Below are 56,595 nucleotides of genomic sequence, written 5' to 3' on the forward strand. Positions count from 1 at the left end.
AGAACTACGCGCTGTTTCCGCATATGCGCGTCGAAGACAATGTGGCGTTCGGTCTGCGCGCCCAGGGCAAGCCGCGCGGCCTCACCGCCGAGCGCGTCGAAGAGGCGTTGGCCATCGTCGGCATGTCCGCCTACGCCAAGCGCTATCCCAGCCAGCTCTCCGGTGGCCAACAGCAGCGCGTGGCGATCGCCCGCGCCATCGCGGTGCGCCCCAAAGTCTTGCTGCTGGATGAACCGCTGTCGGCGCTGGACGCGCAAATTCGCCACAGCATGGTGGAAGAGATCGCCCGCCTGCACCGCGAACTGCCTGACCTGACCATCCTGTACGTCACCCACGATCAGGGCGAAGCGCTGACGCTGGCGGACAAGATTGGCATCATGCGCGACGGCCACCTGATCGCCCACGGCGGGACCCGCGCGCTTTACCACCATCCCACGAACCGCTTCGCCGCCGAGTTCCTCGGCCGCGCCAACCTGCTGCCGGCCACCGCGCTGGAGACCACTACCGGGCAAGGCATGACCACCGTCAGCTGCGCCGGCAAAGTGATCGGCTGCTTTACCTATGGCGCACAACGCGGTTTCGACAAACTGCTGTGTATTCGGCCGCAGCATATTGCGCTCGATGCCGACGCCCAGCGCAGCAACTGCCTCATCGGTACGCTGCGCGATATTCACTGGCAGGGGGAATTGACGCACCTGCAGTTCGACGCGCAAGGCCATCCGCTGCGCGTGGTCACCACCCATCGCAGCCGGATGCCCCAGATCGGCGAGCGCGTGCCGCTCTATTTCGCCCCCGACGACGCGGTACTGATCGAGGACTGACATGACCGACTCTACGCTTATTCACCCGGCTCTGCGGCTGCGCTTGCCGCGCCGCCTGTGGATCCTGCTGCCGCTGCTGGTGCTGGCGACGCTGTTTTTCTATCCGCTGGCGCTGATCGTCAAACAGGCGTTTACCGACGATCAGGGGCTGTTCAGCGCCGCCGCGCTGCAACAGGTGTTCGAATCCCGACGCTTTGTCGGCGCCCTGCTCAACACGCTGCAGATTGCGCTGCTGGCGACGCTGGGCTGCCTGGTGCTCGGCACCCTGCTGTCGCTGCTGCTGGTGTTTACGCCGTTCCCCGGCAGCCGGCTGATCGCCCGGGTGATCGATACCTTTATCGCCATGCCGACCTTCCTGATCACGCTGGCCTTCACCTTTATCTACGGATCCGCCGGCCTGCTGAACGGCACGCTGATGGCGGCCTTCGGTTTTACCCTGCCGCCGGTGGACTTTCTTTACTCCATTTGGGGCGTGATCCTGGCGGAAATCACCGTGTTTACGCCGCTGGTGATGCGCCCGCTGATGGCGGCGCTGTCGCAGATCGATCGCAGCCAGCTCGAGGCCGCCAGCATCCTCGGCGCCCGGCCGGGGCGCGTGGTGCGCCAGGTGATTTTGCCCGCCGCGCTGCCGGCCTTGCTGGCCGGCGGCAGCCTGTGTTTGCTGTTGACCACCAATGAGTTCGGCATCGTGCTGTTTATCGGTGCCAAGGGCGTCACCACGCTGCCGATGATGGTCTACTCCAAAGCAATTCTGGAGTCGGATTACGCCGTCGCTTGCACGATCGCCGTCGTGAATATCGCGCTGTCGCTCGGGCTGTTCTCCCTTTACCGCTACGCCGCGGCGCGCGCCGGGCTGAGGAACTGACGATGTTGATTTGGTCTCGCACCGGCCGCACCCTGGCCTGCACGCTGGCGGTCACGCTGTTTGCCCTGTTCTTCTGCCTGCCGCTGGCGGTGATCCTGATGTCCAGCCTGAGCGAACAGTGGAACGGCGTGCTGCCGAGCGGCTTCACCCTCAGCCATTTCCACCAGGCCTTCAGTGGCGCCTCTTGGGACGCGCTGGTCTCCAGCCTGGCTATCGGTTTCAGCGCCAGCCTGTTCGCGCTGCTGTGTGGCACCTGGGCGGCGTTGGCGCTGCGCCACTATCAGGGGCGCGGCCAGCGCCTGCTGAGTACGCTGTTCTTCATACCCAGCGCGGTGCCTTCGGTGTCGATCGGGTTAGGGATGCTGGTGGCATTCAGCCAGGGGCCGCTGCAGATGAACGGTACCTTCCTGATCGTGCCCGTCGCCCACTTCGTGCTGATTTCCGCCTTCACCTTCGGCAACGTGATGGCCGGGCTGACCCGGCTTTCGAGCGACTACGAAAACGTCGCCGCCAGCCTGGGCGCTTCGCCGTTGTTTCGCCTGCGTCACGTCACCCTGCCGATGATCGCTCCCTATATGATCTCCGCCTTCGCCCTCAGCCTGTCGCTGTCAATGGGTGAGCTGGGCGCGACCATGATGATCTACCCACCGAGCTGGACGACGCTGCCGGTCACTATCTTCAGCCTGACCGATCGCGGCAGCATCGCCAACGGCGCGACGCTGACCATGATCCTGGTGGCGGCCACGTTGCTGCTGATGTTAGTGCTGGAGCGGATTGCGCATCGGCTGACGCCGGGCGCAAAATAGCAACAAGGCGCTGCCATGGCAGCGCCTTGTTCATCGAAGCGAAGGGTTAGAACGGGTAGTCGTGATAGCCCTGCTGTTCACTGATGCGCCGGGCGGCGACGTGCAGCAGCGCCACATACTCCTCCCGCGCCGCTTCGGAAAAACGCAGCGTCGGGAAAGAGAGGCTCAGCCCGGCGATCGCCACCCCGAACCGATCGAATACCGGCACCGCGATGCAGCGGATCCCCGCCTCCTGCTCCTCGGCATCTTCGCCGTATCCCTGCTCGCGCACCCGCTCCAGCACCGGCAACAGTTCGGCGGCGCTGGTCAGGGTATGCTCGGTGCTGCGGGTAAATTCAATCTGCGACAGGATCTGCGCCACCTCATCCCGATCGCGCCAGGCCAACAGCACTTTACCGATGGCGGTGCTGTGCAGCGGGTTGCGGCGGCCGATGCGCGAATACATGCGCAGGTTGTACATTGCGTCTATCTTGTGGATATAGACGATACCGTCCTCGTCCAGTGCGCCGAGGTGGATGGTTTCGCGGGTGCGGTTCGACAGCTCGCGCATCTGTACGTCGGCGCTGCGGATCAGATCGACATTCTGCAACGATTTGGCGCCCAGCTCGAACAGCTTGAGCGTCAGCGCATACTTTTCCGTCTCGCCTTCCTGCGAGACGTAGCCCAGCGCTTTCATGGTTTGCAGAAAACGGTAGACGGTGCTTTTGGACATCATCACCCGCTGGGACAGTTCGGTAATGCCAATCTCGCGCTCATCGCCAAGCGCCTGCAAAATGCCGAACACTTTCATCACGGATGAGACGGCATCCGGTTGCTTGTCTGAATCTGCGTTAGCCATGGTGAATACCCTACTTAACGGTTTTGTTTCAGGAAATTTAAACAAGGGTTTCAGTATAATCGGAACAGATCGCGGCGCGCAACGCGGCTGAACGCTAAGCGATTGAAGCCTAATGGATAACCCCGGTCCGCTCACCGCCGTTTACAATAAAGCGGACAAGGGGCATGCAATCACGGACGAATATGATTAGCATGATAATACTCCCCTGAATAAATACCGCTGAGACCAACATGCGTCCTTGTTCCGACGGCCTCCCCGTCCCGCAACGCTATGGGGCGATCTTCGCCATCGCCCTCGGCATTACCGTATCCGTGCTCGACGGCGCGATAGCCAACGTGGCGCTGCCCACCATCGCACGCGATCTCAACGCCAGCCCGGCCAGCTCCATTTGGGTGGTTAACGCCTATCAGCTGGCGATCACCGTGTCTCTGCTGTCGCTGGCGTCGCTCGGCGATCTGATCGGCTATCGCCGCATCTATCAGGCCGGGTTGCTGGTGTTCAGCATTACCTCGCTGTTCTGCGCCCTGTCAGACTCGCTGCTTACGCTGACCATCGCCCGCGTGCTGCAAGGCTTTGGCGCCGCCGCCATCATGAGCGTCAACACCGCGCTGATCCGCATCATCTATCCGCAGCGTTTTCTCGGCCGCGGCATGGGCATCAACTCGCTGATCGTCGCCTGCTCCTCGGCGGCCGGGCCAACGGTGGCGGCGGCGATCCTGTCGGTCGCTTCCTGGCAATGGCTGTTCGCCATCAACCTGCCGATCGGCCTCGTCGCGCTGCTGCTGGGCATGAAGTTCCTACCGGCCAACGGCCAAAAAAGCGACAACCGCCGTTTCGATCCCACCAGCGCCGTGCTGAACGCGTTGACGTTCGGCCTGCTGATCACCGCCATCAGCGGCTTCGCCCAGGGCCAAAGCCTGACGCTGATCTTCAGCGAGATCGCCGCGCTGCTGGCGATTGGCGCGGTGTTCGTGCGCCGCCAGCTGCGCCAGGAATTTCCGCTGCTGCCGGTCGACCTACTGCGCATCCCGATCTTCGCCCTGTCGATGGGCACCTCAATCTGCTCGTTTGCTGCGCAAATGCTGGCGATGGTGTCGTTGCCGTTCTTCCTGCAAAGCGCATTGGGCCGCGACGAAGTGGCGACCGGGCTGCTGCTGACGCCGTGGCCGCTGGCGATCGTAGTCATGGCGCCGATCGCCGGCCGGCTGGTGGAGCGCGTGCACGCCGGCCTGCTGGGCTGCATTGGGCTGGCGGTGTTCGCGCTTGGGCTGTTCTCGCTGGCGCTGCTGCCCGCGGATCCGTCGAATGGGGACATCATCTGGCGCATGGTGCTGTGCGGCGCCGGCTTCGGCCTGTTCCAGTCGCCCAACAATCACACCATCATCTCCGCCGCGCCGCGTAACCGCAGCGGCGGCGCCAGCGGCATGCTGGGCACCGCTCGCCTGCTGGGGCAAACCTCGGGGGCCGCGCTGGTAGCGCTGATGTTCAACCTGTTCCCCACCTCCGGCACCCACGCATCGCTGATCCTGGCCGGTGTGTTCGCCACTCTGGCGGCGGCGGTCAGCAGCCTGCGCATCACCCAATCGACGGCGCCAACGGCGCAGCCAAGCCGCGAGGTGAAATAACAGAAAAAAAGAGCGAGTCTATTCTTTCTAGAATAAACTGCAAAAACTCGTCACTGATTTGACATAAACCCTTTATGAAATCAGGTATTATCTAAAATGTTTTTCAATTTAACATTTGAGAAAATTTGACCTATTACTTCTTTTATCATCCGCTCTCCTATCTCTACGACAAACTCCTCATGAGTATTATCAAATAGAAACTCGCCAATTCTGTTGTGTGCTATTGAACATCTTATTCTATAAAGCCAATAAGAAACGAGATTTATAACAAACTCCTTAAGTAAGTCAGATTGTTCTTGAGAAATCAATTTATTTACTTTCGCAGACCTCGCACTCAAATCGTTACCAGTAATAAAAGTCATAAACCCATTCCACTTATCAGAACTTCGGTCTTTACCTAACAATGGATTTCCTTCTTTACTATGATCTTGAAATATTGAAGTCATAGTCGGAATAAAAGATGATTTCATATTAGCCGAGATAACACCAAGCAAAGACTCAGTATTAACAACATACTCCCTTAACATCCCCTTGAATATTTCAATCTCTTTTTTGTGCATATCCTTAAATATATCACCAAATCCTTGAAGAGAATCCACCGGTAACGATTTTATTTTTGAAACAAATACAACATCAAATAGCAATTCTAACTGATGATAATATTTCAAGTATCTATCAAACCCGTTAGAAGATTTCACTGCTCGCTGTAAATCAACCCCATGTCTCAAGGTAGGGGAGAAAATCCCTTCGCGCAAGTTAATCGATGAAACTTGCCGCTTATACTGTGACTCACTGTTTTTTTTATGGGAAAAACCACCCCAAATCACAGATGACTCCTTATATCTATTATTATACTCTTCAAAAAAATCACTCTTAATCAGCAAGTAATCGCAGTTAAATCGATGCATGTCACTTTTACCTAACTCACTAGGTTCAATATCACTAATCAAACATACCAATCTATTTTCAGTTAACTGATTAATGCTAACAGGATGATTAATAGAGCGAGTTGGACATAGATATCCAACCTCACCACCTGAAACATCATGTATAATAATATCTTCATCTATATTGATAGATGAATCCATATCATAAACAGCTATAGCGATATATCCATTGATACAGATACTCCCTGAAACACTTGCTATGATAGCAGCAGACTCACTTTCAATCTCATCATCCACTACCTTTGCCTGAGCAAACAAAGAGCATATTAGTTGTTTATTTTTCAGTGCATCTTCTAATTTCATTATCATTCCGCCGAAAGTGGCCAACACTCAGATAAACTAACAGCACCCTCTTCACGGAAGAACTCTTTAAAGCCAGTTGAAATTAATTTCCTAGTTGCAAAACCTATATTAGTTTTTCTTGGATTGAGACCTGATCTAACTTTAGTGAAGTTTACCATCCCCAACGGGTCTACGACATCCGGATTATCAGCCGATTCTATCAACCGATCCAGAGAACTGTTAACTCTATCTTTCCTATCAAGACCAATATATTGGGAAATAGCACTAAAGAAAGAAAGCATTACGTTTTCAGAGCCTAACCAAACAGAAGAGTCTTTTATTATATTGTACTCCTTAATCATCTCTTCTTTTTCCTCAGAGCTGAGACCTTCATTTTCCTCTAGTGCCGCAATTTTTCCTTCATAGTCAAAAGATGAATATTTAGCCCAACAACTCTGATCCAAATGATAAAATCGATTTAGATAATACAAATACTCGTTAAATTTTTCAGTTAGCTCTTTCTCAGAAGAATCAAAAGCATCTTCATCTATCAATCTTTGTGCTACTAAATTTTCCTTATCTGTTTCATGAGAACCAGAAACAAATGCATGATATGATGATGCAATATTATTTAAAGGATACTTGCTAGGCTGCGTCCGTCTTTTTTGCTCACTTTCCCTTATAATTTCAATACCATCTACACTTTTTACGATAGTTCCCTGTAATGACATAAACAGCAACTCAACTTGATGTCGCATTGACATAGCCTTCTGTCCAGAATTAAGAACTATCATCCGATAAATTAGCTTACTTATATCTGACTCCAGCCAGAACTCCAACAACAACTCTTGCTTATTATTAAATTCAACACCCTCACTTTTAAGGTCGGAAATTATATATGTTCTCTGCAACCCATCAAGTATATCCACAGTATTTTCCTGGGACAATCTCTCAGAAAGACGGTCATCATCAGCAATAATCTTGGTAATTTCTTCTACTAAATGAGGTTTAACTGCGAGCGTAATAGATGGTAACAATGCCCCTTCTGAAATATCTGTCTTTAATCGCTTGTATGCCTTGTGACTTTCTCTTTTTCTTTGGATGTGAAATTTCCCAAAATCACTTCCAACAATATTCAAATACTCATCCAACGTTGCCTGGCAATACACAACATGCGCCCCACTTCGCAAATCAACCGTTTTCCCTATAATTTTAACAGTCATAAAAACACTCTCTATTTACATGATGTAATTAAATTATTCTAGGGCAAAGTCGTATGACAAGTCAATTTAAATAATAAAATCGTATCTTATACAATCATCATAGCAGGGTCAAAAATATACCCAATATAGCTATAAGTGATAAAATTCATCAGTAGACATAAATTAATTTCACATTAAATGGTTTTCATATGTGAGTATTGTTTATTATTGTAAGCAAAAGAGCACCTTTTAAGAAGCTGGCTTAACACGACGTTTCTAAGCGCGGGCCATATTCGAGTTAATCCTGCAACAATTCCATCTGCTGTTCGATCTCTTGGTCCTTTTTTTCCTGATATTTCACTTATCATCTAACGATTCCTTCGCTAACTCCTACTTATCGATAAGGTAACCCTTTCAAAAATTTTTTCCCACGGCTTCTTTCGTATGTCGGGAAAACGGTTGTAAAGGCAGATTATACTGCGTCCCTTTAGGACGCCCATCACGGTGAAATCGATAGCTTCGGGGGGACTATCACGACCAGATGCACATGATATGGCTGAATATTTAGCTCAAGAACTTCACAGTCCTTCATGTTGCAGAGGATATAAATTGTTCGGTAGAGCTCTTTGCCCACCTTGTCGCGGAGGATTTTAAATCGATACTTCGGCGTCCAAACTAGGTGGTATTTGCAACGCCAGAGTACATGTGATGAACTCCTGTATAACCCCATATTGGTGGTTTCTTTCTTACGTGTGGTGAGTAAACTGGAATATTCCGGCATGGGTTTCCTTCAGGCTAGAGCCTCACAGGTTCAATCACCACCTCCTTAGGAGGTGGTTTAAAGCCTACAATAAATACCCCGGCGAGCCGGGGTTTTTCCTTTCATTCAGCCGATTACTTCAGGTACTGGCCGGAACGCAGCGCTTCGATACGCTTGTCGAGCGGCGGGTGCGACATGAACAGCTCGCTGAACGACTTGGATTTACCGTTGATGCAGAACGCCATCATGCTGCCCGCTTCCTGCGGTTCGTAGCTGGTTTTCAGACGCTGCAAGGCGGCGATCATCTTCTCGCGGCCCACCAGCTTGGCGGAGCCGGCGTCGGCGTAGAACTCGCGGTGACGCGAGAACCACATGGTGATGATGCTTGCCAGGATGCCGAACACCAGTTCCAGCACCATCGACACCGCGAAGTAAATCATCGGGTTGCCGTTGCCTTCCCCTTCGCCATCACGGTTGCCCAGGAAGCCGGCGGCGACCTGCGCGATCAGGCGCGAAATAAAGATGACGAAGGTGTTCACGATGCCCTGAATCAGGGTCATGGTCACCATATCGCCGTTGGCGACGTGGCTGATTTCGTGCGCGATGACCGCTTCCGCTTCGTCGCGGCTCATGCTCTGCAGCAGGCCGGTGCTGACGGCGACCAGCGAGGCGTCACGGCGTGCGCCGGTGGCGAAGGCGTTGATGTCCGGCGCGTGGTAGATAGCGACCTGCGGCATGGCGATGCCCGCCTGCTGCGACTGACGGCGCACCGTTTCCAGCAGCCAGTTTTCGGTTTCGTTACGCGGTTGTTCAATCACTTCCCCGCCGACGGAGCGCAGCGCCATCCACTTGGACATCAGCAACGACACGAAAGCGCCGCCGAAGCCGAACAGACCGGCCATGATCATCAGGCCCTGAACGCTACTGGATTGGATTCCTGTCAGGCTGAGCACCAGCCCGAAAACCAACATCACCGCCAGGTTGGTGAGCAGGAACAGAGCTATACGCATCATAAAATGTTTACTTCCTCATAAATGTTAACAAAACGCTGTCTAAGATACCCTAGATCGTATGGGCATTCGTCACAGTTTCAAGAGTCGCGCGTCATTAACCTACTAAAAATACGAAACTTTACAAAAACGACGCGCGACCGGGATTTGGCAAATTGTAAACGATTGTTGCGCAAGGCGGAGAGATTTCTCAGAAAAAATTCCTGGCCACGCAAAATGACGTCGAGAAAAATTGCCCGCACACTTTTTATGGCCGCCAGGCTCTCACCGCCTTCGCTCACGCAGCGCTCGCCTCGCCTCGCCTGACAGGAAAGTTTGAATCTCGCGATTAATTGTTACATTATAACATCACAATTAATCGTAAAGGGATGTCAATCATGTTACCTCGCCTCATCTGTATGCTGACTGCGTGGCTGCTCTTTTGCCACGTCGCGCAAGCTGAAATCCACCTCACCGACGCAGAAGGACGCCAGGTCACCCTGGCCGCCCCCGCACAACGCGCCTATATCGGCTTTTACTACGAAGATTTTCTGGCGGTAAACGGCCCGGAGAGTTTTCAACAGGTGGCCGCCTTCTCTAAAAGCGACTGGGCCTTGCGCACCAGCCAATGGCCGCGTTATCAGGCGGCGCTACCACGGCTCGCTCAGCTGGTCGATGTCGGTTCGCTCTACAATCAGAGCTTTGACTTCGAACGCCTGCTGACCACGCGGCCAGACCTGCTGATCCTGGCGAAATGGCAGCTCGACGGCTTCGCCAACTACCTGCCGGTGCTGCAACAGCTCAACATTCCTTACATCGTCGTCGACTTCAACCAGGGTGCGGAAGTCAAACTCGCCAGCATTCGGGCCATGGGTCAGGCGATGGGCCACCCCGAGCGTGCAGAACGGCTGGCCAGCGAGTATCGGCAGAGCCTTGAAGATACTCAGCGGCGTATTCGCGAGGCGCAGCTGCCGCCACCGACCGCTTATATCGAACTCGGCGACAAGGGGCCCGGCGAATACAGCAGCAGCTATGGCGCCTCCGTCTGGGGGCCGCTGTTACAGCTGGCCGGCGCCCGCAATATCGCCGCCGGCGTCGTCGCTAGCCCCGCGCCTTTACGCGCCGACTATGTACTGACCCAAAAGCCGGACGTCATTTTCCTCGCCGGCGGCGACTGGGAAAACATGCCAAACGCTGTACCGATGGGCTACGGCGCACAGGCTGCCCCCCTTCAGGCACGCCTTGCTCAGTACGCCCGGCGTGCCGGTTGGCCGCAGCTGCCGGCGATAAAAAACCAGCTCCTCTATGCGCTCTACCATGGCGGCGCGCGCACGATTTACGATTTTATTTTTGTTCAGTATCTGGCGAAAGCCCTCTATCCGGCCGCGTTTGTCGACGTTGATCCCCCACGCAACCTGGCGCAGTTCTACCGCCAATACTTACCGATAGAGGCTGACGGCGTCTTCCTGCAACGCTGGCAAGGAGAGTAGCCGTGGCCCACACAGGACGTGCGTTTTTACAACGGCGCAGGCTGCGCCGCGGGCTATTGACGCTGGCGCTGCTCGGCGCGCTGCTGGCGGCCGCCGTCGTCGATCTGACCGTCGGCGCCGCGCACCTTAGCCTCTCGGATATCCTGCCCATGCTCTGGCCCGGCTCCGCGCCAGGCAACGAGCTGTATCAGGTGGTTTTCTGGTCGATTCGCTTGCCGATGACGCTCACCGCGTTGGTCGTCGGCGCCAGCCTGGCGCTGGCCGGTCTGTTGATGCAGACCGTGCTGGCCAACCCCCTCGCCAGCCCGTATACGCTGGGGATCTCGGCCGCGGCGGGATTTGGCGCGGCGCTGTCGATCATCACCGGATTCAGCCTGGGTGGCGCGCTGGCACTGGGCACGCCGCTGCTGGCTTCGCTAATGGCGCTGTTGGCCTGCGTACCTATCTATCTGCTGGGACAGCGCCGCGGTATGACGCCGCAAATTTTGGTGCTGAGCGGCATCGTGGTGCTGTTCTTCTTTCAGTCGCTGCAATCCCTGCTGCTGTTTCTGGCCTCGCCGGAAGCCATGCAGCAAATCGTCTTCTGGCTGTTCGGCAGCCTGCTCAAAGCCAATATGCACGGCGTGGCGATCACCGGCGGCGTCCTGTTCTGCGCGCTGGTCGTCAGCCTGCGGCTGGCCTGGCGCCTGACCGCACTGTCCGCCGGCGAAGAACAGGCCCAGGGGCTGGGCATCAACGTCAGCGCGCTGCGCAAGCTGGCCTTTCTGCTGGCGACCTTACTGACGGCCGCCTCGGTCTCGTTTGTCGGCACCATCGGGTTCGTCGGGCTGATCGCCCCGCATTTCGCCCGTTTTCTGGTGGGCGAGGATCAACGCTATCTGATCTGCATTTCCGCCCTTTGCGGCAGCCTGCTGCTGCTGTGCGCGTCGATCGTCGCCAAACTGGTGCTGCCGAACGGCGTAGTGCCCATCGGCATCGTTATCGCCTTAATCGGCGTGCCGGTGCTGTTCTACTTCGTCACCCGACAGGTTAAACGCCCATGACTCAACTGACCCTCACCGGCGTCGGCGTCACGCTGCATCGACGTCAGCTGTTAGCCGACGTTTCATTGGCCTGGCCGGAGGCAAAGCTCGGCGGCATCATCGGGCCCAACGGCGCCGGCAAATCGACGCTGCTCAAAGCGATCAATCGCATGCTGCCGCACAGCGGCGCTATCGCCTATCGCGAGCGCACGCTCGATCCGAAAACCAGCCGCATCGCCTATGTGCCGCAGCTCAATCGCGGCGAGTCGGCGTTGACCGCGTTTGACATGGTGCTGCTGGGCAAGGTACGCCAGTTGGGGTGGCGCGTCAGCGCCGCACAGGCCGACGCGGTCGAACAGGCGCTGGCGGAATGCGGCATTTCCGCGCTTGCCGATCGCCCTTTCAACCGCCTCAGCGGCGGGCAGCGGCAGTTGGTGATGTTGGCGCAGGCCTTCGTCTCTCAGCCGCAGCTCATTTTACTCGACGAGCCCACCAGCGCGCTGGACATCCACCATCAGCTGCGCGTGCTCAACCAGATCGCCGACTACAGCCGGCGTCATCGCTGCATCACGCTGCTGGTGATCCACGATCTGGGGCTGGCGCTGCGCTACTGCCATTCTCTCACCTTGCTCGAGCACGGACGCGTCATTTGCCACGGCGACACCCATCAGATGATGGGGCACCCGATGATGTCCCGCGTATTTGGCGTCGGTATCGAAAGCGGCATCAGCCCCCAAGGCTACCCCTTTCTGCTGCCGACACAGCTGTTACACGCACACGGAGAAACCCCATGTACACTCTGACCAAGGCGGACATGCTGGCGCAACTCGCCGGCTTGCAACAGGAAATCCACCAGCTTCACCGTTCCGCCCGGCAAGATCGGCGCCATTTTTCCCTGCTGGAACGGCGCTTCAGCCGCCTGCAGGCCTTTAACGATCTGCCGCAGCTGCAGGCCTATCGCCGCAAGCTGGAAAACGATCGCTCGATAACGGCGCAAATCACCCAGCTGCGAGCGGTGGCCAATGCCGCCTTATGCGATTACGAGAAGCATCGCGTCGCCACGCTCTGCCGGGAGCCGGCACAGACCAACGCCTACCTGAACAATTTCGATAGCGCCCTGCAGCTGGAGATCGCCGCCGCCGACATCAAACCCGGTGAACGGGTGTTGCTGGTGGGCAGCGGCGCCTTGCCCACCACCGCGCTGGCGCTGGTCGCCAGGCTCTCCGCCACCGTCATTTGCTACGATTGCGACCCGGCGGCCCAGCGTTTTGCCCGCCGCCTCACGCGCCATCTGGGGCTGTCACGGCAAATCCTCTGCATCGATAAATTGAACGGCCTGACCGACCGCGACATCGATCACATCATCATCGCCTCTCTGGTGGCGGACAAGCAGACCTTGCTGATGCAGCTGCGGCCTTTACTGCCTCAGCGCGGCAAACTGCTGCTGCGCTACGGTAACGGCCTTAAGTCGATCTTCAACTGCCCTTATCACCATCTGGCTGCCCGTTCACCCTGGCGCGTCAGCGGTAAACCGGTTGCCACCCCGCTGTACGATCTCTTGATTTTGGAGTCTCATCGCCATGAATAACGTGTTTCCTACCCTGATCCTCGGCGCCGGTCCGGCGGCGATCCAATTGGCTGCGGATATCCAAGCCGCGGCCGACACGCGCATCGGCCTGTACAATCGCCCAAGCGAGAAAGGACAACGCCTGAAGGCGCATCTCGCGCACACGCCCAGCCTGCATCTGGAAGGCGTCGGCAAGGCGCGGCAGACCCAGCGCGATGCGCAGGTGGCAGTAGACAGTTATTGCGACGATCTGTCGCTGATCGGCGGCGACTGGCAGCGGCTGATCCTCGCCGTGCCCGCCGATCGCTATTACGAGGTGCTGCGGCAGGTGCCGTGGGCCACCTTACCCCACCTGCGTTCGTTGATCCTGCTTTCCCCGTCCATCGGCTCCGGCCTGATGGTGCAAAACCTGCTGCAGGCGGCTGGCCAATCCCACGTCGGGATCATCAGTCTGTCCAGTTATTACGCCGACACCAAATATCAGGATGCGGCGCAGCCCTACCGCGCCTATACCAAGGCCTTCAAACAGCGGATCTATCTCGCAGCCCAAAGCCCGGCGACAGACGGCGCCGAACTCGACTGGATCGGCTCGGTGCTGGCGCGTCACGCTATCGACGCCCGGCGCTGCGACAGCCTGCTGGCCGCCGAGCGCTTCAGCATTACCAACTATGTTCATCCGCCGCTGGCGCTGGCCGACACCACGCTGAAGGCGATATTCCAGCCGCAGACGCCGGTGCAATACCTGTATAAAACCTATCCCGAAGGGCCCCTCTGTCCCGAGGTTATCGCCGATATGCTCGAACTGTCGGAGGATTACAAAAGGCTGCTCAACCATCTCGGCGTCGAAGAGATCAACCTGCTGCGCTTTTTGAACGACGACAGCTACCCGGTTCCCTCCCGCATGGTCAGCCGCCGCTGGATTGACCATTTCCCGCAGCTCGCGCCGGCGGAACAACGCTATGCGCTGTTTACGCGCTATACCGCGCTGCTGGTCGATCCCTATTCCGAACCGGACGCGCAGGGTCGCTACTATGATTTTTCCGCCGTCAGGGTCACCCGAGTCTTTCAGAATGCTCAAGGTCTGTGGTGCCTGCCGCGCGTGCCGCTGGAAGACGTGCGAAAACTGCGCGCGCTGGTCTTGCTGGCGGAGCGGCTTGGCGTCGAGATGCCCACCGCCCGGCGCCTGTTGGCGCGCTTTCAGCTGGCGCTGCAGAGCTTCGTCACCCGGATCGGCGCCGAGCATTGCCATCATTCGCTGCTGGACGATACCTGCGACGAACAGGCGGCCATCACCTACCGTCAGTGGCGGGGGCAAGCATGAATCAGGGTGCGCTGCTGGCCATTTTCGCCTCGCTGATTTTCAGCGTCATGAATGCGTTGGTCAAAACCATCGCCGACGACATCCCCACCGGGGAAATCGTGTTCTTTCGCAGCAGCATCGGCTGCCTGCTGGTTCTGCTGCTGATGTATCGCCACGGCGTCGCCTTCAGCCGCGAGGACCGGCCGCTGCTGGTACTGCGAGGCACTATGGGTGGGCTGTATCTCATCTGTTATTTTTACAGCATCGCCCACCTCACGCTGGCCGACGCCAGCATGCTGGCCTACCTGTCGCCGTTTTTCTCCATTCTGCTTTCCTTGCTGGTGCTGCGTGAACGGATCAGTGCCAATACCGCATTTTGGCTGGCGCTGGTCATCATCGGCGCCGTGCTGCTGGTGCGGCCGTGGCATTTCTCAACGTATACCCTGGCGTCGCTGGTTGGCGTGATGAGCGCGGTGTTTGCCGCCATCGCCTATCTGTCGGTCAACAAGCTCAGCAAACGCCACCACAACTACGAGATCGTGTTCTATTTCCTGTTTATCGCGACGCTGATCTCGCTGCCGCTGATGTGGAACGCCTTCGTCTGGCCCAACGTCTACCAGTTTGCCATCCTGCTCGCCATCGCCCTGGTATCGCTGTTGGGACAGGTTGTCTTAACCCAGGCCTTTTCCTCCGATAACCTGATCGTGGTCTCGGTGGTGCGCTATATCGGCATCGTTTTCAATATTGCCTGGGGCTGGCTGTTCTGGCACGAAGTCCCGCTGTTGCTGTCGCTGATCGGCTGCCTGCTGGTGGTGGTTTCCTGCATCCGGCTCGGGCTGCGCCACCGCAAGAAAGCCGTCTGAGCAGCACGTAACGCGGCCATAAAAAAACGCACCCGAGGGTGCGTTTTTCATCCTGCCTGACGCGGCCTTATTTGGCCGGCGTTGGCTGCTGAGCGGGCTGTTCTTTTTCCAGATGAGCCAGGTCCAGCGCGATATGCACGGTTTCATCCAGGTACGGATCCGGTTCCTGGTAATCCTTCGGCAGATCGTCGAGCGATTTCAGCGGCTTCTTGCCCGCACGTTCCAGGCGCTCGTTGATGCGTTTCAGACGGGTCGCATCGTCATCGTGGTTCTCTTTCTCGCGCACGGCCAGATTGAGGGACACGATGTTGCGTTTATCCTTCAGCGCCTTGTAATGCGCGATATCCTGCGCGATGTACTGGAACTCCGGATTCTGCGCGATGCGCTGCTGGTGATCTTTCAGCAGCTCCGGCTCGAACGGCACCATATCGCCGGTCTTGCTGTAGGTCGCCGCATTGATGCTGTCCCACGGCATGGCGTTGTCTTCAAACGCTTCGCCGGTTTCCGCCGGATCGACGCCGGTCGGCATCAGAATGTCCGGGGTTACCCCTTTGCGCTGGGTGCTGCCGCCGTTGACGCGGTAGAACTTCTGAATGGTGTACTGCACCGACCCCAGCGCCGGCCACTCAGGGCGCAGCATCTGATCGTAGATGCGGTTCAGCGAACGGTACTGCTGCACGGTGCCTTTACCGAAGGTCGGTTCGCCGACGATCAGCGCGCGGCCGTAATCCTGCATCGCCGCCGCAAAGATCTCGGAGGCGGAGGCGCTGAAGCGATCGACCAGCACCACCAGCGGGCCTTTGTAGTAGGTCACGCCGTCGGTGTCGGCGTCTTCACGCACTTTGCCGTTGTTGTCGCGCACCTGCACCACCGGGCCGCTCGGAATGAACAGGCCGGACAGCGCCACCGCTTCGGTCAGCGCGCCGCCGCCGTTGGTGCGCAGATCGATGATCACGCTCTTGACGTTCTGCTTGGCCATCTTCTGCAGCTGCACTTTCACGTCATCGGTCAGACCGACGTAGAAGCCTGGGATGTCGAACACCGCCACCTTCTCTTTGCCGACGGTCTTGATGGTCATTTTCACCGCGCGGTCTTCCAGGCGGATGCGCTCGCGGGTCAAGGTGACCACGCGGGTTTTGGTGCCCTTGCCGGCCGGCAGGATCTCCAGCCGCACTTTGCTGCCTTTCGGCCCTTTGATCAACGACACCACGTCGTCCAGGCGCCAGCCGATCACGTCCACCATCGGTTTGCCGGCCTGGCCGACGCCGACGATGCGATCGCCCACGGTGATCGCCTTGCTCTTCGCCGCCGGGCCGCCCGGCACCATTGAGTTGATCAGGGTGTAGTCGTCATCCATCTGCAGCACCGCACCGATGCCTTCCAGCGACAGGCTCATCTCGGTGTTGAACTGCTCGGTGTTGCGCGGAGACAGATAGTTGGTATGCGGGTCGATTTCATGCGCAAAGGCATTCATCGCCAGCTGGAAGACGTCTTCGCTGTTGCTTTGCGTCAGGCGCTTGATGGCGAACTGATAACGCTTGGTCAGCGTGTCGCGGATTTCTTTGTCGGTCTTGCCGGTCAGCTTGAGGTTCAGCTCGTCATAGGTGACTTTCGCATCCCACAGGCTATCCAGCTCGGCCTTGTCTTTCGGCCACGGCGCTTTGCTGCGGTCGAGATCGATAGTGCCGTTGCCGGTGAAGTTCATCGGCTTTTCCAGCAGCGACAACGCATAGGTGTATCGCTCGAAACGGCGTTTCTGCGCCAGATTGAACAGCGCGTAGAAGGTGTCCAGCTTGCCGGTTTTCAGCTCTTCGCCAACCTGATTGCGTTTGCCGGCGAACTGCGCCACGTCGGAGGCCAGCAACACGTTATGGTTGTAGTCCAGCATGTTCAGGTAGCGATCGAAGATCTTGCCTGAAAACTCCGCGTCGAGGGCGAACTGGCGGTAATGAGAGCGAGTGAAGCGCGAGGTCACGCGCTCACTCACCGTAGCGTGCTGGGGTTCCTGTTGCAGTTGGGGCAGTTGGCCGATGCGGATGTTGGCTGTTTCCGCGCCGTAACTGACACCCGCCCACAGCAGCCCTGCAATCGCTGTTAATCTGACGAATTTGTTCATGCCTTGGTTGGCCTCCGTATCAGAACTGCAAGTGTTCTGCGCGCACAATCATCGCCAGACCGGAAGAGAGCTGCACACGTACGCCATCTTTAGCGATTTCGAGTACGGTAGCATCCATCGCGCTCTTGCCTGCTCTGACTTTGATTTCCTGGCCAATTTGCAGTTTAGAGATATCCGTGACTGGCGCATAACGCGGCTGGTTTTCCTCTTTTGCTGCACGAGGTTGACGAGCTGGCTGTGGGCGAGTTTGTGGGCGCGGCTTGCGGTTTTCCGGCGCGGCTCCGCCTTCGCGACGTGCAGCAGGCTTTTTACCGGCTGGGCGCGGACGGCGTGGCGCGGCATCGGCGGATTCACCGGCGGCTTCACGTTTTTTGGCGTTTTGTTCGGCACGCTGTGCCTGAACGCGCGCTTTGGCTTCTTCAAGCTGCTGGCGAGCATGATCGACATGCTGCTGTTCCAGTTCACCGCACGGATTGCCGTCCAGGTCGACGCGCTGCGCGCCAACTTTGACGCCGTACAGGTAACGCCAGCTTGAGGTGTACAGGCGCAGGGCAGAACGCAATTGCGTTTTGCTGAGATTCTCTTCCCCCTGCACGCGCTCTACCAAATCCTGAAAAATACCGATTTTCAGCGGACGAGCTTCGCCTTCGGCGCTAAAGCAGAGCGGAAAACGCTCGGCAAGAAAAGCAATGACTTCTTTACTAGAGTTCAACTTAGGTTGATTTTCCATGAAATTTCCTGATTACAACGGTATTGCCAACAAGCCACAGGCATGAACAGGCGTCATTATAATGACGCCATCGGTAATTGCCACGTTAACCGTCGATCAACTTGCCGCTACAGTCACATATTTCGCACTGTCACACTGTTCCAGTTGCTCACAAAGCCCCGCCACCACTGCTTTCAGGCCCGCTTCATCCTGTTCGTCGAAGCGTTGATAAACCGTGCTGTCGATATCCAAAACGCCGATCACCCGGCCGCCAACCGCCAACGGCAGCACGATTTCCGCATTGCTGGCCGCATCGCAGGCGATATGGCCCGGGAACGCATGCACGTCGCCGACGCGCTGCACGCGATTTTCCGCCACCGCCGTGCCGCACACGCCCTTGCCCACCGGGATGCGCACGCAGGCGATCTTGCCCTGGAACGGCCCCAGCACCAGCTGGTCGCCATCCATCAGATAGAAACCGGCCCAGTTCACGTCATCCAGACGCTCGTTGATCAACGCGCTGGCGTTGGACAGCGCCGCGATAAAGTTGGTCTCCCCACCGAGCAACGCGCTCAGGTCACGTTTTAATTCCGCGTAGAATTGTTCTTTTGTCATGTGATAACCATTGAAACAGTGAAGATGGCCAGAAGCCCAAAGCTTAGGCCCTATAAAATAAGCATTAAATGCGTATAGCCACAAGGTTAATCATCTGTTGCTTCACAAAACCCTGCCGCTCGGGGTATGTTTGCCGCTCAGAATCCCGGTTTACCTCGTTTTACCGTCCGGCGCCCGATCGCCGGTGACGCGGCCGGTTTATTTTTCAGCTACGCTGACAGTTCCGGCGGGCTCAAGGGCAGCTACTTGTCAAAGATGAAAATACACGCGATCACCGCCCCCCTTTCCAAAGCGTGCCACCAGCGCTGCTGCGAGTGCGACCTGCTGTTCGTGCTGCCGCCGCTCAGCGGCAATCAGGCCGCCTATTGCCCGCGCTGCAACGCCAAGGTGGTGAGCGGCCGCGACTGGTCGATGACGCGCCTGACCGCCATGGCGATCGCCATGCTGCTGCTGATGCCGTTCGCCTTCACCGAACCGCTGATCAGCATCCGCCTGCTCGGCACGCGCATCGACGCCAGCCTGCTGGAGGGCATCTGGCAGATGAGCCGCCAGGGCGATCCACTGACCGCCAGCATGGTGGCGTTTTGCACCCTCGGCGCCCCGCTGACGCTGGCGCTGTCGCTGCTCTACCTGCGCTTCGGCCACGCGCTCGGCATGAACCTGCGCCCGGTGCTGCTGATGCTGGAGCGGCTCAAAGAGTGGGTGATGCTGGACATCTATCTGATCGGCATGGCGGTGGCGGCGATCAAAGTGCAGGATTACGCCGACATCCAACCCGGCAGCGCGCTGATCGCTTACCTGTCGCTCACCCTGCTCAGCATCTTGACGCTGATCCACGTCAACCTGGAGCAGCTGTGGGAGCGTTACTACCCGCAGGAACAGCCGGAAGGCCCACCGGCGGCGCTGCACATTTGCCTGTCCTGCCACTATACCGGCTACCCTGACGCGCGCGGCCGCTGCCCGCGCTGCCATGTGCCGATGTGCCATCGCCAGCCCTACAGCCTGCAGAAAACCTGGGCGGCGCTGATCGCGGCGATGATCTTGCTGATACCGGCTAACCTGCTGCCGATTTCCATCATTTACGCCAACGGCGTGCGGATGGAAGACACCATCTTCTCCGGCGTGGTCTCACTGGCCACCTCCGGCAACGTGCCGATCGCCGCCATCGTGTTCATCGCCAGCGTGCTGGTGCCTTTTACCAAGGTGATCGTGCTGATCACGCTGTTGCTGAGCATCCACTTCAAAACCTCGCACAGCCTGAAGACGCGCATTCGCCTGCTGCGCCTGGTCACCTGGATCGGCCGCTGGTCGATGCTCGATCTGTTCGTTATCGCCTTGATGATGTCGCTGGTAAACCGCGACCAGCTGTTATCTTTTACTATGGGACCGGCCGCGTTTTACTTTGGCTCGGCGGTCATTTTGACTATTCTTGCCGTTGAATGGCTCGATAGCCGATTGATTTGGGATGCACATGCAACAGGAAACGCCGACTACACCGACTGAAGCGCGGGTCAAGAACAAACGCCGCATTTCACCGTTCTGGTTACTGCCGTTCATCGCCCTGCTGATCGCCGGGTGGCTGGTCTATAACAATTTCCAGGAGCGCGGCACCACCGTCACCATCGATTTCCAATCGGCGGCGGGCATCGTCGCCGGCCGCACGCCGGTGCGCTATCAGGGCGTTGAGGTCGGCACGGTGCAAAAAATCAGCCTGAGCAAAGATCTGCGCAGCATCGTGGTGGAGGCCAGCATCAAAAGCGATCTGGGAGACTCGCTGCGCGAAGGCACCCAGTTCTGGCTGGTGACGCCGAAGGCCTCGCTGGCCGGGGTCTCCGGCCTCGATGCGCTGGTCGGCGGCAACTATATCGGCATGATGCCCGGCAGCGGCAAGGAGCAAACCCACTTCACCGCGCTCGATACCCAGCCGAAGTACCGCCTGAACACCGGCGAGCTGATGATCCACCTGCACGCCGACGATCTGGGCTCGCTCAACAGCGGCTCGCTGGTCTACTACCGTAAAATCCCGGTCGGCAAGGTGTACGACTACACCATCAGCGAAGGCAATAAGGGCGTGACCATCGACGTGCTGATCGATCGCCGCTTCGCCCATCTGGTGAAAAACAACAGCCGCTTCTGGAACGTCTCCGGCTTCAAGGGCGATTTCAGCCTGTCCGGCGCGACGGTACAGATGGAGAGCCTGGCGGCGCTGGTCAACGGCGCCATCGCCTTCGATTCTCCGGCCGATGGCCAGCAGGCCAAGGGCGACCAGAGCTATGCCCTGTATCCCGATCTGGCCCACAGCCAGCGCGGCGTCAATATCCTGCTGGATCTGCCGAGCGGCAACAACCTGAGTGAAAACCGCACGCCGCTGATGTACCAGGGGCTGCAGGTCGGCACCCTGACCAAGCTGACGTTGCAGCAGGACAGCAAAGTGGTCGGTGAACTGACCATCGATCCTTCGGTGGTCGATCTGATGCGCAGCGGCACCCGCATCGTGATGCGCAGCCCGCGCATCAGCCTCAACGACGCCAAGCTCAGCCAACTGCTGACCGGCACCACGCTGGAGCTGGTACCGGGTGAAGGCGAGCCGCAGCAGCGCTTCAACGTGCTGGACAGCAGCGAGACGCTGTTGCAACAGCCTGGCGTGCTGACCGTCACGCTGAATGCGCCGCAAAGCTACGGCATCGACGTGGGGCAGCCGTTGGTAGTGCACGGCGTGAAAGTCGGCCAGATCCTGAGCCGCACCCTGACCGCCGGCGGCGTGGTGTTCACCGCCGCCATCGACGCCCAATATCGCGGCCTGCTGCACAAAGACAGCAAATTCGTGGTCAACAGCCGCCTCGACGTCAAGCTGGGCATCGACGGCATGGAAGTGCTCGGCGCCAGCGCCCAGGAGTGGGTAGACGGCGGCGTGCGCATTATTCCCGGCAGCAAGGGGGAACCGGGCGGCCAATACCCGCTGTACGCCAACAGCGAGAAAGCCGAGGAAGGCATCGTCGGCAACGCCCCGGCCACCACCCTGACCCTCAGCGCCACCAGCCTGCCGGACGTGCAGGCCGGCTCGGTGGTGCTGTATCGCAAATTCCAGGTGGGCGAAATCGTCAACGTGCGGCCAAAGGCCAACGAGTTTGAGGTGGACGTCTACATCAACCCGGAATACCGCAAGCTGCTGACCCGAGAAAGCATCTTCTGGGCCGAAGGCGGCGCCAAGGTGCAGCTCAACGGCAGCGGGCTGACGGTGCAGGCTTCGCCGCTTAACCGCGCGCTGAAAGGCGCCATCAGCTTCGACAACCTGCAGGGCGTGACGCTTAACAAGGGCGCCAACCGCGTGCTGTACGCCAGCGAAACCGCCGCTCGCGCGGTGGGCAGCCAAATCACGTTGAAAACCTACGACGCCAGCAAGCTGTCGGCGGGCATGCCGCTGCGCTACCTCGGCATCGACGTCGGCCAGGTGGAGTCGCTGCAGCTGGCGCCGGAGCGCAACGAAGTGTTGGCCAAAGCGGTGCTGTATCCGGAATACGTGCAGACCTTCGCGCGTCTGGGCAGCCGCTTCTCGATCGTCTCGCCGGAGATCTCCGCCGCCGGCGTCAGCAACCTCGATACCCTGCTCCAGCCTTATATCAACGTGGAGCCGGGGCGCGGCCGCGAGCTGCGCACCTTCGAGCTGCAGCAGGCCAGCATCACCGACTCGCGCTATCTCGACGGCCTGAGCGTGGTGCTCGACGCCGCCGAAACCGGCTCGCTGCAGATCGGCACGCCGGTGCTGTTCCGTGGCGTGGAGGTCGGCACCATCACCGGCTTCTACCTTGGCGCCATGTCAGACCGGGTGCACGTCGCGCTGCGCATCAGCAAGAAGTATCAGCATCTGGTGCGCAACAACAGCGTGTTCTGGCTGGCTTCGGGGTACAACCTGCAGTTCGGCCTGACCGGCGGCGTGATCAAGAGCGGGACCTTCCAGCAGTTCATCCGCGGCGGTATCGCCTTCGCCACGCCGCCGACCATTCCGCTGGCGCCGAAAGCGACGCCGAACAAACACTTCCTGCTGAATCCGGAAGAGCCGAAGGACTGGAAAACCTGGGGCACCGCCATTCCGCGCGATTAAATTTCGCATTTTCCTCAGGGCCCGGCATTGCCGGGCCCTGTTTTTTTCCGCTTTGTGATAAACTCTCGCCCTTGTCTTTATTGCACCCTGAGAGTTCGCCCCGTGGCCAAATCCACCGCCGTTTTTCTGCCCCCCGCTTTCCTTGACGCCACCCGCGCCATCATGCCCGCCGAGCTGGCGATGGAAGATTTTATCGCCGCCTGCCAGCGCCCGCTGCGCCGCAGCCTGCGCGTCAACACGCTGAAAATCAGCGTCGCCGACTTCCTGGCGCTGGTGCAGGATTACGACTGGCGACTGGAGCCCATCCCCTGGTGCGCGGAAGGGTTCTGGATCGAGCGCGACGATGAAGAACTGCGTCTGGGCAGCGCCGCCGAACACCTGAGCGGCCTGTTCTACATTCAGGAGGCCAGTTCAATGCTGCCGGTCAGCGCGCTGTTCTCGGGCGGCGCAGCGCCTAATCGGGTGCTGGACGTGGCGGCGGCACCAGGCTCCAAAACCACCCAAATCGCCGCGTTGATGGGCAATCAGGGCGGCATCGTCGCCAACGAATACTCCGCCAGCCGGGTAAAAGTGCTGCACGCCAATATCAGCCGCTGCGGCGTGAAGAACGCCGCGCTGACCCACTTCGACGGCCGGGTGTTCGGCGCCGCGCTGCCGGAGAGCTTCGACGCCATTCTGCTCGATGCCCCCTGCTCAGGCGAAGGCGTGGTGCGCAAGGATCCGGACGCCATGAGCAACTGGTCGCCACAGAGCGTGGCCGAGATCGCCGCCACCCAACGCGAACTGATCGACAGCGCGTTTCATGCGCTGGCGCCGGGCGGCGTGATGGTTTACTCCACCTGCACGCTCAATGCGCAGGAAAACCAGCAGGTGGTGCGCTGGCTGCTGGACATCTACGGCGACGCGGTCAGCGTCGAGCCGCTGGGTGCACTGTTCCCCGGCGCCGACAAGGCGCTGACCGCCGAAGGCTTCCTGCACGTCTTCCCGCAGATTTACGACAGCGAAGGCTTTTTCGTCGCCCGCCTGCGCAAACAGCGCGCCGTGGCGCCGTTGGCGAAGCCGACCTACAAGGTGGGTAAATTCCCGTTCAGCCCGCTGTCCGGCAAAGAGGCGGCGCTGGTCGCCCAAGCCGCCGCCGCATCCGGCTTAACCTGGGGCGATGACAGCCGGCTGTGGGAGCGCGACAAGGAGCTCTGGCTGTTCCCGGCCGAGCTGGAACCGCTGTTCGGTAAAGTGCGCTTCTCACGTATCGGCCTCAAGCTGGCGGAACGATTCCCGAAAGGTTTCCGCTGGCAGCACGAGGCGGCAATCGCGCTGGCCGGCACCGGCGGCAAACCGCATTTCGAACTGGACGCCGCGCTGGCGCAGGAGTGGTATCACGGCCGCGATCTCTACCCGGAGCAGCCGCCGGCCGGCGATGAATGCATCGTCACCTACCAGGGCCAGCCGCTGGGCATCGCCAAGCGCATCGGCAGCCGCATCAAGAACAACCTGCCGCGCGAGCTGGTGCGCGACGGCGCGCTGGATTTTCACCTGTAATCGATCCGGTGCCGGGGAACCGCATCCCCCGGCGCCAAAATAACGCTAATAATATTCCTATCGTCATTCGTTATTATTCTAATCATTTCCAAGTTGCACTATTCCGCCTCCCCGTCCGTATATCCCCGCCGGAAAAGAAAAAAGTTTTTAGCCTTTGATCAAGACAATTTCGCGTTCTTATCCTATTAATTTAAATGTAAGTAAATTAATGCGTTCAACTCAGCTCTGGGTGGCGTTTTTGCGGGCTTTCTCTGACACGGCAAGGAATCATGATGAATAAAACTCTGATGGTTTTGACCTCGGTAGCACCTCTGCTGTGCATCAGTGGCACAGCCAACGCAGCGGGCACCATTCAGGGCACGCTGGGCGTAACGATCACCATCGGCGCCGGCTGTGTGGTCACCGGCGGCAACAGTTCCGGCACCACCAACGACTTTGGTTCGATCAGCTTCGGGACTTACTCCTCGCTGGCCAACGTCATCACCGCCAGCGCCACCGGCAGCGGCGGTACCGGCACGCTGGGGCTGAACTGCACCACCGGCACCAACTATACCGTAGCGCTGGACAACGGCCTCAACGCCTCCGGCAGCCAGCGGCGCATGGCCAGCAGCGTGCCGGCCTACATCAGCTACAACCTTTATCAGGACAGCGCCCACGCCCTGCCGTGGAACAGCACCACCGGCACGCTGACCGGCACCGGTACCGGATCGGCGATACCGCTGATCGTTTACGGCCTGGTGCCTGCCGCGGGAACGACCCCGGCGGCGGGCGTCTACAGCGATACCGTCACCATGACCGTCACCTGGTGAGTTTCATCGTCAACGGAGCGCCGTCAGTGCGCTCCGTTATTCATTAAGTAATAATATTCCCACCCGCATTATCATTACCCCCTTAGTGTTCATGCCCGTGACACGGCCGCCGCAGCGAACCTGCGATCGCGGTTAAAAATAAATAAAGTTTTTAATCTTTTAGCGCGACATTCTCACGTTCTTATTCTATTAATTAATCTGTAAATAGATTAATGCATTTGACTCATTTTTCGGGCTTTTTGGCAGGCTTCTCTACTACGGCAAGGAACCACGATGAAAAAGACTCTGGCGGCATTAACCTCGGCAGCACTTCTGCTGTGCGCCTCTGGCACCTCCTACGCGGCGGGCACCATTCAGGGCACGCTGGGCGTCACCCTGACCATCGGCGCCGGCTGCGTGGTCACCGGCGGCACCAGCTCCGGCACCACCAACAGCTTCGGCTCCATCAGCTTCGGCACCTACTCCTCACTGGCTAACGTCATCACCGCCAGCGCCACCGGCAGCGGCGGCACCGGCACGCTGGGGCTGAACTGCACCACCGGCACCAACTATACCGTGGCGCTGGACAACGGCCTCAACGCCACCGGCAGCCAACGGCGCATGGCCAGCAGCGTACCGGCCTATATCAGCTATAACCTCTACCAGGACAGCGCCCACGCCGTACCGTGGAACAGCACCACCGGCCTGCTGACCGGCACCGGCACCGGTTCGGCGGTACCGCTGATCGTCTACGGCCTGGTACCTGCGGCAGGCACCACCCCAGCGGCCGGTGCGTACAGCGATACCGTCACCATGACCGTCACCTGGTAAACATGACGCGCCTGGCCGTCACCTGCATGCTGCTGTCGTTGGCGGGCGTTTGCCGCGCCGACGTCAGCACCGCGACGGTGGGCGTCAGCGCCACCCTGGTCAAGTCCTGCGTCGCCGGCACCACCAGCGGCGGCAACACCACGTTCGGCACCTTTAACTTCGGCACGGTCTATTTCCTCAATACGGCGATAAAGGTGACCGGCCAGGCGAACGCCGGCGCACTGCAGATCAACTGCAACAACGGCACCAGTTACACGGTGCTGCTCAGCGGGGGACAGAGCGGCAATACCGCCGCGCGCTATCTGCAAAGCGCGGCGGGTGCCCGCGTGAACTACAACCTGTATACCAGCGCCAGCTACGCCACCGTCTGGGATAACGTCACCGGCGTCACCCAGACCGCCACCGGCCAAAGCGTCTGGCTGCCGGTGTACGGCATGATCCCGGTACAAACGACGCCGGCGACGGGCAACTATACGGATACGGTGCAGGTGACGATAAATTGGTGATTAACGGAACGCTGCGCACCCTGCTGCTGGCGGCGCTGATCGGCGCCCCGACGGCCCGTGCCGATACCGTCAGCCAGGGCTTTACGGTCAACGCTTCGATCATCAAAGGCTGCGTGCTCGGCAGCGGCGTCACCAACGTTACCTCGTTCGGCAGCATGAGCTTCGGCCAGGTGGCGTCCTTGAGCAGCCCGATAAAAATCGTCTCCAGCGCCGGCGCCGGCTCCATTTTGATCCGCTGCAATCCCGGGCTCAGCGTCACCCTGGGATTGAACGTCGGCAATAACGTCACCGGCTCCATCGCCGGCGGGCGAAAACTGTTGAACTCGGTGACCTCGGAAACGCTGGTTTACCAGCTCTACCAGGATGCCAACTACGCCGTTTTGTGGGGCGACGGCGGCAACGGCGGCGCCGTCCAAACCGTCTCCTCCACCGGCAGTACGCAAGAAATAAAAATCTACGCCAGTTTAATGGCGAGCAGCACCTTGCCCACCAGCGGCACCTACAACGATACGGTCTTAGTGACGGTGAGTTATTGAGCTTTTAAAAAGGATCACATTATGCGTAGTACTCTGCTCCGCCTGCCCCTGCTGGCAGGATTGCTGTTAGCCGGTCAACCGCAGGCCTTCGCCGCCGCCTCCATTCTGATTTGGCCTATCGATCCGGCGATTGAAGACAACCAGCAGGCGACGGCCCTGTGGCTGGAAAACCGCGACAGCAAACCGGTCTATATGCAGATCCGCGTGCTCGGCTGGCAACAAACCGGCGGTAAGGACGACTACCGCAACCAGAGCGACGTGGTCGCCAGCCCGCCGGTCGCCACCATTCTCCCCGGCAAACGCCAGCTGATTCGCCTGATCAAGCAGATCCCGGTCGCCGCCGGGCAAGAACGGGCTTACCGGATACTGGTTGACGAAGTGCCAATCAAGGATAAAGACGGCGCGGCGCCCGACAAGGGTGCGCAGATGGGGCTGAAATTCCAGATGCGTTATTCGGTGCCGCTGTTCGTCAGCGGCAAAGGCGTCTGGACCAAGCAAGACTTCGAACACCCGCGCGACTATGCCACCGCCAACCAGCCGAAGCTCAGCTACCGGCTGCTGCAGCAAAACAGCCAGCGCTGGCTCGACGTGCGCAACGACGGCATCGTGCACGCTCGCCTGTCGCAGGTCAGCATCCAGGGCAAGCCGCTCAACAACGGGCTGCTGGGCTATGTGCTGCCGGGTTCGCAGATGCGCTTTGCCCTGCCGCCTTCGGGCAGTTTCGCCGCCGGCAAGCTGCAGGCGATGGTCAACGATAATAAGCAACCCGTAACCATTCCGTCTTACTGAGCCTGAGGTGCAGGTGAAGCGGATCTCGTCGCCGGCCACGCGCGGCATGCAGCTCAAGCCGCTGGCCCTGGCCGTACTTTGTATGGCGGTGGAGCTGTGGCCGCCGCACGCCGCCGCCGACGACCTTCCGCCGCCGCCCAGCGCCATCAGCATGCCGGACACCACGCTGTATCTGGAGCCGGTGGTGAACGGCCGCCAGACCGGCAAAGTGGTGCCGGTCACCTACCGCAGCGGCCACTACTATTTGACGCCGCAGCAACTGAGCGACGCCGGCCTGCCGGTGGCGGACAAGCAAGCGAAAGAAATCGCCGTCGATCAATTGGATAAGGTCGACGTCACCTACAGCGGCGAAACGCAGCAGCTGTTGATCTCGGTGCCCAACGACTGGCTGCCCAAGCAAACCCTCGGCGACGCCAACCCGGAACAGCGGCTGCCGGCGCAAAGCAGCCTGGGCTTCTTGCTGAATTACGACGCCTACGTCAGCCAGAGCGGCGGGCGCGGCAATCCGGGCTATTTTTCCGCCTGGAGCGAACAGCGGCTGTTCGACGGCTTCGGCGTTATCGCCAACACCGGCATTTTCCGCAGCAGCTTCAACGGCGAGACCGCCGCACAGCAGAACAATCGCTATATCCGCTACGACAGCAGCTGGCGCTACAGCGACGACAACACCATGCTCAGCTATACCGCCGGCGATCTCACGACCGGCTCGCTGCCCTGGACCAGTTCGGTGCGCATCGGCGGCCTGCAGGTGGCGCGCAACTTCGCCACGCGGCCGGATCTGATTACCTATCCGCTGCCGCAGTTCTCCGGCCAGGCCGCCGTGCCGAGCAGCGTCGATCTGTACATCAACAGCTATAAGAATACCTCCGTCAGCGTGAACCCCGGCCCGTTCACCCTGAATACCGTGCCTTACATCAACGGCGCCGGCCAGGCGACGGTGGTCACCACCGACGCGCTCGGCCGCCAGATCAGCACCACGGTGCCGTTCTATGTCGCCAGCTCGCTGCTGCAGGCCGGGCTAAGCGATTTCAGCCTGTCGGCAGGGGCGCTGCGTCAAAATTACGGCTACCGCTCCGCAGACTACGGCCAATGGGTGGCCAGCGGCAGCGGGCGTTACGGCGTCACTGATTGGTTGACGCTCGAAGGGCGAGCGGAAGGCGCTGCTGAGCTGGCGGTCACCGGCGCCGGCGCGGGCGTGCGCCTGGGGCAGTTAGGGGTCCTCAACGCCTCCTACAGTTACAGCCAGGCGGGCAGCGATGCCTTCAACGCCCCACCGGTCACGCCCCTTTATTACAATCCGATCACCGGCCAACCGGTACAGCAACCGGATGCCAGGCCGGTTTATCAGTACACCGGCCGCCACGGCGATCAGACCAGCCTGAGCTATACCTACAGCAACCAATATTTCAGCCTCAATGCCCAACGGGTACTGCGCAGCGCGGACTTCGGCGACCTCTCTACCTACAAGAGCAGCTACCGCCTGAGCCGCCGCACCGATCAACTGACCGGCAGCATCGGCCTGAGCCGCTTCGGCAGCCTGGGCGCCGGTTATTTCGACGTGCGCGACGCCATCGGCCAGCGCACCCGCCTGGTCAACCTGTCGTACAGCCTGACGCTGTGGCGCAATATCAGCCTGTACGCCTCGGCGAACCGCGAGATCGGCGGCGACGGCTACAGCTCGCAGCTGCAGATCAGCATTCCGTTCGATGCCTGGGGCACCGCTAACGTCAGTACCGCCCGCGACGCCGGCAACCGCTGGAGCGAACGCGTCGCGTACAGCCGCGCCGCGCCGACCGACGGCGGTTTCGGCTGGAACCTGGCCTACGCCGGCGGTCAAGGCAGCAACAGCGATTACCGCCAGGCAGACCTGACCTGGCGCACCTCGCTGTTGGAAACCCGCGCCGGGCTGTACGGCAACCGTAACGATTACACCCGCTGGGGCGAAGTCAGCGGTTCGCTGGTGGCGATGAACGGCGGCGTATACGCCACCAACACCATCAACGACGCCTTTGCCCTGGTTTCGACCAACGGCTACGCCGGCATTCCGGTCAGCTACGAGAACCAGCGCATCGGCGTCACCAACGACAAAGGCTACCTGTTGGTGCCCACCGTCACTTCGTATTACCACGCCAAATTCCAGATTGATCCGCTCAATCTGCCGGCGGATGTCAATTTACCGTCAGTAGAAAAAACCGTCGCCATTCGCGATCACAGCGGCTACCTGGTCGAATTCCCCGTCCAGCGCCTTTCCGCCGCCGACGTGGAGCTGGTCGATGCGCAAGGCAAACCGCTGGCCAACGGCAGCCAGGTGGCGGTGATCGGCAGCAATCAACAAAGCTATGTCGGGTGGGATGGCATGACCTATATCGACCCGGTGCAGCAGCACAACCGGCTGAGCGTGATCCCGGCCGACGGCGGCGCGCCGTGCCAGGTCAGCTTCAGCCTGGCCAATCCGCAGGGGCTACAGCGCGTCGGTCCCCTCGTCTGCCAATAACACACGGAGAAGAAGAACGATGTATCGGCAAGTGAAAATTCTTTTGGCGGCGCTGCTGCTGCTGTGCGGGCAACGCGCGCTGGCGGACTGCGCCACTACCAACGGCACGGTGACCCTGCCCAGCAGCAACTCCTTCGCCGTCTACAACGGCCAGATCAGCGCCCAGGGTACCGCCGGGCTCAACTGTACCGGGCTGGGGCTCAATCTGTTGACGCAAAACACCGTCACGGTCAAGATTGCCTCCACCACCAACAATATGGCCCTGCTGAACGGCAACGGCTCCGGCGATAAAATCTCCTATCTCATCTACCCGGATGCCAACTACCAATATCCCTACAGCGTCGGCCAGACCATCGACTACAGCTCGCTGAACCTGCTGTCGCTGATCCTGATCTCTTCCAACGTCAACTTTCCGGTGTACGTCAAAACCGTGGCGGGTGCGAACGTCAGCGCCGGCACCTATACCGACACCATTAACCTGGTGTGGAACTACCATATTTGCGGCCTGGGCCTGATAGGGCTGTGTATCTGGTGGGACGGCACCAACCAACCCAGCACCGTGACCGTCACCGCGGTCATCACCAAAAGCTGCCTGATCAATACCGCCAACAACGTCAACTTCGGCAGCATGGCGCTGGTGGGGCAATTCAACCCGATCAACCAGAGCATCACCCTGACCTGCACCAAATCCCAGTCATACAGCTCCTACTTTACCAACGGCAACAACCCCATCACCGGTTGGCGGCGAATGCTCAGCGGCACCAGCAACTTCCTGCAGTATCAGATCTACCTGCCCAACACCAGCACCGTGTGGAGCAGCACCAACGCGCAAAGCGGCACCGGCACCGGTCTGGCGCAAAGCATCCCCTTTACCGCCGCCATCAATCCGGCGCAGACCGAAGTGCCGGTCGGTACCTATCAGGATAACGTCAGCTATGTCGTGACCTATTAGCGTGGCCGCTAGCCGCTCAGGAAGAATGTTGCCAGAATGTATTTTTTATGTGGCATTTTTTGCTCATTTGGCTATGCTCATACCGATGGCCTTACTGGTCTAACCTCCTACCACATCATTGAGCAAGGAGTTCCCATGAGCAAAACCGTCGTAAAAATTGGCAGCTTCGAGGTCGATGACGCGCATCTTCACGCCGGCGCCGACCGCGCCGGCACCCTGAGCATTCCCTGCAAGTCCGATCCGGATCTGTGTATGCAGCTCGACGGCTGGGATGAACACACCAGCATTCCGGCGATCCTTGATGGCAAACAGTCGCTGCTGTACAAGCAGCACTACGATCGGCAGGCGGACGCCTGGGTGATGCGGCTGGCATGAAAATACGCCGGGCCTGCTGACGACGCGCTGCTTTCATCGGAAACAGCGCGTTTTTTTATGCGATGGCGATGCCGCGGCCGGCAAAGAAAGGGGTGAAGCGGTTGAGCGGCAGCTGTACCCGCTCGCGCGTTGCCGGGCTGTCGCCCGAAGGGTTGTGGAAGGTTACGCTTTGCGTATCGGCGGCGGTGATCAACACCAGATGCCCGCCTCGCTGCGGCGGCAGGCTCTCGGGCCGGCGAATGGAAGGATGCACCGAGGCGATAAAGTAGCGGTATTGGCTAAGCAGCGCCCATAACTCGGCGGCCTCCAGCCCCACCTTCACCTCCGCTTGCAGCGCAAACTGCTCGCGCACGTACTCAACGAACGGCGCGTAAATCAGCCCTTTTATCCGCTCCCCCTCGCGCACATAGGCACCGTAAGGCAGGCTACGCCGCGCCAACTCCAGCAGCGGCGGCGCTTCGCCGTCGCGATGGCTCAGCACCATTTTCAGGCAGGCCATGCCGCACACGTGGTTGGCCCACTCGACGTACTCCGCCCGATCGCGGGCGCCGCTGCGCGCCCAATTCTCGTCTTGCGCCAGCGTCATGCGGCCGGCGATCAGTTCGGCGGCCAGCTCCGGGCTTGCCCACTGGCATTCGTAGGGAACGGCGCGCATCCGTTTAGAACTTGTCGACGACTTTGAAATTCATCAGCACCAGCGTCATGTCCGGCGAGAACAGATCATACTCTTCGAAGAAGCGCTGCAGCTCTTTGCGCCAATGCGCCAGCGAACGATCGCCCTCGCCTTCGGCAAAGGCGTGCGCTTCATCGACCTGATCGTACGTTTTCATTTCCACCGCGGTCAGTTCAACCGCGCAGACCGGTTCACCTTTACCGTCCACCACCAGGAACAGGTCGCCGGCCTGCGGGATCCCTTCGCCGTCCAGGTTGGAACAGGTGGCCGTTTTGGTGCCATTGAGGATCAATTGCACCACTTCATCGGCCTGCTGCTCGGTATCGCCGAACGCCCAGCGCTCAAGGTGCTCGTATTTCTGTGGAATTGCCGTCGCCATGATTATACCTTTTGGAAAAATGCATCAATGCAGACAGGATAGTACAACGTATTGCCGGCCGTCTGCATCCGTCGCAAGCGCGACTGCGCGTTCCGCCACCGCCGCCTTTACGAGTTTTTACCGTTCTTCGCTGTGCCTGTCGCGCTGCCGGGCGCATACTGTGGACATTATTCACCCAATGGCAACCGCCAGGCGGCAACATGCGGCAAGACGACATCGATGCTGACGATACCTTCAGCGATTTACTCAACGGCGTCGCCCTGGTGACGCTTTTCCTCATCACCCTCGTCGGCGGGTGGTACTTCAGTTAAGGAGGCAACGTGGCAACAAAACGCATGGGCAACAAACTCAGTAAAATGGTCGTGGTGCTGCTGCTGATCTGCCTGGCGTTGCTGCTGTTGCGTTGGGCGGCGATCGCCTTCGGTTAATCTCGCGAACCGGCGCCGGCCTAAGCGCCGGCGTCGTGCTCACCGCCGTCGCGGCGCGGTCGGCTCCAGCAGCTCCTGCAAATAGGCCAAACGCGCTTCCCCTTGTGGCAACCAGCGGCGACACAGCCAATGCTGCGTTTCACCCGTGCGGCTCAGGCGGTAGTACTCCGCCAAGGTTTCGACCCAGTTCATGATGTTTTCTCCTGCTTTTCGACACCGCCAGTATTGAGCGTAAAAACCAGAAGAAATACTGATGGCTTGTTTTTTATGCTTCCTGTTTTGGGTGGCCGGTAGCGAAGCCGCAGTTCAGCTGCTACATTGGGCAAAAATCAACCAGCCGAGGTAGGCCATGACGTTCTCGGAACAGGAGATTAAACCCGTATGGGATGAGGTCGCACGCCTGATCGGCGACGGCGTGATGCAGCTGCGCCATCGTGGCGAAGCGCTGTCGGTGGAAACGCTGGAAAAACATCTGGCGCGGCAGCTGGCGGACAGCAACGATATCGAACGGCGCATCCTGCTCGGCGCCGCCATCAACATGTTGAAAGGCGGAAAATGAATCGCCAACCGAAAAGGTTGGCGATCCGACAGAAGCCCGAGGTATGCAAGCCCGGCCTTCTGCGCGCTACTATGTCACGCTAATATGACGGAATTAATAGGAATTGTCGGGTTTTTACCCAAAACGCCCTATTTTTGTTGCCCGCATTACGCCAACACGAAATCGCCGGCATCCAGCGGCTGCCCCACCACTTTCACCAGGAAATCGCTGGCGCCAAAAGCGCCGCCCAGGTTGATCGCCAGGTCGCTGACGTGACTTTGCGCGTCATAGCTCAACATCGCCTCACCCGCCTTGCCGCTGAACTGATCGACGAAGCGAATGCCGTCCGCGCTGCCGGTGTTGAACAGCGTCAGATCGATCTTGTCTTCACCGCGCACGAAGTCGCGGATCCAATCCGGTGCCGCCGCCGTCGATTCATCCGCCGCGAAATAGACGAAGGTATCTTTGCCAGCGCCGCCCCACAGCTGATCGGCCCCTTTGCCGCCGTACAACACATCATCGCCCGCACCGCCCTTGAGCACATTGTCGCCGGCGTTGCCCACCAGCACATCGTTGCCCGATCCGCCGATGGCATTTTCAATCGTTACGCCTGCGGCGATGGACACGTTGCCTTTCAGGCCGCCAACGTCCGAGAACGCTTTTTCATTCAGGTTGATGCGCTGATTCTGGCCAAAGCCGGAGAAGTCGAAGGTGTCGTTACCGCCGGCATCCCAGGCGGTGAAAACAATCTTGTCCTGCGCGCTGGTGGCGGTGAGGAAGTCGCGATCGGTATTGGAATTAAAGCCGTAGATCGTATCGCCGGTGCGGGTGTTCATGTTGGCGCCGTAGAAGTGCTGGATCGCCGTGATGTCGTTGAGCAGCGGCCCGGAAGAGTAAGCGCCTTTAAAGTCCTGCCCGGTGTTGCTTTCGCTGAAATAGCTCATCACGCTGTGGGCACGGCTGTCCTCGAAATAGGTCGCGTCCTTGCCGTAGGTGATACTGACGCCCGGCGCGGCGTTATAGTCGCCCGGGTGTTGCAGCCCCAGCGCATGGCCGATTTCATGGGTGAAGGTCTGGCGACCGTACTCGTTCTCATGGATCTGATTGTTGACGAAGGTATGGTTCTTGGCGTTATACCAGGTTTGCCCGGCAACCGAAGGCGAGGTGTCCGGGTTATACGCAAAGGCATAGGAGCCGCGCGAGCTGTAGTCGAACAGGCCGAATTTGATGTTGGCGGCGGCGGTGTTGCTGGTTTCGCTAAAGGTGATGTTGGCCACGTCGGACCATGACTGCAACGACAGTTTGGCCTGCTCGCGCTGTTCGGCGTTAAAGCTGCTGAAGCCGCTGATGCCCATGCTCGACATGTTGCCCGGCGCCTTTTCCCAGAAGCTGAAGGTCAGGGAGACCGGCGTGTCGGTCACGCCCTTGTCGTGCCAACTGCGATCGCCGCGCGCCAGCTCCAGACCGGCGTTTTCGAACGTTTTCGACGGATGAAGCACGGTAATGGTGTCGTCTTCATCGGGTTTATAAGCGCCCAGCAGGGCTAATACGCCTTCGGCCTTAACGGAAGCATTGCTTGATGACATAACCTTATCTCCATATTCGTCAATTCAATCGGGGGGGATGCCCCAACTGGCGGATTGCCTGAACGGCAGCGGCCCGGTGTTGAATCAATACGGGGATATCGGTAATGCGGTGGCGCCTTCCCTCGGCACTCTGAATGAGAACGATAATCCCTTAAGAGAAAAGAATAGACACACTTTCGCCGAGTACAGAATTTTCTTAGATAAAGTACGACTATGCATTTGCGCCATACGAATGATTTTCAAGGTAATCATCAGCATTATCACGATAAGCGGAAAAAAACATAAAAAAACCGGGGCAATCCAACCCCGGCTATCCATAAGAAATTCTGGACTCAGACTAACCAACCGAGCAGCAGCGTCGCGCCGATGACCGTGGAAGCGCCGCCGATGCGCGTGGCAATTTGGGCGAACGGCATTAGCCCCATGCGGTTCGACGCCGACAGGATCGCCACGTCACCGGTGCCGCCCAGGCCGCTGTGGCAACAGGTGACGATCGCCGCTTCCACCGGGAACATCTTCAGGTAAGGCGCAATCAGGAAACTGACCAGCCCCATCGACAGCACCACCGAGCCGCAGACCACCACATAACCGACCGAGAACACCGCCACCACGCTTTCCAGCGGCACGTACAGCATGCCCAGACCGATCATCAGCGGCCACACCAGCGCCGTGGAGACGAACTTGTAGAAACTGTGCGCGCCGGTTTCCATCGAGGCCGGGATCACCCGGCAGTACTTGCACAACACCGCGAACAGGATCATCAGCACCGGGCCGGGAATATGCACGATGTGTTCGAACAGGCCACCGACGATAAAGAAGGCGCAGATCACCAACAGACCGCCGCCCATCAGTTGGAAATCGACGTTGCCGCTTTGCTCCTTGATGGCGAACATCGCGTTCTCCTGCGCCGAACGGATCAGCATGCCGTCGCCGCTCAGCGCCTTGCGCTGCATGCCGATGCGAGCCAGCACCCCGGCGGTCACGATGGCGAAGATATTGCCCAGCACCGCCGCCGGCGCCAGCTGCGCGACGTAGACATCCGGCGTCGCTCCCAGGATCGCCGAATAGGCCAGCGACAGCGGTAAAATCCCCTCGCCGATGCCGCCGCCGATGATCGGCACAATGATGAAGAAGAAGGTGTGATAGAAGGTAAAACCGAACAGCTTGCCCACCAGCAGCCCGGTGATCACCGCCGTCACCGTACCGACCACCAAGGGCACGAACATGCGAATCATCCCCTGGATCAGGATCACCCGATTCATGCCGAGAATGCTGCCGACCACCAGACTGGCGATGACGAAATACAGCAGGTTGGCGTCTTTCATCAGCAAATGGACGGTGCCCATGACGTTAGGCTGGAAGACATTGAAATAGACCAGCACCGACGGCACCATCAAACACAGAATGGCCGGCCCGCCGATATCGCGCAGCACGGGAATGCTTTTTCCCAACTGCGCCAGCGCAAAGCCCAGCGTCATTATCACCGCCAGGCCGCCGATCATATTCTTCGGCAGGAAGTTGGCATAGGCGGAAATCGCCACGATCGCGCAAATCGTGATAAACAGCGCGATCGGTACCGCACCGATATCTATTTGACGAAGTTGATTAATTAATCCTGAGGATTCGGACGATGCCGTATTTTTATCACAGGCCAGTTCTGCATTTATCTGTTTCATTATTCACCCTGCTGACAAGCGTACAGTACGGTTAGATTCACCTGGCGCAACGTTCCTGCCATAGCCAAGTAAAAACAAATGATTACGAAGAATCCTATTGTGGATTTCGCTTTTTCTAATAAGAAATAAAACAGTAGACAGCTCTGACGATATGATAAAAAATAAAAATGCAAAACTAAATTACGCCGGCGGAATTCAATATTGTGACCCTCCGCCAAGGTTAGTTTTAATTAATTATCGTCAGCATTTTGTAATTAAAGTAATCGGGTTTAAATTCGCTGCTATGCTATAGGAGGGCGAAAAAGCCCCCTGCTTTATTAATAAAGAACCGGAAACGCATTAGCTGAATCCGGTCAGCTTGATCCGAACCTTAATCCTGCGCGCGGCACCGCACGGGAAAGAGGCATAATATGACTCATAAGGAAGTAGAATATGTCTTCACGCGCTGTTACCCCACAAACCCTCGCTCGCTACGGCATTCATCAGGCCGCCGACGTCGTCTATAACCCCAGCTATGAATTACTGTTCGCCGAAGAGACCCGCGCCGACCTGCCGCCGCTGGAACGCGGCACCCTCACCCAGCTGGGCGCGGTCAACGTCGCGACCGGTGAATTCACCGGCCGTTCGCCGAAGGACAAATACATCGTGCGCGACGACACCACGCGCGATACCGTCTGGTGGTCGGACAACGGCACCGGCAAGAACGACAACCAGCCGCTCTCCCCGGAAGTCTGGCAGCATCTGAAAACGTTGGTGGGCAACCAGCTCTCCGGCAAGCGTTTGTTCGTGGTGGACGCGTTCTGCGGCGCCAACGCCGACACGCGCCTGAAAGTGCGCTTCATCACCGAGGTGGCCTGGCAGGCGCACTTCGTGAAAAACATGTTTATCCGCCCGAGCGACGCCGAACTGGCGGACTTTGAGCCGGACTTCGTGGTGATGAACGGCGCCAAATGCACCAACCCGGACTGGCAGCAGCAAGGGTTGCACTCGGAGAACTTCGTCGCCTTCAACCTGACGGAACGCATGCAGCTGATCGGCGGCACCTGGTACGGCGGCGAGATGAAGAAAGGCCTGTTCTCGATCATGAACTACCTGCTGCCGCTGAAGGGCATCGCCTCGATGCACTGCTCGGCCAACGTCGGCGAGCAAGGCGACGTGGCGGTGTTCTTCGGCCTGTCCGGCACCGGCAAAACCACCCTCTCCACCGATCCGAAGCGCCAGCTGATCGGCGATGACGAGCACGGCTGGGACGACGACGGCGTGTTCAACTTCGAAGGCGGCTGCTACGCCAAGACCATCAAGCTGTCGCCGCAGGCGGAGCCGGAAATCTATCAGGCGATCCGACGCGATGCGCTGCTGGAAAACGTCACCGTGCTGGCCGACGGCAGCATCGACTTCGACGACGCCAGCAAGACCGAGAACACCCGCGTCTCCTATCCGATTTATCACATCGAGAACATCGTCAAGCCGGTGTCCAAAGCCGGCCATGCGCGCAAGATCATCTTCCTGACCGCCGACGCCTTCGGCGTACTGCCGCCGGTATCGCGCCTGACGCCTGAGCAAACCCAGTACCACTTCCTGTCCGGCTTCACCGCCAAGCTGGCCGGCACCGAGCGCGGCATCACCGCGCCGACGCCAACCTTCTCCGCCTGCTTCGGCGCCGCGTTCCTGACGCTGCACCCGACGCAGTATGCCGAAGTGCTGGTGAAACGCATGGAGGCCGCCGGCGCCCAGGCTTACCTGGTCAACACCGGCTGGAACGGCAGCGGTAAGCGCATCTCGATCAAAGATACGCGCGGCATCATCGACGCCATTCTGAATGGCGACATTGAGCAGGCCGAGACCTTCACGCTGCCGATCTTCGGGCTGGACGTGCCGACCGCGCTGCCGGGCGTCGATCCGTCGATTCTCGATCCGCGCAAAACCTATGCCGACGAATCGTTGTGGCAGGAAAAAGCGCAGGATCTGGCGCAGCGCTTTATCGATAACTTCGCCAAATATACCGTCACCCCGGCGGGCGAAAAACTGGTGAACGCCGGGCCTAAACGGTAACGGCATTCCCCCGCTCAAGGGCCGATTCGTCGGCCCTTTTTTGTTTTCACTCCTCTCCCAGCAAACCCGGCATCACCAGCGCCACCGCCGCCGCGATGCGCTCGTCGATCGCGCTGCCCGGCGGCAACAGCCCCAGCGTCATCTGCCGCAGCGGTTCGGCGATGGTCATCGCCAACAGCAGGTCGCTGGTTTGCGCCCAGTCGCGCTCACGCAGCCACCCGCACTGCTGCTGGCGCTGCAGCCAGTCCGCCACCGTCGCCCGGCCGCGCTGAATACCGTTGCGCTGGTAGCTCTCCAGCAACCCCTCGCGCCCCGGAAATTCGCTTTGCAGCAGCCGGAACATGCCCACCGCTTCCGCACTCAGCACCTGCTGCGCGATGGCCTGCAGCCCTTTTTCCAACAGCGGCGCAACCGCCGCCCGCTGCCCGGCATCTTGGGCGAAGGCCGGCTGAAACGCCTCGGTCCAACCGCTTACCACCTGCGCCACCAGTTCGTCGCGGTTGGCGGCAAAGCGATACAGGGTTTTTTTAGCCACCCCGGCGCGTTTCGCCACCGCATCCACCGTTGCCGCGGCATAGCCGCCGTCGAGCAACAGCGCCAGCGTCGCCTGCGCCAACGTGGCGCGCAGTGCCGTTTCCGGCGTGGCCGGCCGGCCGCGAGCACGCAGCGGTTCGTCATTCGGGTTCGCCATATTTATTCCTCACAAGCATTGACAGACTCAGCATAGCGGCATAGTTTTATTTTGGAAACACGATTCGTTTCCAAAATAAAATAGGAACCCATTATGACACATCCTTCCCTGCTGGCGCCGTGGGGCGTTAACGATATCAACGAGTTGCTCAAACCTGAACCGCTGCGGCTGGAGATGGGGCTGAGTCGCAGCGCCGACGGTTTGCTAACCGTCGCGGTCCGTACCGATCTGCACGGCTGCAAGGGGCGCATGCTGGACTGGTGGTTCACCTTCTTTGAGAACACGCAGCACATCAACTGGTGGCACCCACACGATCACGTCGAACACCGCGGCTGGGATCGCCACTGGAAAAAGGGGGAAAGCTACGTCGGCGCCAGTATCGAAGCGGTCGAGTGGCTGGCGGAGCTGCCGCCGGTCGCGGCGCGCCTCAAGTTTCACGCCGCCGAGGACTTCTTCGCCCCGCAGCCGCTGCGCCAGGCGCGCGACGCGCAGGCGCTCTCCGCCGCCGTTTGCGCACGCATCGGCTTCGGTGACCAGGTGGCGCTGGATGACAACGGCGATCCCTGCGACGGCGAGATGCTGCATCTGGTGCGCGACACGCCCTATGGCTGCGTGCTGCGCAGCCGCTTCCTGCTGGGCAAAGCCTGCGCCAACGCCCACGACGAGCTGCCGGACGACATCGGCTTTAACCTAATGCGCCACTGCTACAACGAGTTCAGCTATCTGGCGCAGTTCCTGCCGTCGCTGTACTACGCCGAAAACGGCCGCGAACCGGCGCCGTTGCTCTGGTAATGCATCAGCGGGAACCTGTTAATTTTTCGCGATATTGCTATAGTGATTTTCATCGTTTTCCCCTGCGCTCATGACGGAGACATCATGGAAAATCCCTGCTATAGCGGCGGCTGCCTGTGCGGGCATATTCGCTTTCAGGCGCACGGCCTGCCAGGCAACCCACACAGCTGTTCCTGCGATTTTTGCCGCCGCCACTCCGGCGCGCCGACGCTCTGCTGGGTCGAATTTCCGCGTCAGGCCGTCGAGTGGAACGGGCCGGGCGGCATGCCGGCCCTATACCGTTCTTCACCCTATTCCAGCCGCGCCTTTTGCCCGCGCTGCGGCAGCACGCTGGGGGCGATCGACGACGAGCCGACGGTGGCGCTGGCCACCGGCAGCTTCGATCGGGCCAATCTGCCGGAGTTGCGCCCGACCTCACATGCGTTCGCCGATGTTTGCCCCGAATGGTGGCGTACAGACGGCATGCGCTGATCGCCTCACAGTTCCCGCTGAAATCAATTGATTGTTTTGTTGTATAAATTTAGAACTGACGAACAATAATTCAAAAGTATGGGAACGGGGATGAATCAACAGACTCTCGACGCGCGCCGCTCGCGTCAGGCGTTGCTGGCCGGCTCGGTCGGCAACTTTATCGAATGGTATGAGTTCGGGGTGTACGGGTTCCTGGCCACCGTTATCGCCGCCAATTTTTTCACGCTGCAGGGTGAAAATGAAATCACCAGCCTGATCCTCACCTACGCCGCCTTCGCGCTGGCGTTTTTCTGTCGGCCGATCGGCGCGGTGATCTTCGGCCGCATCGGCGATCGCATCGGTCGTCGCCCGACGCTGATTGCGGTTCTGCTGCTGATGACGCTAGCCACCGCGCTGATCGGCGTTATGCCGACCTATGCCTCGATCGGCGTCGCCGCCCCGCTGCTGCTGACGCTGCTGCGCATGTTTCAGGGGCTGTTCGCCGGCGGCGAATTCGGCGGCGCCGTGTCGCTGATGACCGAGTTCGCCCCGAAGGGCAAGCGTGGGCTGTTCGGCGCCTGGCAGTCTCTGACCGTCGCGCTCGGCCTGCTGGCCGGCGCTGGGCTGGTGGCGCTGCTGGCCGCGCTGCTCAGCGCGCAGCAGCTGCATGACTGGGGCTGGCGCATTCCCTTCCTGCTGGCGCTGCCGATGGGCGCCGTGGCGCTGTGGCTGCGGCTCAAGCTCGAGGAAACGCCCACGTTCACCCAGGCGCAGCAACAGGCGGAACACGCCACCGCGCCGCCGGAAGCGAAGCTGGGCGGCGTGGTGAAAACCATTCTGATCGGCATCGGCCGCATGATGGGCTGGTCGGCCGCCGGCTATACCTTCCTGGTGGTGATGCCTTCCTATTTGCAAACTTCATTACACGCCACCTTCCAGCAGGCGCTGGTGGCGACGGTGCTGGCCAACGTCGGTTTCGCCCTGACCATTCTGCCGGCGGGCATCATCAGCGACAAACTGGGGCGTAAAACGGTGATGCTGACGGCGGTGGCGGCGGTGATCCTGTTCACCTTCCCGCTGCTGCACCTGTTGCAGGATGCGCAAAGTTCACTGTGGGCCAAAGGGCTGGCGGTCATGATCGCCGGTGCCGTGGTCGGCCTGCTGGCCGGCCCCGGCCCGGCGATGCTGGCGGAGATGTTCCCGACCCGGGTGCGTTATACCGGCTTGGGGCTGGCTTACTCGCTGTCCAATGCGGTGTTTTCCGGCTCGGCCGGGCTGATTATCACCGGCCTCATCAAACAGACCGGTAATATCGACATTCCCGCCTACTACGTGGTCGCCACCTCGGTGGTCAGCCTCTTTGCGCTGATGACGCTGCGCCGCGACGACCATCTGCGCTCGCTGAACGAACGTTAATCCTCCGGGGGCACATCGCCCCCTTGCCAACTCGTGACCTCGATCACAACGCCAAAATGTTAACGTTAACTTTTGTGATTAACATCGCACGCGTGATATCTGCTAGCTTCATCCCCTTGTGAGTTAACGTTAACAATAGAGCTAACTTCACTCACCGGGGCCCTACCCATGAACCGCGAAACTAAAAAATATTACGTGCTGCTCAGCGGCCTGCTGTTCTTCTTTTTCTTCACCTGGTCTTCCAGCTTTTCGCTGATCTCACTGTGGCTGAATCAGAAGATCGGCCTGAAAGGCGCCGAGACCGGCCTGATCTTCTCCGCTATCTCGTTGGTGGCGCTGTGCGCACAGCCACTGTACGGGTTTATTCAGGACAAACTTGGGCTGCGCAAGCACCTGCTGCAGTTTCTCGGCGTGATGCTGCTGCTGACCGGCCCGTTCTTTATCTACGTTTACGCCCCGCTGCTGGCCAGCAGCCTGCCGCTCGGCGCACTGGTCGGCGGGGTATTTATCGGCGCCACCTTCTTCGCCGGCATCGGCGCGCTGGAATCTTATACCGAGCGAGTCAGCCGCATCAGCGGTTTCGAATTCGGCCGCGCCCGCATGTGGGGATCGCTCGGCTGGGCCAGCGCCACCTTTTTGGCCGGTTTTATCTTCAATATCGATCCGAACATCAATTTCTGGCTGGCCTCCGCCGCCGCCGTGGTATTCCTGTTGCTGCTCAGCCAGGTGCGCGAGCTGAAGCCGAACGCCATGGCGAGCCTGGCGTTCGGCAAACCGGAAAATCTGCGGCTGCAGGATGCGCTGGCGCTGCTGCGTATGCCGGGCTTCTGGGCGCTGGTGGTGTTTGTGCTCGGTATCAGCGTGTACAACGTTTTCGATCAGCAATTTTCGGTCTACTTCGCCTCGCAGTTCGCTTCTCGCGAACAGGGCAACGAGATGTACGGCTTCCTCAACTCGCTGCAGGTCTTCCTCGAAGCCGGCGGCATGTTCCTGGCGCCGCTGCTGGTGAACCGCATCGGCGCCAAACAGGGGCTGTTGCTGGCCGGTGGCGTGATGGCGCTGCGCATGTTCGGCTCAGGCTTGGTCAGCGGCGCATTGATGATCTCCGCCATGAAACTGCTGCACGCCGTAGAGTTGCCGATCCTGCTGATCGCTATCTTCAAATACATCGCCAGCCGCTTCGACAGTCGCCTCTCCTCAACGCTTTACCTGGTGGGCTTTCAGTTCATCACCCAGGTGATGGCCAGCTTCCTGTCGCCGCTGGCGGGCTACGGTTATGACCGCATCGGCTTTGCCGACACCTATCTACTGATGGGGTGCGCGGTCGCCGCTACGACGCTTGTCTCCTGTTTCCTGCTGCGCGGCGAACGTTCCGCCAGCGCAACCCCCTTTCAATCCGCCATTAAATCAAGTGAGTCTGTCCAATGAACACTGCCTTAGCTCAAGCCGACCATGCGGTCGAAGCCCTGCGCGCAGAGCGCCGAGACGAATACTACCCGCAGTTCCATCTCGCGCCGCCCGCCGGCTGGATCAACGATCCCAACGGCCTGATCTGTATTGACGGCGTCTATCATGCCTTCTTCCAGCATCACCCCTATAGCGAGCACTGGGGCCCCATGCACTGGGGGCACGCGACCAGCCGCGATCTGATCCGCTGGCAGCACCAGCCCATCGCCCTGGCGCCCGATACGCCCTATGACAAAGACGGTTGCTTTTCCGGCTGCGCCGTGGATGACAACGGCGTGCTGACGCTGATTTACACCGGCCACGTGTGGCTGGGCGAGCCCGGCGACGACAGCCATGTGCGGGAAGTGCAATGTCTGGCCACCAGCGAAGACGGCCTAGGCTTCGTCAAGCACGGGCCGGTGCTGGCCGCGCCGGACGGCATTCAGCATTTCCGCGATCCGAAAGTCTGGCGCGAGAACGGCGAATGGTGGCTGGTGGTCGGTGCCAAAGAAAACGGCCTGGGCCAGGTGCGCCTGTACCGTTCTGCAGACCTGCGCGCCTGGCGCTTCGACCGAGTGCTGGCCGGTGCGCAGGCGGCGCATCAAGGGTATATGTGGGAATGCCCGGATTTCTTCCCGCTGGGGGAACAACACCTGTTGTTGTTCTCACCGCAGGGGCTGGCGGCACAGGGCTACCGCTACCGCAATCGCTTCCAGAGCGGCTATCTGCTCGGCCACTGGCGGCCTGACAGCGACTTTAGGGTGACCCAACCCTTCTGCGAGCTGGATGCCGGCCACGATTTCTATGCGCCGCAGACCTTCACCGCCGCCGACGGCCGTCGGCTGCTGTTTGCCTGGATGGATATGTGGGAATCCCCGATGCCCAGCAAAGCGCACCGTTGGGCCGGCGCCCTCACCCTGCCGCGTGAGCTGACGCTGGCCGCCGACGGCAGCCTCCGCATGAACCCGGCGCGTGAACTGACGGCGCTGCGCCGAGAATCGCACACCTTTTTGGCACAGACGCTGACCAATCAGCAGCTGCCGCTGGCGGACGACGTGCAGGAACTCACCCTGACGTTGAGACCGGCCGACAACGACGCCGAGCGCTACGGGCTGGCCATCGGGAGTGCGGCGCGGCTGTTCGTCGACAATCAGGCGCACCGGCTGGTGCTGGAACGTTTTCATGAAAACCGCGCCCTGTGCACCTGCCGCAGCGTGCCGCTGCCAGAAGGTGACAGCCTGTCGCTACGGATCTTCATTGATCGCTCATCGCTGGAGATCTTCGTCAATCAGGGGCAGGCCTGCCTGACCAGCCGAATTTATCCGACGGCGGGCGATCGCCGCCTCAGCCTGTTCGCCGAAGGCGGCCGGGCACAGTTTGAGCCCATCACGGGATGGCAGTTGGCAAGCCTCTGGGGATAATGGGAATGAGCACCGGGCGCAGAGCGACGCACCCGGTGCGCTTACAGCGAACCACGCTCCAACAGCGGGCAAGGCACTTTCACCGTCTCACGCGGCTCCCGCTGCTCAATCACATGCAGCGCCGCAAGGCGGCCCAGCTCGTAATGCGGCAGCTGCACCGTCGTCAATGCCGGCAGGAACAGCTCGCCGGTGCCGACCATATTGTCGTAACCCAGCACCGCTACCTGTTGCGGTATCCGCCATCCTTGCGCCAGCAATACCTGATACACCAGAAAGGCTATCCGATCGTTCCCGCACACCACGACATCGCAATCGCGCCTTCCTGCAGAGAAATGCCGCTCCAGCAGCGCGACGCAGTCACGATAGCTTTGGTCGCCGCCGCTCAGTTCGAGATGATACTGCCGCAGCTGTTCAACATCGCGCCCCGCTTCGCGCCAGGCGCGTTCCAGACCGCGACGGCGCAGGCCCGCCGCCAGCGTATCCGCCGGTAAATGAATGCACAGTGGCGCGCGATAGCCTTTGGCGATCAGCGCGCGCGTGGCGTCATACTGCCCTTGCTCGTCATCAGGAATGTAGCTGGCGATCGAATGTGCCGGGCTGACGCAGTTGGCCAGCACCAGCTTTTTGTCCAGCAGTTTGGCCGGCAACGTCACCTCACGCAGCCCCATCGTGGTGAAGATCACCCCATCAGGACGATGCGCCAGCAGCAAATCGACGGTCTGTTCGGCGTTGTCGTCGGCAAACAGGTTGACGACGAAGCTGTTCCAGCCTCGCTCGCGCGCGGTTTTCTCAATCGACAGGATCATTTCCACCGAGAACGGCGTCGTGGCGGTGTCCAGCGCCAGCACGCCGAGCGTCTGCACGCGATTTCCGTCACCGCGAATACGCCGCGCCGAGAGATCCGGCACGTAGTCCAACTGGTCGATAGCCTGTTTGACGCGGCGGTAGGTTTCCGGCCGCAGCTTGCCGGGTTCATTGATGGCGCGGGACACCGTCATCAACGAGACTCCGGCAAGTTTTGCGACGTCTTTCAGCGAAGCCATGCGCCCTTCTTTATGATGATTAATGGGAAAAAGTGAATAATCCCATAACCGGGCGCAGGACTCTACTCTGCGTTAGCAGGCTGTGATGTTCGCCCACAGGAGAGCGCCGTCGGCCGTCAGCGGCGCCACTTCACCGCCCACCGTCTGCGCCGCCCACCAGACGCCCTCGCGCGCCCGCAGTTCGCCGCCCCCCGGCAGCGACCAGACCCCGCTCAGCACATACAGCACGCCCGCCTGGTGGGATAGCAGGGTGACAGGCGCCGTGCTGCGCCGCACCTCGGCCGCCTGCCGGCCGCGGCGCGTCATGATGTTGAAATCCTGACTGGCGCCGCCCAGCAGCGTCGCTTCCAGCGCCACGTCGCCGGAGAACGCGAACGGTTCCCCGACGCGAGCCAATTGATGGTCGATATGCCCGGCGCTGAACAGCCGCACGCCGTCGCCTTCCAGCAAAGTGATCGAGCGGTCGATGCCCGTAAAGGCGGAAAACGGCCCGTCCTGCGCGATGGTAGCGATGCTGGCGCGCCAGTCAAAATCCTGCGCGCCCGGGGGCCAGCTGACAATTTCACGGGTTTCCCCACCGCCGTTGCGCCACGGGCTGACCGGCAGCGCGGCGAAGCTAAAACGGGTCAGGCTCATTACGCCTCCTGCTGAAAGGTTTTCAACACCTCCAGGAACTCGGCGCTGCTCTGCTGCTGCAGCGCGTGCCGCCCCTGCTCGATCACCTGCCGGCCGCCGACGAACACGTCGCGAATTTGCTCTTTGCCGCCGGCGAACAGCCAGCGGTTGAGGATCGAGACGTCCGGCGCCGCCGCCAGATACGGGTCGTCGCCGTCCAGCACCAGCCAGTCGGCGCGATAGCCGCTCTGCAATCGGCCGATCGGCGCGCCGCACGCCTGCGCGCCGCCCTGCAGCGCCTGCAGGTACAGCACATCGCCCACCGCCGACTGTTCCGGCGTCGTCAGACGGTTGCGGCGCTGATCGCGCAGCCGCTGGCCGTATTCGAACCAGCGCAGTTCTTCCACCACGTTGAGCGAAACGTGGCTGTCGGAACCGATGCCCCAGCGCCCCTGCCGCTGCAGGTAAGCGTCGCCGGGGAAAATGCCGTCGCCGAGGTTGGCTTCGGTGGTCAGGCACAGGCCGGCCACCGCGCGGCTGCGCGCCAGCGCTTCCAGCTCATCGCGATCCAGATGGGTGGCATGCACCAGACACCAGCGCTGATCGACCGGCAGATGATCATACAGCCAGGCCACCGGGCGCTGCCCGCTCCACGCCAGGCAGTCGTTCACCTCTTTTTGCTGCTCGGCGATATGAATATGCACCGGCAAAGTGCGATCCGACGCGGCCAAAATCTGCTGCATCTGGCCCAGCTCCACCGCACGCAGCGAATGGAAGCACAGCCCCTGATTCTGCAACGGACGATCCGCCAGCTGGCGGGCAATCACCTGCTGCTGGTGCAGATAGCTTTCGGTATCCTGGATAAAACGTTTCTGCCCCGGCTGCGCCGGTTGCGCGCCGAAACCGGCGTAGCTGTACAGCACCGGCAGCATCGTCATGCCGATGCCGGCCTGATGCGCGGCCTCGCTGAGGCGGCCGGTCATTTCACCGCGATCGGCGTAAGGCTTACCGTCGGCGTCGTGATGCAGGTAGTGGAATTCGGCCACCTGGGTGTATCCGCCCTTGAGCATTTCGATATACAGTTGACGGGCGACCACCTCCACCTGCTCCGGCGTCAGGCGCTGCACCAGGCGGTACATCAGATCGCGCCAGGTCCAGAAGCTGTCCTGCGGGTTGCCCGCCACTTCCGCCAGCCCGGCCATCGCGCGCTGGAAAGCGTGGGAGTGCAGGTTCGGCATGCCCGGCACCGCATCGCCGTGCAGCCGGATGCAGCCTTGCGGTTCAGCGTCGGCGGTAACTTGAGTCAGATAACCTTGCGCATCGACGTCCAGCCGGACGTTATGCGCCCAGCCCTCTGGGAGCAAAGCGCGTGGGGCAAAATAAGCAGGCATGGCAGTATTCCACTGTTGGTGTAACGGCGAATGAGGCGCGGCGATGGCGCGCATTCAGGAATTTTTGGCGGTCGCCGGCAAGTTTCTGGCGCGACGGCCACTAGTTGTATATACATATACATACGCCGACATCAACAGTAAACTGGTGTTATTATTTTTTTATTTGACGAGGTTAACGTCGTGGCTGAACAACAGACCGTGTTACAACTGGCGGCTGCAATGAGCGATGCCCCCGCCCCGATCTACCAACGGGTCAAACAGGCGATCGTGAATCAAATCCGTGCGGGGCATTGGCAACCGCACCAGCGCGTGCCCTCCGAAAGTGAACTGGTGGCGGAACTGGGCGTCAGCCGCATGACCATCAACCGCGCGCTGCGCGAGCTGACCAGCGAAGGTTTTTTGATTCGCATGCAGGGCGTCGGCACCTTCGTCGCCGAAGCCAAAGCGCATACCGCGCTGCTGGAAGTGCACAACATCGCCGATGAGATCGCCGCGCGCGGCCATCGCCACAGCAGCAAGATCCTCGAGCTGAAGGCCCGAGCGGCCAGCGAGGAAGAAGCGACGGCGTTGGGCATTCAACCCGGCCAACGGCTGTTCTACTCGCAGATCGTGCATTACGAAAACGATGTGCCGGTGCAGGTGGAAGACCGCTGCGTCAACCCGCTGGTGGCGCCGGATTACCTGAAGCAGGATTTCGACCGCGTCACGCCTTATACCTATCTGACGCAGGCCGCGCCGCTGACCGCCGGTGAGCACATCGTCGAAGCGGTGATCCCCACCCTGCGCGAGCGCGAGCTGCTGCAGCTGGAAGACCACGAACCCGGCCTGCTGATCCATCGCCGCACCTGGTCCGGCAAAACCGTGGTGACCTCGGCCCGGCTGCTGTACCCCGGCAGCCGTTATCAACTGTTCGGCCGCTTCACCAGCGAAGTCTGATCCCCGGCGGGCGCGCCCTGCGCCCGCATCTCCGCGGTCGATCACATCCTGATAACAAAATCTCTCCCGCCTCTTGTGACATCCCGGTGAATGCGTTAGGTTGTTTTTAATTGTATATACAACCATGTAGGAGCTGCGGCTCCGGCGGAGGAAAGCAATGACGTCTGAGATTCACTGTGACAGCCTGTGGCACGGCGCCGATATCGTCACCATGCGCGACGGCAACTATCACACCCTGACCGACGGCGCGATCGCCGTACGCGACGGCAAGATCGTCTGGATTGGCGAACATGCGGCGCTGCCGCCCGGCCTGATCGCGGACGAAACGGTGAAATTCGACGGCGGCATCATCACCCCCGGCTTTGTTGACTGCCACACGCACCTGGTGTTCGGCGGCAACCGCAGCGGCGAGTTCGAACAGCGGCTGAACGGCGTGAGCTACGCCGACATCGCCGCGCAGGGCGGCGGCATCATTTCCACCGTGAAAGCCACCCGCGAGGCCGACGAGGCGCTGCTGCTGGAGCAGGCGCTGTTCCGCCTGCGGCCGCTGCTGGCGGAAGGCGTCACCTGCGTGGAGATCAAATCCGGTTACGGCCTCAGCCCGGAGAGCGAACTGAAGATGCTGCGGGTGGCGCGCAAGTTGGGCGAGCTGCTGCCGGTCGAGGTGAAAACCACCTGTCTGGCGGCCCATGCGCTGCCGCCGGAATACGCCAACCGCGCCGACGACTACATCAATCTGGTCTGCGATACCATCATTCCGCAGGCGGCCGCCGCCGGGCTGGCGGATGCGGTTGACGCCTTCTGCGAACATCTGGCGTTCTCACCGGCGCAGGTGGAGCGGGTCTTCGCCGCCGCCGAGGCCGCCGGTCTGCCGGTCAAGCTGCACGCCGAGCAGCTCTCCGCCCTCGGTGGCAGCACGCTGGCGGCGCGCCATCACGCGCTCTCCGCCGACCATCTCGAATACGCCACCGAACAAGATGCCCGCGCCATGGGCGATGCCGGCACCGTGGCGGTGCTGCTGCCCGGCGCCTATTACCTGCTGCGCGAAACCCAGTGCCCGCCGGTAGAGCTGTTCCGCAAGCACCACGTGGCGATGGCGATCGCCAGCGACGCCAACCCCGGCACCTCGCCGGCGCTGTCGCTGCGCCTGATGATCAACATGGCCTGCACGCTGTTCCGCCTGACGCCGGAAGAAGCGTTGGCGGGCGTTACCACCCACGCAGCCAAAGCGCTGGGGCTGCAACACAGCCACGGCACGCTGGAAACCGGCAAGGTGGCGGACTTCGTTCACTGGCCGCTGTCGCGGCCGGCGGAACTGGCTTATTGGTTGGGCGGCCAGCTGCCCTGTACGGTGATTTTCCGAGGAGAAGTACGTCAATGACCATTCGCGATCCTTTTAGCTTCCAGAGCGGCAGCCTGCCGCTGCTGATCAGCATCCCGCACGCCGGCACGCAACTGACGCCGGCGGTCGAGGCCGGGCTGACCGATGACGCCCGCCCGCTGCCCGATACCGACTGGCACATTCCGCAGCTGTACGACTTCGCCCGGGCGATGGGCGCCAGCGTGCTGGTCGGCAACTATTCGCGCTTCGTCATCGATCTGAACCGCCCGGCGGACGACAAGCCGCTGTATACCACCGCCACTACCGGCCTGTATCCCGACGTGCTGTTCGACGGCCGCCCAAGCTTCCTGCCGGGCAAAGCGCCGACGGACGCAGAACGCGCCGGCTATCTGCAGCAGATTTGGCAACCTTATCATCAGCAGCTGCAAGACGAACTGGCACGCCTCAAGGCGCGGCACGGCTATGCGCTGCTGTTCGACGCACACTCCATCGCCTCGGTGATCCCGCGGCTGTTCGACGGCAAGCTGCCGGATCTCAACCTCGGCACCAACGGCGGCGAAAGCTGCGCCCGGGCGCTGAGCGATCGGTTGGTCGCCTGCTGCGAGCAGCAACAGCAGTACACCCACGTGCTGAACGGCCGCTTCAAGGGCGGTTACATCACCCGCGCCTACGGGCAGCCGCAGCAGCAACAGCATGCGATCCAGCTCGAACTGGCGCAGGTGAACTACATGTCCGAACAGTACCCTTACGCGTTCGAACCGCAGCGCGCCGCCTCGCTGCAGCGCCTGCTCAAGCAGATGATTGAAGGCCTGTTGGACGGCGCCGCCAAACTCAACTGATCCCTCTGCAGGCGCCGCCGGGCGCCTGTTTCTCCCCCTGCCTTTAGCCGCAACGTCAGCCGCAATCTGCGCGCTATATCAAAGTTTCGCGTGATTCCCCACTGACTGGTCTAAACAGCGCACAAAACAGCGGCCGACGAAAAACGCACTGCGCCACAATCAGCCGAAAAGCCCGCGCTCATCGTCAGCGCCGGGCGGCGTGTGGCCGAGCAGGCCCGTTTCAAACCATCACTCTGGAGGCCCTATGTCTGTAACACCGTTAAACTGGCGCGCTGCCGGCGCCCTCGCCGAACAATTGCTGGCCGGCTGGCAACGGCGTGGCGAACCCGGCGGCGCCATCACCCTGTTTGACGCCGAACAACTCCGTGCCACCGCCTGCGCCGGCCTGGCCGATCTGGCGCAGAATACCCCCTTCACCGTCGACAGCGTGGTGCGCTACGCCTCAGTGACCAAACATATCTTCGCCGCGCTGGCGCTGAACGCCACCGGCTGCGCCATTCGGCTCGATCAGCGCCTGGGCGAACTGCTGCCCGCCCTGCAGCCTGCGCTGGCGGACGTCACCGTCGGCCAGGCGCTGGACATGACCGGCGGCCTGCCCGACGTGCGCGAGACGCTCGGCTTGCTCGGCATCTCGCTGCACGCCGTCAGCGAGGCGCAGCCGGTCATGCAGTTTGTCGAAGGGCTGGAGAAGTTGAACTACGAAGCGGGCAGCGAGATCGCCTACAGCAATACCGGCTATCGGTTGCTGGAGGCCGCGCTGCGCAGCAAAGGGTATGATTTCGACCAACTGGTGCAACAGCACATCGCCCGGCCGCTGCAGGTGCAGATGCAGGCGCCGGAAAGCTGGTTCGACGTGGTCCCGGGGTTGGTGCCGGGTTACTGGCGGGCGCCGCAGGGCTGGCAACACGCCAGCGCCGGCCTGCACCTTTCCGCCTCCGGTAGCCTGACCGGCAGCCTCCACGCCCTCACCCGCTGGCTGCAAACGCTGCTGGCCGACGAGGGCCCCGGCCAGGGCGTGCTGGCGCAACTCGGCGCCCCGCGCCGCCTCAATCAGGGCCAGCTCAGCGCCTATGGCCTGGGGCTGGCGCAAACCCCGCTGGGCCGCCGCCGCTTGCTCGGCCACGGCGGTTCCCACGCCGGTTACAAAACCTATTTCCTGCTGGCGCCCGATCGCCAGGTCGGCGTCGCGCTGGTGGCCAACCGCGAAGACTGCGACAGTTTCGGTATGGCTTTGCAGGTGATGGCGGCGCTGCTGGGCGAACCTTTGCCGCAGCGCAGCACGGCGATCCCCGACGGCCTCTACGCCACGCTGGCCGAGCCGCACTGGCTGGAGGTTAAAGACGGCAACCTGGCCTATCTGGGCAGCGGTGAACCGCTGTATCAGGGCGAGGACGGGTACGCGGTGTCGCTGTCCGCCCATATGCCAATCAAATTGAAGTGGACCGGCGAAGCGGTCGAGGGCGAAGTCGGGCATGTGGCGCGCCGTTTTCTGCCGGTCACGGCCAACGGCGACTGCCTGAAGCATGTGCAGGGGCTGTGGTATCACCCGCACTATCGCACCGCTTTTGAAATTCGTGGCGATCGGGTACATATCGGCGTCGGCCCGGCGGCGCAGACCGGTACGCTCAGCCCGCTCGGCCAGGGCCGCATGCTGGTGGAGTGCCAGGACGGCCCGTGGTTAAAACGCTTTTGCCTCTATTTCCGCGGTTACAACGTGGATCTCATCGCCAACCGCAGCCGGATGCTGACCTTCCGCCGCAGCACCGTCGGCCACGACTGACGCTCAGCCTGCGCTGCCGGTTTTGACCGCCAGCAGCGCATCCGCCAGCCGCCGTTTGTCGGCGGCGCTGAGGTTCACCTGATCCACCGACGCCATAAACGCCGCCCGATCCGCTTCGCCAAGCGGGCCGGCACGCAGCCGCTCCGCCAGCCGTTGCAATATCTGGCTGCTCAACTGCGCAATCTGCGGGCGCACCTGCGCCAACGGGCGCGGCTGCCAACCGGTTTCCGGGCTCGCCAGCCAGTCGGCACGATAGCGATACTGAATCGCCTTGGCGGCGTCCATCTGCGCGGCGATAAAAGGCCGCACCGACGCCGGTTCAAGCCCCAAACGCCCCGCCTCCGCCTGCGCGCTGGCCAACACCTTCGCCTCCTGCGCCAGGTCTTCGATCGGCAAATGCTGCTGGGCCTTGTAACCGGCAACGTCCTTCATCAACGACAGCCGTTGGTTCACCAGCTCGCCGAGGGCGGCAGCGCCGTCCGCCAACGCCGGAAAACTGGTCAAACAACAGGCGATCAATAACGCCCTGAACATGGCACCTCCCTTATGATGCGGTGAAAACGTCAGGCCTAAAGTTCACCACGTCCGCCCCGCGCTGGCAAATAAAAAGGCCCCGCCGCAGCGGGGCCCGATAACGCTCGACAGGCGTTAGTCGAACACGCCGTTGATGACGGAGGCCACAATCGCGGTGCTGAGCGCGACCAGCACCAGGTCGTCGCCGGCGATACGCCACTCATACCCCGGGTACTGCGGCAGCTCGCGCAGCATCGAGTAAGGCACCACTTTTTTGGCGATACCCGGCGGCAGCGGTTTACCGCGCGCCAGATTTTTGGCGATGCCCGGCGGCAGCGAGCTGTAGCCGGTCAGGCCATAGTTGTGCGCCAGCGAACGGGCGCGGTCGCGCGCGAGGCTGACTGATACCAGATTATCGTCGTTCCTATAGCCGCCTTTATCTTTATTGCCTTTGTTGCCGTGATTGCCGTTGTTACCGTTGTTGCCATGGTTACCGTGATTGCCGCTGTTGCCATGGCCATTACCGTTGCCGTTACCATTGCCGCCTTTGTCGGCCAGAGCCGGAGCGGATGACAACCCCAGTGACGCAATCAGCGCCAACACCGTTAGGGTCGTACGACGTTTGTTCATGTTGTGTATTCCTGCGTGGGTGACTCTATTGACTATAGCGGGCCGTTCCCGGACGAAGTATAAGGAAAACTCCGAGATGATGGCGCGCGAGACGGCAGACGCGCCAAAATCTTGTTTTAACGCAAAACGCCTCGAAAATGCCGATACTTACCTCAGATTTTTCTTGAAGAAAAATAAGCCTTACGCTAGCGTGGGAAAGTAACAAAAAAGAGTTAGCGTGCTCTTTTTCGTCGCACCTCAAATCTTATTCTTATCATCCATAATGATAATAGCGAACACTTCCCGCCTCTCCGTGCGGGATTCTTTTTCCCGCCGCAGTCGCCCTGATAGGGTGCTTTATGTTGAGATTTAGTTGCCGATAATTTACATTCGCTGTCTGAGAAACCTCAACCTCCCGCGGTGGCCAGGCTGGCAACGGGTGGGCGTTCAGGAGCAAAAGACGTGCAAATGACCCTCATGGAATACATCACTCGGCACTTTAACGGCGATCTTCATCGGTATGCGCAGTCGGAAGGCGTCAGCCGTGAACAAATCATTAGTTGGATAAATAATGAATGTCACGTGATCAAAGGCAGGCTGTTTATGCCGGTGAAGCATCTCCCGGTCGAACAAGCCCAGTGATGACGAAAAAAACCCCGCCAGGCGGGGTTTTCTGTTTCTGATAACACGGAAAATCAGAAGTTATAGCCGACCACGAGGTAATAACCCCAACCGGTAGACTTGATCGGGCCCTGCGGGGTGCCGATATCCGCGCCATCCTGCCACTGGCCGCCGTTATGGAAATAACGCGCCACGAAAGAATAGTGCCAGTGATCGTAGTTCAGCGCCAAAATATGGCTGGAGGCGATCGAGTTGCCGGTGCGTACCTGTTTGCCGGTGCCGTCAACCCAATGGCTGTCCTTGCCCAGATCGGAACCGAAGTCAAAGTTGGTGAAGCCGATGTAGCTCAGGTTGCCGCCCCATACCTGGGTCAATGGCACGAAGTATTTAACCTTGAAGCGGTAACCGTCCCAGCTGTTCTCGTTGGCAGCCTGGTAGTTTTCCCACTGGTATTTAGCATAGATGTTCATCGACAGGCTCATCGGCAGGCCGGTGTCGATATCGGTACCCAGACCCATGTACCAGGTATTTTGACGGCCGTCGGCGTTGTGGCCCAGATCATAGATGTAGTTGTTGGCGAAGTACCACTCTTTGAACGGCCCGAAGCTCAGATCGGTGCCGGTCAGTTTGTCGATGGAGAAGCGCGGTTCAATCTCCATAAACAGCGGGGAACCTTTGTTCCAGATGCCGCGATCCGGGGTGTTGCCCACGCCGAAGAACTTCGGCACGTCAACGTAGCCGTAGAAATCGAACCAGTCTTTCTTGGCGAAGGCTTCGTATTCGAGATACACGTCGTTGTTCAGCTGCGGTCCGAAGCGGGTGTGGTAGCTGCCCACCACGTTAACGCTCTGGTGCCACCAGTCGGAGACGTATTGACTGTCTTTGCTATCAGCCATTGATGATGCACTGTAAGACGCTGCGAGCAGTACACCTGCTGCGAGAGCTATTTTTTTCATTTTATTACCACATGCTTAAAGGGCCATTTCCTGCCCGTTTAGAAAAGATGACAATGAGTCTGCCGACACCTGGCGTTGTCTTCACACAGAAACTCGGATGACGCGCGCATTATAGAAACCACTGACTGTAAGAATCTGTGATCCAGTTACGCATTTCGCGAATAGGTAATCGATTGCGTTCACATTTGTCAAATTATGTTTCATGCAAATTCACATTCGCTGTGATTTTTGTCATGCACCGCGTTTTTTAGCGCAGTTTTTGAGCCAAATGACATCAGGGCGTCATCTGGTCACCATTGCGTCGTGGAAAAGAAAAAGCCGACGTATAAACGTCGGCCTTCATCAGAATGAGGAGAAAGTACGGAACGTCAAATCAGTTCACCGCCGGCACCGCCTTGGCGATATTTTCCTGGCGGAACGCCACCTCCTCGCCGTTTTTCACCTCCCAGCTGGCGACCGGAATGTCGGTCTTGGGCGCCGCCGCAACGACCGAACCATAAATCAGCTTGTCGTCGCGACGCAAAATATAAACGTCGAGCTGATATTCATGCCGCAGATTCGCCGTGGTCAGGCGCACGGTATCGCCGCGCTCATAGTGATGCACGTCGATTTCGGGTTGTTGAATAAATTGAATGTCGCTTCTCATCATCGTCGTTCCTTCAGGCAACATGGC

At 60.0% G+C, this 56,595-nt stretch carries 55 protein-coding genes and 1 pseudogene (1 of these 56 cut by a window edge); 34 read left to right on the forward strand and 22 right to left on the reverse strand.

Going from position 1 to position 56,595, the window contains the following annotated elements:
- The 3 genes in view from phnT to GF111_RS01715 are tightly spaced (at most 2 nt apart) and all read left to right on the forward strand, a layout consistent with a single transcriptional unit that may run on beyond the window.
- Positions 1-821: the 3' portion of a 2-aminoethylphosphonate ABC transport system ATP-binding subunit PhnT gene (phnT, locus tag GF111_RS01705; protein WP_038877824.1), read on the forward strand. 310 nt of this gene lie to the left of the window's left edge; only the last 821 of its 1,131 coding nucleotides appear in the window; the start codon falls outside the window, past its left edge; the stop codon is at positions 819-821.
- 1 nt (position 822) lies between these two features.
- The gene (gene phnU / locus GF111_RS01710; RefSeq protein ID WP_047727687.1) at positions 823-1,686 is read left to right on the forward strand and encodes a 2-aminoethylphosphonate ABC transporter permease subunit; all 864 of its coding nucleotides are present in this window, start codon (positions 823-825) and stop codon (positions 1,684-1,686) included.
- A gap of 2 nt (positions 1,687-1,688) precedes the next feature.
- Positions 1,689-2,492, forward strand: a complete 804-nt coding sequence (locus GF111_RS01715) for an ABC transporter permease (RefSeq protein WP_147190479.1) — start codon at positions 1,689-1,691, stop codon at positions 2,490-2,492.
- A 46-nt stretch (positions 2,493-2,538) separates the two neighbouring features.
- Here GF111_RS01715 and kdgR read toward each other — a convergent pair whose 3' ends face one another.
- A complete protein-coding gene (gene kdgR / locus GF111_RS01720; RefSeq protein ID WP_038877637.1) occupies positions 2,539-3,330 on the reverse strand; it encodes a DNA-binding transcriptional regulator KdgR in 792 nt (263 codons plus the stop codon).
- Positions 3,331-3,560: 230 nt separating this feature from the next.
- Here kdgR and GF111_RS01725 point away from each other — a divergent pair, with 230 nt between their 5' ends.
- On the forward strand, positions 3,561-4,955 hold the full coding sequence (locus GF111_RS01725) for an MFS transporter (protein WP_047727689.1): 1,395 nt from the start codon (positions 3,561-3,563) through the stop codon (positions 4,953-4,955).
- An 80-nt stretch (positions 4,956-5,035) separates the two neighbouring features.
- Here GF111_RS01725 and GF111_RS01730 read toward each other — a convergent pair whose 3' ends face one another.
- The 5 genes and pseudogenes from GF111_RS01730 to GF111_RS01750 form a co-directional block, all read right to left on the reverse strand.
- A complete protein-coding gene (locus GF111_RS01730) occupies positions 5,036-6,205 on the reverse strand; it encodes a hypothetical protein (RefSeq protein WP_154235508.1) in 1,170 nt (389 codons plus the stop codon).
- Positions 6,206-6,207: 2 nt separating this feature from the next.
- Positions 6,208-7,407 (reverse strand): hypothetical protein, encoded by a 1,200-nt coding sequence (locus tag GF111_RS01735; protein WP_047727691.1) that lies wholly within the window; start codon positions 7,405-7,407, stop codon positions 6,208-6,210.
- A gap of 277 nt (positions 7,408-7,684) precedes the next feature.
- Positions 7,685-8,116, reverse strand: a pseudogene (tnpA, locus tag GF111_RS01740) (IS200/IS605 family transposase).
- A gap of 164 nt (positions 8,117-8,280) precedes the next feature.
- Positions 8,281-9,159, reverse strand: coding sequence for a protease HtpX (gene htpX / locus GF111_RS01745; protein WP_033638291.1), 879 nt, complete (start codon positions 9,157-9,159; stop codon positions 8,281-8,283).
- 77 nt (positions 9,160-9,236) lie between these two features.
- Positions 9,237-9,437: a hypothetical protein gene (locus GF111_RS01750; protein WP_102779890.1), complete on the reverse strand. Its 201-nt coding sequence runs from the start codon at positions 9,435-9,437 to the stop codon at positions 9,237-9,239.
- A 96-nt stretch (positions 9,438-9,533) separates the two neighbouring features.
- Between GF111_RS01750 and GF111_RS01755 the strand changes: the two genes are divergently transcribed.
- Genes GF111_RS01755 through GF111_RS01780 form a run of 6 tightly spaced genes read left to right on the forward strand, consistent with a single transcriptional unit; the run spans position 9,534 to position 15,377 of the window.
- On the forward strand, positions 9,534-10,625 hold the full coding sequence (locus tag GF111_RS01755) for an ABC transporter substrate-binding protein (protein WP_147190481.1): 1,092 nt from the start codon (positions 9,534-9,536) through the stop codon (positions 10,623-10,625).
- A 2-nt stretch (positions 10,626-10,627) separates the two neighbouring features.
- Positions 10,628-11,668 (forward strand): iron ABC transporter permease, encoded by a 1,041-nt coding sequence (locus GF111_RS01760; RefSeq protein WP_038877645.1) that lies wholly within the window; start codon positions 10,628-10,630, stop codon positions 11,666-11,668.
- Entirely contained in the window at positions 11,665-12,450 is a 786-nt protein-coding gene (locus GF111_RS01765; RefSeq protein WP_038877648.1) for an ABC transporter ATP-binding protein, read from the forward strand. The genes GF111_RS01760 and GF111_RS01765 overlap by 4 nt, the downstream gene beginning before the upstream one ends.
- Positions 12,438-13,235 carry a cyclopropane-fatty-acyl-phospholipid synthase family protein gene (locus tag GF111_RS01770; protein ID WP_038877650.1) on the forward strand — a complete coding sequence of 266 codons (798 nt, stop codon included), beginning with the start codon at positions 12,438-12,440 and terminating at the stop codon, positions 13,233-13,235. The genes GF111_RS01765 and GF111_RS01770 overlap by 13 nt, the downstream gene beginning before the upstream one ends.
- Complete coding sequence (locus GF111_RS01775) at positions 13,228-14,535, forward strand: opine metallophore biosynthesis dehydrogenase (protein WP_147190482.1); 1,308 nt, start codon at positions 13,228-13,230, stop codon at positions 14,533-14,535. The genes GF111_RS01770 and GF111_RS01775 overlap by 8 nt, the downstream gene beginning before the upstream one ends.
- A complete protein-coding gene (locus GF111_RS01780) occupies positions 14,532-15,377 on the forward strand; it encodes a DMT family transporter (RefSeq protein ID WP_038877656.1) in 846 nt (281 codons plus the stop codon). Before GF111_RS01775 ends, GF111_RS01780 begins: the two co-directional genes overlap by 4 nt.
- 67 nt (positions 15,378-15,444) lie before the next feature.
- Here the strand turns inward: GF111_RS01780 and prc are convergent, their stop codons facing one another.
- The 3 genes from prc to GF111_RS01795 all read right to left on the reverse strand — a co-directional run bounded on the left by prc (position 15,445) and on the right by GF111_RS01795 (position 18,817).
- Positions 15,445-17,493, reverse strand: a complete 2,049-nt coding sequence (prc, locus tag GF111_RS01785; protein ID WP_038877658.1) for a carboxy terminal-processing peptidase — start codon at positions 17,491-17,493, stop codon at positions 15,445-15,447.
- A 19-nt stretch (positions 17,494-17,512) separates the two neighbouring features.
- The gene (gene proQ / locus GF111_RS01790) at positions 17,513-18,223 is read right to left on the reverse strand and encodes an RNA chaperone ProQ (protein ID WP_033638287.1); all 711 of its coding nucleotides are present in this window, start codon (positions 18,221-18,223) and stop codon (positions 17,513-17,515) included.
- Between the two features lie 96 nt (positions 18,224-18,319).
- Positions 18,320-18,817 (reverse strand): GAF domain-containing protein, encoded by a 498-nt coding sequence (locus GF111_RS01795; protein WP_038877659.1) that lies wholly within the window; start codon positions 18,815-18,817, stop codon positions 18,320-18,322.
- Between the two features lie 255 nt (positions 18,818-19,072).
- Here GF111_RS01795 and yebS point away from each other — a divergent pair, with 255 nt between their 5' ends.
- The 11 genes from yebS (at position 19,073) to GF111_RS01850 (ending at position 31,729) form a co-directional block, all read left to right on the forward strand.
- Positions 19,073-20,320, forward strand: a complete 1,248-nt coding sequence (gene yebS / locus GF111_RS01800; RefSeq protein ID WP_147190484.1) for a membrane integrity lipid transport subunit YebS — start codon at positions 19,073-19,075, stop codon at positions 20,318-20,320.
- Complete coding sequence (locus tag GF111_RS01805; protein ID WP_147190485.1) at positions 20,289-22,919, forward strand: PqiB family protein; 2,631 nt, start codon at positions 20,289-20,291, stop codon at positions 22,917-22,919. Before yebS ends, GF111_RS01805 begins: the two co-directional genes overlap by 32 nt.
- Positions 22,920-23,021: 102 nt before the next feature.
- Entirely contained in the window at positions 23,022-24,458 is a 1,437-nt protein-coding gene (rsmF, locus tag GF111_RS01810; RefSeq protein WP_147190487.1) for a 16S rRNA (cytosine(1407)-C(5))-methyltransferase RsmF, read from the forward strand.
- Positions 24,459-24,730: 272 nt separating this feature from the next.
- Entirely contained in the window at positions 24,731-25,267 is a 537-nt protein-coding gene (locus tag GF111_RS01815) for a spore coat protein U domain-containing protein (protein WP_038877665.1), read from the forward strand.
- Positions 25,268-25,540: 273 nt separating this feature from the next.
- Positions 25,541-26,077, forward strand: coding sequence for a spore coat protein U domain-containing protein (locus GF111_RS01820; protein WP_038877667.1), 537 nt, complete (start codon positions 25,541-25,543; stop codon positions 26,075-26,077).
- A gap of 2 nt (positions 26,078-26,079) precedes the next feature.
- Positions 26,080-26,583 (forward strand): spore coat U domain-containing protein, encoded by a 504-nt coding sequence (locus tag GF111_RS01825; protein WP_038877669.1) that lies wholly within the window; start codon positions 26,080-26,082, stop codon positions 26,581-26,583.
- A 20-nt stretch (positions 26,584-26,603) separates the two neighbouring features.
- On the forward strand, positions 26,604-27,119 hold the full coding sequence (locus GF111_RS01830; protein WP_047730737.1) for a spore coat U domain-containing protein: 516 nt from the start codon (positions 26,604-26,606) through the stop codon (positions 27,117-27,119).
- Between the two features lie 21 nt (positions 27,120-27,140).
- Positions 27,141-27,908 (forward strand): molecular chaperone, encoded by a 768-nt coding sequence (locus GF111_RS01835; protein WP_038877673.1) that lies wholly within the window; start codon positions 27,141-27,143, stop codon positions 27,906-27,908.
- A 46-nt stretch (positions 27,909-27,954) separates the two neighbouring features.
- Positions 27,955-30,402 carry a fimbria/pilus outer membrane usher protein gene (locus GF111_RS01840; RefSeq protein ID WP_370633550.1) on the forward strand — a complete coding sequence of 816 codons (2,448 nt, stop codon included), beginning with the start codon at positions 27,955-27,957 and terminating at the stop codon, positions 30,400-30,402.
- A 19-nt stretch (positions 30,403-30,421) separates the two neighbouring features.
- Positions 30,422-31,354, forward strand: a complete 933-nt coding sequence (locus tag GF111_RS01845; RefSeq protein ID WP_047727697.1) for a spore coat protein U domain-containing protein — start codon at positions 30,422-30,424, stop codon at positions 31,352-31,354.
- A 135-nt stretch (positions 31,355-31,489) separates the two neighbouring features.
- Positions 31,490-31,729 carry a DUF1480 family protein gene (locus GF111_RS01850; RefSeq protein WP_004931517.1) on the forward strand — a complete coding sequence of 80 codons (240 nt, stop codon included), beginning with the start codon at positions 31,490-31,492 and terminating at the stop codon, positions 31,727-31,729.
- 55 nt (positions 31,730-31,784) lie between these two features.
- Here the strand turns inward: GF111_RS01850 and GF111_RS01855 are convergent, their stop codons facing one another.
- Positions 31,785-32,384: a C39 family peptidase gene (locus GF111_RS01855; protein WP_055312546.1), complete on the reverse strand. Its 600-nt coding sequence runs from the start codon at positions 32,382-32,384 to the stop codon at positions 31,785-31,787.
- Between the two features lie 4 nt (positions 32,385-32,388).
- Positions 32,389-32,781: an ASCH domain-containing protein gene (locus tag GF111_RS01860; protein WP_004931522.1), complete on the reverse strand. Its 393-nt coding sequence runs from the start codon at positions 32,779-32,781 to the stop codon at positions 32,389-32,391.
- Between the two features lie 335 nt (positions 32,782-33,116).
- On the opposite strand from GF111_RS01860, the gene yniD reads away from it, so the two are divergent.
- The gene (gene yniD, locus GF111_RS01865; protein ID WP_016928013.1) at positions 33,117-33,209 is read left to right on the forward strand and encodes a small membrane protein YniD; all 93 of its coding nucleotides are present in this window, start codon (positions 33,117-33,119) and stop codon (positions 33,207-33,209) included.
- 39 nt (positions 33,210-33,248) lie between these two features.
- Here the strand turns inward: yniD and GF111_RS01870 are convergent, their stop codons facing one another.
- On the reverse strand, positions 33,249-33,401 hold the full coding sequence (locus tag GF111_RS01870) for a hypothetical protein (protein WP_164491942.1): 153 nt from the start codon (positions 33,399-33,401) through the stop codon (positions 33,249-33,251).
- A gap of 157 nt (positions 33,402-33,558) precedes the next feature.
- On the opposite strand from GF111_RS01870, the gene GF111_RS01875 reads away from it, so the two are divergent.
- Entirely contained in the window at positions 33,559-33,768 is a 210-nt protein-coding gene (locus GF111_RS01875; protein WP_004931526.1) for a hypothetical protein, read from the forward strand.
- Between the two features lie 146 nt (positions 33,769-33,914).
- Here GF111_RS01875 and GF111_RS01880 read toward each other — a convergent pair whose 3' ends face one another.
- Positions 33,915-35,333 (reverse strand): serralysin family metalloprotease, encoded by a 1,419-nt coding sequence (locus GF111_RS01880; protein WP_147191400.1) that lies wholly within the window; start codon positions 35,331-35,333, stop codon positions 33,915-33,917.
- 332 nt (positions 35,334-35,665) lie between these two features.
- On the reverse strand, positions 35,666-37,009 hold the full coding sequence (locus tag GF111_RS01885; protein WP_038877686.1) for a 2-hydroxycarboxylate transporter family protein: 1,344 nt from the start codon (positions 37,007-37,009) through the stop codon (positions 35,666-35,668).
- Positions 37,010-37,441: 432 nt separating this feature from the next.
- Between GF111_RS01885 and pckA the strand changes: the two genes are divergently transcribed.
- Positions 37,442-39,061 (forward strand): phosphoenolpyruvate carboxykinase (ATP), encoded by a 1,620-nt coding sequence (pckA, locus tag GF111_RS01890; protein WP_038882150.1) that lies wholly within the window; start codon positions 37,442-37,444, stop codon positions 39,059-39,061.
- 46 nt (positions 39,062-39,107) lie between these two features.
- On the opposite strand, the gene GF111_RS01895 is transcribed toward pckA, so the two are convergent.
- Positions 39,108-39,752 carry a TetR/AcrR family transcriptional regulator gene (locus GF111_RS01895; RefSeq protein ID WP_147190465.1) on the reverse strand — a complete coding sequence of 215 codons (645 nt, stop codon included), beginning with the start codon at positions 39,750-39,752 and terminating at the stop codon, positions 39,108-39,110.
- A 93-nt stretch (positions 39,753-39,845) separates the two neighbouring features.
- On the opposite strand from GF111_RS01895, the gene GF111_RS01900 reads away from it, so the two are divergent.
- The 5 genes from GF111_RS01900 (at position 39,846) to GF111_RS01920 (ending at position 45,277) form a co-directional block, all read left to right on the forward strand.
- Positions 39,846-40,544 carry a DAPG hydrolase family protein gene (locus GF111_RS01900; protein WP_038877693.1) on the forward strand — a complete coding sequence of 233 codons (699 nt, stop codon included), beginning with the start codon at positions 39,846-39,848 and terminating at the stop codon, positions 40,542-40,544.
- Between the two features lie 84 nt (positions 40,545-40,628).
- Positions 40,629-41,015, forward strand: a complete 387-nt coding sequence (locus GF111_RS01905) for a GFA family protein (RefSeq protein ID WP_038877695.1) — start codon at positions 40,629-40,631, stop codon at positions 41,013-41,015.
- A 90-nt stretch (positions 41,016-41,105) separates the two neighbouring features.
- A complete protein-coding gene (locus tag GF111_RS01910; protein WP_102779821.1) occupies positions 41,106-42,410 on the forward strand; it encodes an MFS transporter in 1,305 nt (434 codons plus the stop codon).
- A gap of 168 nt (positions 42,411-42,578) precedes the next feature.
- Complete coding sequence (locus tag GF111_RS01915) at positions 42,579-43,838, forward strand: MFS transporter (protein WP_147190468.1); 1,260 nt, start codon at positions 42,579-42,581, stop codon at positions 43,836-43,838.
- Positions 43,835-45,277: a glycoside hydrolase family 32 protein gene (locus tag GF111_RS01920; RefSeq protein WP_147190470.1), complete on the forward strand. Its 1,443-nt coding sequence runs from the start codon at positions 43,835-43,837 to the stop codon at positions 45,275-45,277. The genes GF111_RS01915 and GF111_RS01920 overlap by 4 nt, the downstream gene beginning before the upstream one ends.
- A gap of 41 nt (positions 45,278-45,318) precedes the next feature.
- Here GF111_RS01920 and GF111_RS01925 read toward each other — a convergent pair whose 3' ends face one another.
- The 3 genes from GF111_RS01925 to GF111_RS01935 all read right to left on the reverse strand — a co-directional run bounded on the left by GF111_RS01925 (position 45,319) and on the right by GF111_RS01935 (position 48,326).
- Complete coding sequence (locus tag GF111_RS01925) at positions 45,319-46,320, reverse strand: LacI family DNA-binding transcriptional regulator (protein ID WP_038877706.1); 1,002 nt, start codon at positions 46,318-46,320, stop codon at positions 45,319-45,321.
- A 72-nt stretch (positions 46,321-46,392) separates the two neighbouring features.
- Positions 46,393-46,956: a HutD family protein gene (locus GF111_RS01930; protein WP_038877707.1), complete on the reverse strand. Its 564-nt coding sequence runs from the start codon at positions 46,954-46,956 to the stop codon at positions 46,393-46,395.
- On the reverse strand, positions 46,956-48,326 hold the full coding sequence (locus tag GF111_RS01935) for a formimidoylglutamate deiminase (protein WP_147190472.1): 1,371 nt from the start codon (positions 48,324-48,326) through the stop codon (positions 46,956-46,958). The genes GF111_RS01930 and GF111_RS01935 overlap by 1 nt, the downstream gene beginning before the upstream one ends.
- Positions 48,327-48,506: 180 nt before the next feature.
- Here GF111_RS01935 and hutC point away from each other — a divergent pair, with 180 nt between their 5' ends.
- The 4 genes from hutC (at position 48,507) to GF111_RS01955 (ending at position 53,223) form a co-directional block, all read left to right on the forward strand.
- A complete protein-coding gene (gene hutC / locus GF111_RS01940; protein WP_038877712.1) occupies positions 48,507-49,262 on the forward strand; it encodes a histidine utilization repressor in 756 nt (251 codons plus the stop codon).
- Between the two features lie 157 nt (positions 49,263-49,419).
- A complete protein-coding gene (gene hutI / locus GF111_RS01945) occupies positions 49,420-50,643 on the forward strand; it encodes an imidazolonepropionase (RefSeq protein ID WP_038877714.1) in 1,224 nt (407 codons plus the stop codon).
- Complete coding sequence (hutG, locus tag GF111_RS01950) at positions 50,640-51,443, forward strand: N-formylglutamate deformylase (protein ID WP_110612158.1); 804 nt, start codon at positions 50,640-50,642, stop codon at positions 51,441-51,443. Before hutI ends, hutG begins: the two co-directional genes overlap by 4 nt.
- A 244-nt stretch (positions 51,444-51,687) precedes the next feature.
- Positions 51,688-53,223: a serine hydrolase gene (locus tag GF111_RS01955; protein WP_060434637.1), complete on the forward strand. Its 1,536-nt coding sequence runs from the start codon at positions 51,688-51,690 to the stop codon at positions 53,221-53,223.
- A 3-nt stretch (positions 53,224-53,226) separates the two neighbouring features.
- Here GF111_RS01955 and GF111_RS01960 read toward each other — a convergent pair whose 3' ends face one another.
- Both GF111_RS01960 and GF111_RS01965 read right to left on the reverse strand, forming a co-directional pair.
- The gene (locus GF111_RS01960; RefSeq protein WP_047727707.1) at positions 53,227-53,757 is read right to left on the reverse strand and encodes a chorismate mutase; all 531 of its coding nucleotides are present in this window, start codon (positions 53,755-53,757) and stop codon (positions 53,227-53,229) included.
- A gap of 114 nt (positions 53,758-53,871) precedes the next feature.
- Complete coding sequence (locus GF111_RS01965) at positions 53,872-54,366, reverse strand: anti-virulence regulator CigR family protein (protein WP_147190474.1); 495 nt, start codon at positions 54,364-54,366, stop codon at positions 53,872-53,874.
- A 441-nt stretch (positions 54,367-54,807) separates the two neighbouring features.
- On the opposite strand from GF111_RS01965, the gene GF111_RS01970 reads away from it, so the two are divergent.
- A complete protein-coding gene (locus tag GF111_RS01970; RefSeq protein WP_025160261.1) occupies positions 54,808-54,987 on the forward strand; it encodes a hypothetical protein in 180 nt (59 codons plus the stop codon).
- 53 nt (positions 54,988-55,040) lie between these two features.
- Here GF111_RS01970 and GF111_RS01975 read toward each other — a convergent pair whose 3' ends face one another.
- Together GF111_RS01975 and GF111_RS01980 are read right to left on the reverse strand one after the other, a co-directional pair.
- Complete coding sequence (locus tag GF111_RS01975; protein ID WP_025160262.1) at positions 55,041-55,922, reverse strand: nucleoside-specific channel-forming protein Tsx; 882 nt, start codon at positions 55,920-55,922, stop codon at positions 55,041-55,043.
- Positions 55,923-56,295: 373 nt separating this feature from the next.
- Positions 56,296-56,568: a hypothetical protein gene (locus GF111_RS01980; RefSeq protein ID WP_004941292.1), complete on the reverse strand. Its 273-nt coding sequence runs from the start codon at positions 56,566-56,568 to the stop codon at positions 56,296-56,298.
- Positions 56,569-56,595 lie beyond the last annotated feature (27 nt).

Origin of the sequence: Serratia sp. HRI (genome assembly GCF_010119335.3) — a bacterium.
In the GTDB taxonomy this organism is placed as follows: domain Bacteria; phylum Pseudomonadota; class Gammaproteobacteria; order Enterobacterales; family Enterobacteriaceae; genus Serratia; species Serratia nevei.

Bases quoted from the DNA above. Each gene is read 5' to 3' on its own strand.
- GF111_RS01960 (WP_047727707.1), bottom strand. From the start codon at position 53,757: ATGTTCAGGGCGTTATTGATCGCCTGTTGTTTGACCAGTTTTCCGGCG.
- GF111_RS01975 (WP_025160262.1), bottom strand. From the start codon at position 55,922: ATGAAAAAAATAGCTCTCGCAGCAGGTGTACTGCTCGCAGCGTCTTAC.
- proQ (WP_033638287.1), bottom strand. From the start codon at position 18,223: ATGGAAAATCAACCTAAGTTGAACTCTAGTAAAGAAGTCATTGCTTTT.
- GF111_RS01850 (WP_004931517.1), top strand. From the start codon at position 31,490: ATGAGCAAAACCGTCGTAAAAATTGGCAGCTTCGAGGTCGATGACGCG.
- GF111_RS01715 (WP_147190479.1), top strand. From the start codon at position 1,689: ATGTTGATTTGGTCTCGCACCGGCCGCACCCTGGCCTGCACGCTGGCG.
- GF111_RS01735 (WP_047727691.1), bottom strand. From the start codon at position 7,407: ATGACTGTTAAAATTATAGGGAAAACGGTTGATTTGCGAAGTGGGGCG.
- hutI (WP_038877714.1), top strand. From the start codon at position 49,420: ATGACGTCTGAGATTCACTGTGACAGCCTGTGGCACGGCGCCGATATC.
- GF111_RS01955 (WP_060434637.1), top strand. From the start codon at position 51,688: ATGTCTGTAACACCGTTAAACTGGCGCGCTGCCGGCGCCCTCGCCGAA.
- GF111_RS01870 (WP_164491942.1), bottom strand. From the start codon at position 33,401: ATGAACTGGGTCGAAACCTTGGCGGAGTACTACCGCCTGAGCCGCACG.
- hutG (WP_110612158.1), top strand. From the start codon at position 50,640: ATGACCATTCGCGATCCTTTTAGCTTCCAGAGCGGCAGCCTGCCGCTG.
- GF111_RS01905 (WP_038877695.1), top strand. From the start codon at position 40,629: ATGGAAAATCCCTGCTATAGCGGCGGCTGCCTGTGCGGGCATATTCGC.
- GF111_RS01730 (WP_154235508.1), bottom strand. From the start codon at position 6,205: ATGAAATTAGAAGATGCACTGAAAAATAAACAACTAATATGCTCTTTG.
- GF111_RS01815 (WP_038877665.1), top strand. From the start codon at position 24,731: ATGAATAAAACTCTGATGGTTTTGACCTCGGTAGCACCTCTGCTGTGC.
- GF111_RS01930 (WP_038877707.1), bottom strand. From the start codon at position 46,956: ATGAGCCTGACCCGTTTTAGCTTCGCCGCGCTGCCGGTCAGCCCGTGG.
- GF111_RS01795 (WP_038877659.1), bottom strand. From the start codon at position 18,817: ATGACAAAAGAACAATTCTACGCGGAATTAAAACGTGACCTGAGCGCG.
- GF111_RS01935 (WP_147190472.1), bottom strand. From the start codon at position 48,326: ATGCCTGCTTATTTTGCCCCACGCGCTTTGCTCCCAGAGGGCTGGGCG.
- GF111_RS01835 (WP_038877673.1), top strand. From the start codon at position 27,141: ATGCGTAGTACTCTGCTCCGCCTGCCCCTGCTGGCAGGATTGCTGTTA.
- GF111_RS01915 (WP_147190468.1), top strand. From the start codon at position 42,579: ATGAACCGCGAAACTAAAAAATATTACGTGCTGCTCAGCGGCCTGCTG.
- GF111_RS01765 (WP_038877648.1), top strand. From the start codon at position 11,665: ATGACTCAACTGACCCTCACCGGCGTCGGCGTCACGCTGCATCGACGT.
- htpX (WP_033638291.1), bottom strand. From the start codon at position 9,159: ATGATGCGTATAGCTCTGTTCCTGCTCACCAACCTGGCGGTGATGTTG.
- prc (WP_038877658.1), bottom strand. From the start codon at position 17,493: ATGAACAAATTCGTCAGATTAACAGCGATTGCAGGGCTGCTGTGGGCG.
- pckA (WP_038882150.1), top strand. From the start codon at position 37,442: ATGTCTTCACGCGCTGTTACCCCACAAACCCTCGCTCGCTACGGCATT.
- GF111_RS01900 (WP_038877693.1), top strand. From the start codon at position 39,846: ATGACACATCCTTCCCTGCTGGCGCCGTGGGGCGTTAACGATATCAAC.
- GF111_RS01775 (WP_147190482.1), top strand. From the start codon at position 13,228: ATGAATAACGTGTTTCCTACCCTGATCCTCGGCGCCGGTCCGGCGGCG.
- yniD (WP_016928013.1), top strand. From the start codon at position 33,117: ATGGGCAACAAACTCAGTAAAATGGTCGTGGTGCTGCTGCTGATCTGC.
- GF111_RS01860 (WP_004931522.1), bottom strand. From the start codon at position 32,781: ATGGCGACGGCAATTCCACAGAAATACGAGCACCTTGAGCGCTGGGCG.
- GF111_RS01840 (WP_370633550.1), top strand. From the start codon at position 27,955: ATGCAGCTCAAGCCGCTGGCCCTGGCCGTACTTTGTATGGCGGTGGAG.
- GF111_RS01875 (WP_004931526.1), top strand. From the start codon at position 33,559: ATGACGTTCTCGGAACAGGAGATTAAACCCGTATGGGATGAGGTCGCA.
- GF111_RS01880 (WP_147191400.1), bottom strand. From the start codon at position 35,333: ATGTCATCAAGCAATGCTTCCGTTAAGGCCGAAGGCGTATTAGCCCTG.
- GF111_RS01820 (WP_038877667.1), top strand. From the start codon at position 25,541: ATGAAAAAGACTCTGGCGGCATTAACCTCGGCAGCACTTCTGCTGTGC.
- GF111_RS01965 (WP_147190474.1), bottom strand. From the start codon at position 54,366: ATGAACAAACGTCGTACGACCCTAACGGTGTTGGCGCTGATTGCGTCA.
- GF111_RS01805 (WP_147190485.1), top strand. From the start codon at position 20,289: ATGCAACAGGAAACGCCGACTACACCGACTGAAGCGCGGGTCAAGAAC.
- GF111_RS01845 (WP_047727697.1), top strand. From the start codon at position 30,422: ATGTATCGGCAAGTGAAAATTCTTTTGGCGGCGCTGCTGCTGCTGTGC.
- GF111_RS01755 (WP_147190481.1), top strand. From the start codon at position 9,534: ATGTTACCTCGCCTCATCTGTATGCTGACTGCGTGGCTGCTCTTTTGC.
- GF111_RS01895 (WP_147190465.1), bottom strand. From the start codon at position 39,752: ATGGCGAACCCGAATGACGAACCGCTGCGTGCTCGCGGCCGGCCGGCC.
- phnU (WP_047727687.1), top strand. From the start codon at position 823: ATGACCGACTCTACGCTTATTCACCCGGCTCTGCGGCTGCGCTTGCCG.
- kdgR (WP_038877637.1), bottom strand. From the start codon at position 3,330: ATGGCTAACGCAGATTCAGACAAGCAACCGGATGCCGTCTCATCCGTG.
- GF111_RS01980 (WP_004941292.1), bottom strand. From the start codon at position 56,568: ATGAGAAGCGACATTCAATTTATTCAACAACCCGAAATCGACGTGCAT.
- GF111_RS01920 (WP_147190470.1), top strand. From the start codon at position 43,835: ATGAACACTGCCTTAGCTCAAGCCGACCATGCGGTCGAAGCCCTGCGC.
- yebS (WP_147190484.1), top strand. From the start codon at position 19,073: ATGAAAATACACGCGATCACCGCCCCCCTTTCCAAAGCGTGCCACCAG.
- GF111_RS01885 (WP_038877686.1), bottom strand. From the start codon at position 37,009: ATGAAACAGATAAATGCAGAACTGGCCTGTGATAAAAATACGGCATCG.
- GF111_RS01780 (WP_038877656.1), top strand. From the start codon at position 14,532: ATGAATCAGGGTGCGCTGCTGGCCATTTTCGCCTCGCTGATTTTCAGC.
- GF111_RS01855 (WP_055312546.1), bottom strand. From the start codon at position 32,384: ATGCGCGCCGTTCCCTACGAATGCCAGTGGGCAAGCCCGGAGCTGGCC.
- GF111_RS01825 (WP_038877669.1), top strand. From the start codon at position 26,080: ATGACGCGCCTGGCCGTCACCTGCATGCTGCTGTCGTTGGCGGGCGTT.
- GF111_RS01725 (WP_047727689.1), top strand. From the start codon at position 3,561: ATGCGTCCTTGTTCCGACGGCCTCCCCGTCCCGCAACGCTATGGGGCG.
- GF111_RS01925 (WP_038877706.1), bottom strand. From the start codon at position 46,320: ATGGCTTCGCTGAAAGACGTCGCAAAACTTGCCGGAGTCTCGTTGATG.
- GF111_RS01770 (WP_038877650.1), top strand. From the start codon at position 12,438: ATGTACACTCTGACCAAGGCGGACATGCTGGCGCAACTCGCCGGCTTG.
- GF111_RS01910 (WP_102779821.1), top strand. From the start codon at position 41,106: ATGAATCAACAGACTCTCGACGCGCGCCGCTCGCGTCAGGCGTTGCTG.